Source organism: Actinomyces stomatis, assembly GCF_031292835.1.
In the GTDB taxonomy this organism is placed as follows: Bacteria; Actinomycetota; Actinomycetes; order Actinomycetales; family Actinomycetaceae; genus Actinomyces; species Actinomyces stomatis.
In genome coordinates this window covers 1-56,614 of sequence record NZ_JASPEP010000014.1, presented here as the reverse complement: position 1 = coordinate 56,614, position 56,614 = coordinate 1, and the positions used below count along the sequence as shown (strand labels likewise).

Below are 56,614 nucleotides of genomic sequence, written 5' to 3'. Positions count from 1 at the left end.
CTCCACCATGCGCCCGAACGTGAAGTCGATGGGCTCGACGATGACGGCTCCCCCGAGCTCACGCACACGCCGGGCTGCGGCGTCCGCGTCCTCAACCCCGAAGTAGATGCGCCAGCGCGAGGGGGCCTCCTCACCGAAGTAGCCGGCCCGACCGACGCCGCTCACGGATCTGCCCCCGACGACGCTCGTGTAGAAGTCCTGCTCCTGGTCGGCGATGGTCAGCCGGCGGGTGGACCACCCGGCGACCTCCCGGTAGAAGCGCTCGGCCGGCTCCAGGTCACTGGCCAGGACGTCGAACCACACCGGCATCCCGGCCTGGTAGGGGTAGGGCCCCTCGCAGTCCTCGTCCTCCAGGAGTCCGACGACGTTGCCGTCAGGGTCGGAGGCGAGGGCGTAGGCCATGGTCTCCGTGACGTCAGTGGGTTCCACAACGACACCCCCACCGGCCCTCTCAGCGGCTCCGGCTGCGGCGCGGACGTCGTCGACCATGAAGCTCACCCGCCAGCCGGAGTCCCCGGGCGCGTCCTCGGCGGGCTCGAAGGAGCCGATGAGCCGGCCGTCGTGATGCACCTCGGTAGTCAGTGGCTCACCCGGTTCGGCACGGGTGATCTCCCAGCCGAGAAGGTCCCGGTAGAACGCGGCCGAGGCATCGATGTCTGGTGTGTACAGCTCGATCCAGCAGGGGAAGCCGGCAAGGCGTTCGGCGGGCTGGGCGTTGGCGGTGGTGTCGGTCATCGGTGGCTCCTTACGTGTCCGGCTGCATGTCGAGGGACGTCCTGACGCTCCACGACGGTAGCCCGGCCAGCGCGCCGCGAACGACTCCGATCCTGCTGTCCTGCCACACAGGGCCTCGGGCGGTCATCAGACCACCATCGCCGCCAGGGCCACGAGAACCGCTGGATCCCAGGGGAGGGCGGCGCGCACCGGCAGTGTGACGGGGCCGGCAACGGGACTCTCAGGGACACGCAGGCGCGCGACAAGAGGGGTTGTGGGGGCCAGCTGCTCGTGGACGCTGGCGCCGTCGGGAAAGATGGTGACAAGGATCCAGGGCGAGCCTGGGACCACTGGCAGCTCGACCTCGTCAATGTGTCGGCGCAGCGTGCCACTGGTCGGCAGCCCGCTGGGGATGGGGCGGGGAAAGGTACCTACCCACTGATAGGGGGCCGGCCCAAGCGCGCGGCGCATCTCCTCAGAGATGTCGAGGCGGATGCGGATCCTGGCCGCTGCCGGCACCAGGAGGCTCACGGCCGGCAGGGTTCGCTCGGCGACCCGGTCGGCGATGCGGCGCAGAGCGCCGGGCGCGGTCCCGACGTCGCGCAGGAAGCGGCGGCTGAAAGTGCCCACCGAGGTGTAGCCGACCTCGTGGCAGGTCTCCGCCACACCCAGCCGGTGGGTGATGAGGAGGTGCTTGGCCTCGTGCAGTCTCCATGCGGCCAGGTAGTCCATGGGCGAGGTACCGACGACGGATGTGAAGACCCGAGTGAGGTGGGAGGGGCTGTAGGCGAGATGCGCAGAGAGATCCCCCATGGTGACACGATCACGGAAACGGGTGCGCAGGTAGTGAGTGGCTCGCAGCGCCAGGTCGGCGGCGTTCTCGTCGAGCAGCCGACCCGTCTGCGCACCGTCGACGACTGGGACCGGGCGGGCCGATCCCGGCGACATGAGTCCGTCAGGCGGGTACTGGCACATGGCAACACGTTACACAGCGGTGACCTCCGAAACGCCGACTCGCCTCCTGGGAAGCGGACCGTGTGCACGGCCCGCCCATGGCGAAGAAGGTGGAGTCTCCTTTGCTGAAGGAACCGCCAGCTGATGCCCTGTGACAGGCCGCTTCGCAGACGACCTGTCTTGCTACGCTACAACGGCAGTTGAAGCACACCCAGAAAACGAACCGATGTCGACTCCTCAGAACCAACCCCCGTTCCAGCCGCCGTACCAGCCCCCGTATCAGGCCGTACCTCCTTACGGACAGCAGCGCCCCCGCCCGACTCACGTCGGAAAGCTGGTCGTGGCGATCATCCTGTTCATCCTCGGCCCACTGATGGGACTGTTCATCGGGGGCATCGGTTCCGCCATCGTCGCCGCCAGCATCGCCACCAGTGGAGACGTCGTCACCAACGGAGAGCAGGTCACCCTGAGCAGCAATGACGAACGCGCCCTGTACGTGCCGAAGGACGCCATCGTCAACAGCTGCGCCGTCACTGCACCTGACGGCAAGGAGGTCCCCACCTCTTACAGCGGCGGGATGAACATCTCCAACAACGACGGCGATTTCAGCTCGGTTCTCACATTCACGGCTGACAAGGCGGGAGATTACCGGGTCTCGTGCGAGGGCCTGGATGACACCGACGCGATCCTCGTGGGCCCCACCCTCACGTTCAGCAAGTTCACGGTGCCCGTCGTCGCCGGCCTGGCCACCGGGGCGATCTGCTGGATCATTGCGGCCATCCTTCTCATCCGGCGCCACCGGGCCCTGGCCGCGCAGAATCAAGCGGCATGACCTCGATGAGGAGCCACTAAGCCGATCCCGCGTTCGAGGATCTCGCGCTCCTCCTGCATGCCCGCATCCCCAAGGGGAACATAACGACCGGTCTCCCGGGTCGCACCATGGGCGATCCCCCAGAGCCATATCGCCTCGCACCTGGCGACCAGCTGCTCCTGCCTGCGTTGAAAGCTCCCCCATGTGACACCGGCACCATCCAGGGCCAGGTGCCTCCCGTTGGCGTAGACGACGAAGATCCGGTCCCCGGCGACGAACAGTCCGGAGCGGGACTCCGGCCAGACGCACGAGCGTCTCCCGACGCGAATCCCCTGTTCGTCCACGACGACTCGCTGGAAGCACTCGTAGATCTTGTAGAGCGGATACGCCACGGTGACCGGTCCGAGCAGAAGGAAGAGCACCGCGAAGGCGACATCAGACCCGCTGAGCGGCTTTGTCTCGAAGAACAGCTGCTGACCGCCCATCACCATGAACAGCACCCCCATGCCGATGAGAAAGAGCCCGCCGTTGCACAGGTGTTCCTTGATTCTGCGCCAGACCGGGGTGCAGAACATAAGACGACTCTTTCGCGTCATCTTGTCGGCCCCATGGTTCTGACGAGCCTCCACCAGCCGAGGATCCTCGTGAACCGACTCAGCGTCAGAGACGATCCAACCGTGTCGGCGGACATAATTCAACATGGCCTGGAGAGCAGCAGAGCCCCTGTTGCTGGAATCATCCAGCGTCATGCCAAGAACACAACCTGGAAGCCTGATGAGATCATCACGATCACCATTCACGAGTACGATCCGAGTTCGATCAATTCCTCCTTCGTATCCAGGCGCAGTCATATCAAGCGTCGAAAGTGTGAACCTTGAGAGCACTGACGTCCAAGGACGTCGCTCAGTGAACAGAAGACGCCGCATCTCAACACCGGACTCACTCAGAACAGTTCTACGTCGCGTAACATTCACCCCCCAGAACGTCGGAATACCGAGCATCACAAGAATAATCATGTCATCGGAGCGATCGAAGCCGTTCACCAGCGATCCCAGCACCTGCGCCCCCGTTAACGCCATCCAGGAGACTCCCACAACAGCCGCCGCCATCGCGGCGTACCGAACGGGCACCGACCGCCTCAGGATCAGGCGTCCATCCGAGGTCTCAGTCGTCCATCCTCGCAGTGAATTGCTCCTAACTAGACGCCTGCTCCTGGAACCTCCAGAGGCGTTCCCGGAGCCACCAGAACGGCTCGTAAAAGACATCATCACACGTCACCCTTCCCCAGGAAATGCAATCAATCATCGAATGTGGCCGATGACCTCAATCCTGCACGCACCTCAAACACTTCTCGGTCTCGTTGCATATCTTCGTCCCGAAGACGGATATATCGGTCATGCTCTTCCGCGACACCATGAGTCACCCCCCCAGAGCCATATGGATTCACACTGAGCTATCGCCCTCTCCTGCCGTTTTTTAAAGCCACCGGCCCTCAGACCCGTCGCAGGCAGGGGGACGGGGGAAGCATCGCGCCCCGCTAAGAAGACTCGATCGCCTGCGACATACAAGTCAGAGCGGGACTCCGGCCATGGAATAACCCGTCCCTTAACTTGAATCCCGGCTCGGCAGACCAACGTCCTCCGAAAGCAGGACACTATTCCCACCAATAGAATCACCGCGGGAATGGCGCCAAGAATGAGTAGAGCCACTCCGAGCATTACACACCAAATATCGCGAGCGTCATCCCTGAGTACGTCCTGCGCTCCCGCGAGGGGGAGTGCAGCCATGAAGAACATGATCACACTCCAGTTGCACATCATTTCCTTCAGCTTCCGCACAGCGGGAGCACGATAGGTCAACTCCTTTCGATTCGCGATCGCCTCCCTATCTACCTCTCCGCGAGCCCGGACCATTTCAGGATCTGCCTGAAGATTATCGAGACCGGAGACCACCCAACCTTTCTCCTCGGCGAATGACCAAATCCGCTCAATCATGTATTCGCCTTCCATGCAGGATACGCTTCCCGGCAGCCTGATAAGGTCGTTCAGGGCCCCATTGACCAACATCAATCGATTTCGGTAGATGAACGGGCCATACGGAGAGTGCGTACCAATTTCGATAGTGGAGAAGGTTATTTTCGATCGAGTTACGGGCCAGGGGCGCAACTCCGCGAAGAACAGTCCCTGCATCTCAATACCCGATTCACTGAAAACAGTTCGGCGCCGCAATGTGTTAACCGCCCACGCGAGCGCTCCTACAGTGAGACAGAGAAGGAAGTGAGCATCTCCCGGCGAAAGAGAATCGATCAGGCGCACATTAAGAAGGATCAACCACGCAATTGAGATGAATGTCACTGCCACTGCAGCCAGTCTCACGAATTTCGACCTACGCAGAATCAATCTGCAGTCGTCCTCATGAATACACTTGAGAGTAGCCCACCCCCTAAAGGGATTCTTGAGGCGCACAAAGGAACCGTCTGGGGTATAGCGACCAACACCATCTTCGCCTAGAATGCCGCGGACATTACTTACGTAGAAGTTTTCTCGACGTTCCACTCTCAACACCTCCGCATGGCGCACCGCGGTTCGATGCAGCACCATAGATGGCCCACCTGCCCGCCGTATTATTTCCACTATATTCCCTTACGTCACACAAATCTGCCCGTCACGATGGGCACCACTCACCACCTCGGTGCGACAGAGAGACGGGGGCTCCCACCAGCGAACCGGTGGGAGCCCCCGTCAGAGTCCTTCTCAGGGAAGGCTCTTAGTCGCGATCAGGCATTCTTGGCCTTGGCGATGCGCTCACGGAACTTGGCGAGCTGCTCCTTGATGGCCTCGGGCAGCTTGTCACCGAACTGCTTGTAGTACTCCTCGGTGTCGTCCATCTCAGCGGCCCAGGCCTCGGGGTCGATGTCATACATCTTGGCCCACTCCTCCTCGCCCAGGTCGAGACCCTCGAGGTTGAAGTCCTCGAACTTGGGGTAGCGGCCGGTAACACCGTCGACGGCCTCGACCTCGCCGGAGGCGCGGCGCACGATCCAGTCGAGCACACGGGAGTTGTCGCCGTAGCCGGGCCAGATGAACTTGCCGTTCTCGTCCTTGCGGAACCAGTTGACCTGGTAGACCTTGGGGAAGTTGTCGCCCAGCTTCTCCTGCATCTCCAGCCAGTGCGACCAGTAGTCGGCCATGTGGTAGCCGCAGAAGGGCAGCATGGCCATGGGGTCGTGACGCAGGGAGCCAACCTTGGCGTCCAGGGCGGCGGCGGTGACCTCGGAGGCCACGGCGGAGCCGATGAACACGCCGTGGGCGTTCTCGTACTGCTCGGCGACCAGCGGCACGTTGGTGGCGCGGCGACCGCCGAAGAGGATGGCGTCGATGGCCACGCCCTCAGGGGCCTCCCAGTCGGGGCAGATGATCGGGCACTGCGAGGCCGGGGTGGTGAAGCGGCTGTTGGGGTGGGCGGCCTTCTTGCCCTCGGCGGCGTCAGCCGGGGTGAAGTCGTTGCCCTGCCAGTCGATGAGGTGCTCCGGCATCGGGGCGTCGATGCCCTCCCACCACACGTCACCGTCGTCGGTCAGGGCGACGTTGGTGAAGATGGTGTTGGCCTTCATGGTGTCCATGGCCATGGGGTTGGTGTCGTAGGAGGTGCCGGGGGCGACGCCGAAGAAGCCGGCCTCGGGGTTGATGGCGCGCAGGCGGCCGTCCGGGCCGGGACGCATCCAGGCGATGTCGTCACCGACGGTCTCAACCTTGTAGCCCGGGATGGTGGGCTGAAGCATGGCGAGGTTGGTCTTGCCGCAGGCGCTCGGGAAGGCGGCGGTGACGTGGTACTGCTTGCCGCTCTTCTCATCGGTCAGACGCAGGATGAGCATGTGCTCGGCCATCCAGCCGTCGCGGCGGGCCATGGTCGAGGCGATGCGCAGCGCGTAGCACTTCTTACCCAGCAGGGCGTTGCCGCCGTAGCCGGAGCCGAAGGACCAGATTTCGTTGGTCTCCGGGAAGTGGGTGATGTACTTCTCGTCGTTGCAGGGCCAGGCGGTGTCCTTCTCGTGCTCGGCCAGGGGGGCGCCGACGGAGTGGACGGCCGGGACCCAGGGGCGGCCCTCAGCGATGAGGTCCATGGCGGCCTGACCCATGCGGGTCATGATCCGCATGTTGACCACCACGTAGGGGGAGTCGGTCAGCTCGATGCCGAGCTGAGAGATGGGACCGCCCAGGGGCCCCATGGAGAAGGGGATCACGTAGAGGGTCCGGCCGCGCATGGCGCCGTCGAACTTCTCGTTGAGGATCTTCTTCATCTCGGCCGGGTCGTACCAGTTGTTGGTCGGACCGGCGTCCTCCTCCTTCTCGGAGCAGATGTAGGTCCTGGACTCCACGCGGGCGACGTCGCTGGGCAGGGAGCGCGCGAGGAAGGAGTTGGGGCGCTTGTCGGGGTTGAGGCGGGTGAACATGCCCGACTCCACCATCTCGGTGGTCAGGCGGTCCCACTCCTCCTGAGAACCGTCCGCGAAGTAGACGTTCTCGGGCTTGGCCAGCTCGGCGATACGCGTGACGAATTCGATGACATCCTCTGGGGCGTTAGCCGGCGCGGCAGCTCGGACGTCCTTCTCAGACACAGTCATGCGAGTCCCTTCCTTGGGTATGTTGATCCGGTGAGCGCGCCGTTGCCGGTTTGCTCGGTCGAGGGCAATACTCCCCCACCTGGCGCCCCAGGTCACATCGCCGAAGGTCCCAACTCGGGCTCTCTCCTCGGCCATACCGGCATGTGATCGGCCACATTTGGGAGGATGGCGGCTTTTGCCGCCTTTGAAACAGCGTTGTTCTGCCCTCAGTGAAGGTCCAGTGCGAGCGTGTAGCGTGCCCGCATGTCCGTCGCGCCGTCCTCCGCGTCCAGTTCCACGCACTCCTCGCCGCGCACTCGGCCCCGTCCGCCGGCACACCGGGCTGTCCGACCGGCCGTGGTGGCGACCGCCTCCTGTCTGGCGCTGTCCGCCTGCACCGCCCACATGGACATGACCATCAACTCGCGGGGCAGCTACGACGTCGCCCTGGAGATGCGCGATACGACCGGAACCGTCTTCCCCCAGGGCAAGGCCCCCGACTGCTCGGCCTACTCCGACCCCACCGCTCTGGGCGTGCCTGAGGGCACCACGGTCAAGGCAACCCCGCTCACCGGCGACGACGGACTCGGCTGCCAGGTCACCATCAGCGGGGTCAAGGTCCCCCAGGCATCGCAGGCCGAGCCGAACACGATCGTCGTGCGCGACGGCGACATCTACAAGGTGACGATCCAGCCCTTCCCGTCCGATCCTTCTCAGGACGCCAACGGGACCGGAGGCGCAGCAGGAGGCGCACCGGAGGCCTCAGCCGCGCCGTCGGGCGGCCCGGGCGGGCCCCAGCCGAGCAGCACCTCCTTCAGGGGCGTCGTCGACACCAAGGTCTCAGTCACTTTTCCTGGCGCAGTGACACAGTCCGGTGGGGGCAAGGTCTCGGGCACCACAGTCACCTGGGACGATCCGGACACGGTGGCCAAAGGCGTGAGCGCCTCGGGCTACGCCCAGGACTCCCGAGGCGTGTCGTGGTGGAGCCGCTCCCGTGTTTGGCTGATCGCGGGGCTGATCCTGCTCGGCGGCGGTCTGACTGTGGCCGTCCTGCGGCGACACGGCACCCGTCACGCACCACGGAAGCAGCGCAAGGGCGACGCCGAGTAGCCACCGAGCCGTCACAGCACCGTTCTAGACTCGACGCATGACTCATTCCTCCCGCACTGTCAGGCGACCCGTGGTCGTGGCGATACTGTCCGGCCTCGCACTGCTCCTGGCCGGCTGCGGGGCTCGCTACGACTTCGTCATCCGAGACAACGAGACAGCCGACCTGACCTACACCATGTGGGACTCGTCGGAGCTGTCGCTCATCAGCAGGGAGAGCTGTACCGAGAAGAATCTCGAGAAGTCCACTCCTCTGCCCAAGGGCGTCAAGGCGGTCTACACCTACACGTCCCACAACGGGCATCCGGCGTGTCAGGTCACGGCCAAGTCGGTTGCGCTCAACAAGCTGCAGACCGACGTCTGGACGATCAAGCACAAAGGAGGGCAGTACGTCTTCGACCTGTCCCCCGACGCATTGAGCAAGCTCGGTGACGACAGTTCCCTCCCCTCTTCCCGGAGCGTCACAGGGGGGACGAAGGTCTCGATTACCGTGACCTTTCCCGAAGAGGTGACCAAGTCCAACGGAAGGAATGACGGTAACAAGGTCACCTGGGACAACGTGTTGGAGAACCCTGAGGCTCTCCACGCCGAGGGCGGGGACGGGAAGTTCCACCTGCAATGGTGGATGATTGCGGCGGCCAGCACCGTCGTTCTCCTCATCGTTGTCGGTGTCGTGGTGTACCTCCTGAGGGCCCGCCGAGCCCAGCGACTGACTCCGACGCCCTCATACAACGAGGCCCTTCAGGGGGCCGTGGCCACCGACGCCATGCCTCCGGAGGTCTATATCGGTGGGCCGTATCAGTCTCCCCCCGGCCCACTGCAGCCGATGCAGGGGTCAACCCATCCCTATCCCGTCACCAACCTTCGCGACGGCTATGCCCCCTATGCTGATCCGGGTCTGGGTGCCGGCGCCTTCCCGCCGCCCCAGGTACCCGGAGGCGCGGGCGTCTTCAGCACCTACGGGGCCCAGGAAGAGGGCGGACATCACTCGCCCGGACCGGGGTACACGCAGATGCCCTATCAGGAAGGGCACAGTCCCGCGGACTTCCGGCCCCCGCCTCAGCAGCCCCGGTGACGTTCCACCCGGGTCGGGGAACGGTCCCCATGAGGATCCGGTTACAACCTGGCATCTGAACCGCTACTGTGTGGGCATGACATCTGCCATCACTCGCCGCATCCCTAGACCCTTCTCCGTGTTGACGGCTCTTGCCGCCCTGGCCCTGTCCACGCCCCTCGCACTGGTCGGTGCCCCGGGGCACGCTGCTCCTGCTGCCGACGAGAGCTCCGTCAGCTTCAAAGGCTCCATGGACATCGTGGTCCGCTCCGATGACACGTACAGCCTCAAGGTCGAGATGACCACCAGCTCAGAGATTCCGCTGGAGGACTCGTGCACTGAAGAGGCCTTCAAGACCCCGGGCGCCAAGAGCGTTAAGGATCTGAAGGTCAACTTCAAGGAAGAGGGAGACACCGCCACCTGCACCGCGGAGGGATCCGCGAAGGTCTCCGAAAGCAAGGGAGAGGTGACCCACAAGAACGGCGAGTACATCGTCGAGACCCCCGACTTCGGCATTGGCTCCAGTGACAACGAGAACATCTCCTTCTCTCAGTCGGTGACCTTCCCCGGCAAGGTCACCGAGGCCGACGGCGGTGAGGTCAAAGGCAACAAGGTCACCTTCACCGACGGCTCAGCTCACACGGTGAAGGGCAAGGACGGCGCCATCCCCATGTGGGTCTGGATCCTCGTCGGGGTCGGTGCCCTCGCGCTGGTCGGCGGACTGGCCGCCTTCTTCATCCTCCGCGGCAAGAAGAACAAGGCCCAGGCACCCTACGGGGCTCCCGGCCAGGGATACGACCCGAACCAGGCGCTCCCGGCCCAGCCCGGCCAGGGATATGACCCGAACCAGGCGTTCCCGGCCCAGCCCGGCCAGCAGGCCGGCTACGGCGCCCCGCAGGCCCAGCCCGGCCAACAGACGGGCTACGGCGCCCCGCAGGCCCAGCCCGACCAGCAGACCGGCTACGGCGCCCCGCAGGCCCAGCCCGACCAGCAGACCGGCTACGGCGCCCCGCAGGCCCAGCCCGGCCAGCCTCCGTACGGCAACGGTCAGCCCGGCCAAGGCACCTACTGATTCATTCCCTCCTCCCGGTGTTGTGGCCCCATGATCTGATGATCCGGGGCCACAACACCGTTCTTCGCATCGTCTTCCCCCATGCGGGGCCCCATCAGCGCCGACCATCGAGGGTGAGGACTATGACGGTGACTGCCCCCGGCACCGCATCTCTGACGCACTGGTGGATACGAACACCTTGGACCGCGCTGCATGATGCCTCCGGGGCCGTACCACCCCCTCCCGGCCACCAGTCAGGTCCCACTTCTCCATCTGACGCTGAAGCCCTACGACAACCAGGAACTTCACACCCAGCGGCAGCGGCCCCTACGCCGCGCCCCCTCGCCCCATCCTCGCAACGTGAAGGCCATCCATGCGCTACCCCCTCCTGAGGCACACTCCAGCCACGAGTCTCGTCGGCATGCTCTGTCTCACCGCCTCGCTCCTCCTGGCGGTGGTGACAGTCCCTGCGAGTGCCGCAACCCCTGCAGAGGACTCGGGCAAGAGCACGGCCGGCGTTGAGATCGTCATCAAGTCCGATGACGAGGTGAGGACCACCTTCGTGACCACTGCACCGGCCTCCGGGGAGGAGATCCTGAAAAAGTCCTGCGTCGAGGAGAACTTCTCACAAGCTTCTTCCAAACCCGAGATGACCTTCTCCAACGAGAACGGAACACCGACCTGTAGGGCCATGTTCAACACACCTATATCCAAAAACGACTACGTGAGTCATAACGGGAATGAGTACGTCGTCGACACCCACCTGGACTCCGTATCCGAGGCGGACAAGGAGAAGACGGTGGCCCTCACAGTCATCTTCCCAGGAAAGGTGACGGATGCCGATGGAGGAAAGGTCGAGGGAGACGGACAGAACAAGGTCTCATTCGACAACTTCTACGATCACAAGACCCGAGGTCAGGACAACGCCAAGGCCTCCTCTCAGGCAACATCCACATCCAGCTCAAAAGCTGGACTGACGATCATCATCGTGATGCTCGCGTTCATCGCGGTCGTCGGTGGAGTCATCGCTTTCGTCGGCAACGAGAACAAGAAGAAACGAGAGCAGAAGTACCTGGCTGCGCTGGAGCAGCAGCCTCTCCAAGCAGGTGCGCTCGGCTCCGTCTCCCAACCACTCACGTATCCCGCGCCGACGCAGGGAGGCCCGGCTCCAGCGCAGCCCTTCCAGGCGCAGCCCAGTTATTCGCCCACTCCCCAGCCGTACCAGCAGAGCCCCAATCCCGTACCGTCGGGAACCGGCGGGCTGTACCCGCCGCCGAACCAGAATGGTTACAGCAGCTACTGAGCTCAGCGACACATACTCAGGCCACGCCGATGACAAGGCCCCTCGGGCCTGTCGCAGAGATCCGGGATGCAGGACACGGCCTCACCGGCCACGGGCTGCGCACGGCCGGTCACGCGGCCGGCCGTGCGGTCACCTCGAAGCCATCAGCCGATGAGCGGGTGACGTGAGATCGTGGCTTCACGCCCCGGCCCGACACCGATCGCGGAGATGCGGCAGCGGGCCAGCTCCTCGATGCGCAGCACGTAGTCCTGGGCCGCCTGAGGCAGGTCGGCGAAGTTGCGGATCTCACTGATGTCCTCGCTCCATCCGGGCAGCTCCTCGTAGACGGGGACTGCGTGGTGGAAGTCGGACTGGGTCAGCGGCATCTCCTGGGTGATGGCGCCGTCGATGTCATAGGCGATGCACACCGGAATGGTCTCGTGCCCGGTGAGGACGTCGAGCTTGGTCATCACCAGGTCGGTGAGCCCGTTGACACGTGCCGCGTACCGGGTGACGACGGCGTCGTGCCAGCCGCAGCGGCGCGGCCTGCCGGTGGTGACCCCGAACTCGCCGCCCTCGGTGCGAAGGCGCTCACCCATGTCATCAAGCAGCTCGGTGGGGAAGGGCCCCTCCCCCACACGAGTCGTGTAGGCCTTGACGACGCCGACGACCGAGTCGATCCGGGTGGGGCCCACGCCGGTACCGGTGCAGGCGCCGCCGGCAGTGGGATTCGAGGAGGTGACGAAGGGGTAGGTGCCGTGGTCGATGTCGAGCATCGTGGCCTGGCCGGCCTCGAACAGGACGGTCTTGCCCTCATCGAGGGCGTTGTTGAGCAGCAGCGAACAGTCGACGACCATGGGGCGGACCCGATCGGCGTAGGAGAGCAGCTCGTCGGCGACTGCGTCGGCATCGATGGCGGCCCGGTTGAAGACCTTGAGGAAGAGGCTGTTCTTCTGGTCCAGGGCGGAGTGGACCTTCTGACGCAGGATCGACTCGTCGAAGAGGTCTTGGACGCGGATGCCCACGCGGTTCATCTTGTCCGCGTAGGTGGGGCCGATCCCTCGGCCCGTGGTGCCCAGCTGCCGCGAGCCGAGGAAGCGCTCGGTGGTGCGGTCCAGAACCCGGTTGTAGGAGGGGATGATGTGGGCGTTGGCGCTGATGAGGAGGCTGGAGGCGTCCTTGCCACGGGAGGTGATCTCAGCGATCTCGTTGAAGAGGACCTCCAGGTCGACGACAACGCCATTACCGATGATGGGGGTGACCCCGGGAGTGAGCACGCCGGCCGGCAGGAGGTGGAAGGCGAACTTCTCGCCGTCGATGACGACGGTGTGTCCGGCGTTGTTGCCGCCGTTGAACTTAACGACGTAGTCGACGTCCTGACCGAGCTGGTCAGTCGCCTTGCCCTTTCCCTCGTCCCCCCACTGGGTCCCGACGACGACAACGGCTGGCATGGCTGCTCCCTGGCTTCAGTGACGGCGTGCCGGTGGACACGCCGTCCTCTAGCGTACCGGAGCCGGGTGGAGAGGTCCCCGCCATCGTTCCCCTACCAACCGGACGAAGAGACGATACGGTGGGGTACATGCCTGATGTCGCCGTCCGCCGTTTCTCCGCACTGCGCTCTGCGCTAGTGGCCTTCTTCGTCCTGACCGTATCCGCCGCCCTGGGCGGCGCGCCTGCGTACGGCCTTCCGACAGGCACGGACTCGTCAGCCCTGTTTGAGGTCGCTGCCAAGATCATCGTCGAAGAGGACGACACCTACACGGTGAAGGTGGTCGTGACCGACAACACCAGCGTCGGATTCCTGACCGAGAGCGACTGCGACGGGGACTCATTCAACGGCAACAAGCTCGGCAGCAAAGCGACAGCCACATTCAGGAACAACGGAGACTCCCGAACCTGCACCATCGAGGGCAGCGACAATATCAAGAACAGCAATGGCCAGATCACGCACACGGGTGATGAGTACATCGTCAAGGTCGGCGACTCGACCGAGCCATCCTCCTCACCACAGTCCGATCAGGTGAAGCTTTCCCAGTCCGTCACTTTCCCTGGCAAGGTCACCGAGGCCGACGGCGGTGAGGTTAACGGCAACAAGGTCACTTTCGACAACATGGATCCCCATGAGGTCAAGGGGAAGGCCTCCAGCGCATCGGCCGGCAGCACGCAGGACTCCGAAGGGGAGAGCGGCTCCATTCCCATGTGGGTCTGGGTACTTGTCGGCGTGCTCGCCGTGGTCATCGTGGGCGGTATCGTGGCCGCGGTTGTCATGAATCAGAGGAAGAAGAACCAGGGCCAGTTCGTTCCTTACGCAGCTCCCGCTCAGGGCTACGACCCCAACCAGGCCCTTTTCGGTCAACCGGGTCAACCGATGCAGCAGCCCTACCAGCCGGGCTACTCAGAACCCGCCACCCAGCCCTACCAGCAGCCCTACAACAACCAACCGGGCCAGCCCGGCCAACCGACGCACCAGCCCTACCAGCCGGCCTACACAGAACCCGCCACCCAGCCCTACCAGCAGCCGTACAACAACCAACCGGGCCAGCCCGGCCAACCGACGCACCAGCCCTACCAGCCGGCCTACACAGAACCTGCCACCCAGCCCTACCAGCAGCCGTACAACAACCAACCGGGCCAGCCCGGCCAACCGACGCACCAGCCCTACCAGCCGGCCTACACAGAACCTGCCACCCAGCCCTACAACAACCAACCGGGCCAGCCCGGCCAGGGGCACTAAGAACCCTCAGAGATGTCATGGCCCCGGAATCAGGTGATTCCGGGGCCATGACGCTGCGCGGCCACGCCGCACTCACCGCTGCCACACTCTCGGCACTCAGGGCTCCGACGTCGGTCCACTGCTGAGCGTCGCCATGGTCGAGCGCTGAAGGAGGGCAATGAGGAAGGTCTGGAAGGCAGGCCCGATCAGAACCATGAACCACGCAACCGCGATCCGCACGGCCGGCAGCACCCAGAAGATGATGATCGGCGCAGCCATGACCGCCAGAGCGAGCGCTGTGACTCCAAGACGCCCCACCGCGAGACGAAGCGCGTTGGACAAGTGTCGGGAGACCGAGGCTTCGAAGAAGGCGGCCAGCGGCAGCAGCCAGATGATGATCGCGGCCAGAAGCACTCCCCCGGCCAGCACCAGCCCGGATAACGCACCGCTCATGCCACCGTTCCGCTCCCCCAGGGAGGAGTCGGACAGAAGCAGGTACTCCCAGCCACTCAGGACCACCAGGACAAGCACTGGAAACCACCAGGCCAGGGACTGGCGCAGGTTGAGGCGGAAGGAGCGCCACCAGGCGCTTACGACCGCCGGGTCGTCATCGGCCGCCATCTCACCGGCCACGCGGGCGCAGGCGGTCAAGGAGGCTCCCGCTGTCACCACCGGCAAGCAGCCGGCCAGGGTGAGGACATTGAGGATGACGATGTCCGCCGCTGCGGACCAGGCCCGATAGGCCGGACTGTCGGGGCCGGGGAACAGCGCCACGGGAGCTCCTTCATGCGGACTCGAGCAGTAACAGGTGGACATGATACGGGCGGTTCTCAAGGCCGTCAGTGGGGCCTCAAGAACCGCCCGTATCAGGACTCGTGTGCGGGCATCAGCCCTTGACCGCTCCCGCGGCAACGCCCTCGATGATGTGCTTCTGACCGAAGAGGTAGAAGGCCACGATCGGGACGATGGCGAAGACGAGCATGGCCATCTGGGCGCCCATGTCTCGGTTGCCGTTGGAGCCGACGAGGGACTGGATGACGATCGGAACCGTCTTGTAACGCTCATCCTGTCCGATGACGAGGTTGGGCAGGAGGAAGTCGTTCCACACCCACATGGCGTTGAGGATCGCCACCGTGACCGCCGTCGGCTTGAGCAGCGGCATGACCACCTTGAAGTAGGTCTGCAGCGGCGAGCAGCCGTCCATGTAGGCGGCCTCCTCGATCTCCAAGGGGATCGACTTGATGAAGCCGGCGAACAGGAACACCGACAGTCCCCCTCCGAATCCGAGGTAGAGGACGATCATGCCCCAGGGCGTGGCCAGGCCGAGCATGTCGGCCACCTTGACGGTGGGGAACATGACCATCTGGAAGGGAGCGATCATGGAGAAGGCGAAGGCGTAGTAGATCATGGAGGTCCACCACGTCTTGATGCGGGTGATGTAGTAGGCGGTCATCGCCGTGAGGAACACGATGACGACGACGGAGCCCACGGTGATGAACAGTGACCAGCCTATGGCGCTGGCGAAGCCCGAGAGGGCCAGGCCGGTGGCGTAGTTGTCCAGGCCGGCGAAGGTCTTCGCAGTCGGCAGGGCGAAGGGGCTGTCAGAGATGTAGAACTTGCCCTTGAAGGAGTTGATGAGGATGAAGGCCAGCGGAATGACCCATACGAAGGCCAGGACGGCCAGCAGCCCCACGAGCGTCTTCTGTCCCGACGTCTGCGGAGCGACCTTCTTACCGGCTTGACGGGCAGGGGCGGCGGAACCGGGGGCTTGAGTCTGGACGGCGGTGCTCACGCGTCGACCTCCTTGGAACGAGTGGCGCTCAGCTGGATGAGCGCGATGGCGGCGACGATGAGGAAGAAGATGACGGCCTCGGCCTGGGCGACGCCCTCCTGGCCGATCTTCTTGTACATCGTGTTGACGATGCTGAGCGCGGCCATCTGAGTCTGCTTAGCGGGCGCACCGTTGGTGAGGGCGAGGTTCTGGTCGTACATCTTGAAGGTGTTGGCCAGAGTGAGGAACAGGCAGATGGTGATCGAGGGCATGATCATCGGCAGCGTCACGTTGCGCAGTGTCTGCCACTTGCCGGCGCCATCGATCTGCGAGGCCTCAATGAGCTCGGGCGGAACGTTCTGCAGACCGGCGATGTAGATGACCATCATGTAACCCATGAGCTGCCAGTTGACGAGCATGACCAGGCCGGCCAGCCCCAGTCGCCAGTCGTTGACGATCGTCTGGCCCCAGCGCTGGAGAATCGCGTTGAGCATCACCTGCCAGGTGTAGCCCAGAACGATGCCGCCAATGAGGTTGGGCATGAAGAAGACGGCACGGAAGAAATTGGTGCCGCGCAGCTTGCGGGTCAAGAAGTAGGCCAGGGCGAAGGCACCCAGATTCACCGTGATGATCGAGATGATCGAGACGACGGCAGTGAAAAGGAGCGCCTGCGGGAAGTCGCTGCGATCCCCCAGCGCCCTGGCGTAGTTGTCAGTGCCCACGAACCGAGCATTGGTGAGGGTGCTGAACTTGGTGAAGGAGAGATAGAGCCCCATGAAGAAGGGGACGATGAACGCGATCATGAAGGCCAACAGGGTTGGCCCTGCAAAAACTGGGAAGAACTTTTTCAGTGCCTTGGTCATATCTGCCTCGAGGTGCAACCGGTACCCGCCGGGCAGGCCGGGTACCAGAGGGCTCCCGCCGGGGCGGCAGCACGCGAGCTGAACGGCTCGAACGCGCCGCCCCGGCAGGAGAGGGGATGGGGAGATGAGTCGCCGTCACGATGCCCGCTGGAGCAGCACCCTCGGCGGGAGGCGCGGGCGACTCGCTGGTGTCAGCCCTCCTTGGACGCCTTCTTCTCAGAGGCCCAGGTGGTGACGAAGAAGTCCTTGACCTTCGCCCAGTCCCCGCTGCCGGAGGCGTACTGCGCCAGGTGCTGGCCGAGCTGGTCCTTGAAGTCCTGGCTCGGGAAGGTCGGGAAGACCCACTTGACGGGCGTGAGGTCCTTGTTGGTGATGGCCGCAGCGACCTCCTTACCCAGCGGGTCGGAGGGGGCCAGCTCGGTGTAGGCCTTGTAGGGCGCGATGATGCTGAGCTTCTCGGCGGCGAGCTTGGCGCCCTCGGCGTCGGTGAACAGCCAGGTGAGGAAGTCCTTGGTGGCCTTCTGGTCGCCCTCGGCGGCCTGGGAGTTGATCGTCAGGTAGTTCTCGGTGCCGATGGCGATGTTGGTCTTGTCCTCGCCGGAGACGCCGACGTAGATCGGCATGAAGTGGACGTCCTCGGCCTTGACCGTGTTACCGGAGACCTTGGAGATCTGCGACCAGCCCCAGTTGCCGTTCTGGACCATGGCGGCCTTGCCCAGGGCGAAGTCGGCCATGGAGTCGGTGACCGTCTTGGCGCTGGCCTCGGTGGGCTTGATCGTGGAGTTGTTGAGGTAGAGGTCGAAGATCTTCTTGTAGTTGTCCGAGTAGGTCAGCTTGACCTCGTCGAGGTCGTCGACCTTGGCGTCGCGGTACTCGTAGTAGACGGGGTAGTTGGCCAGGTGGGTCTGCCAGCGCCAGTCCTCACCGGGGGACAGCGAGGTCGCGGCGAAGACACCCTCGATACCGAGGTCGGCCTTCTTGGCCTGCATGTCCTCGACGACCTCCTTGAGCTTGTCGAAGCCCTTGATCTGGTCGACGGCGGTGGCCTTGGCGCCCTCCATGGCGAAGTACTTCTTGAGGATGGCGGCGTTGTAGATGATGCCGTAGCCCTCGATGGCCAGCGGCACGCCCACGACCTTGCTCTCCTCGCCCTTGAGGGCCAGGGACTCATCCGTCAGCTGCTTGGTGAAGTCGGCGTCGGACAGGTCGGAGGCGTACTCCTTCCAGTTGCCGTAGCCCACGGGACCGTTGAGGTTGAACAGCGTGGGCGGGTTGGACTTCGCAACCTCGGACTTCAGGGTCTGCTCGTAGGTGCCGGAGGCAGCGGTGACGACCTTGACGTTCACGCCGGTCTTCTTGGTGTAGGCGGCCGCGATGTCCTTGAACGCCTGCTCCGACTCGGGCTTGAAGTTGAGGAAGTAGACGCCACCGGCGCCATCGGATCCGGACGAGCCCTTCGAGCAGGCCGCCAGGGTCGCGGCGACCGCGATCGCAGCAGTTCCACCGAGCATGGAGCGGCGGGAGATGAGTCGCATTGGGGTCCTCCTTTGGACGCATGGGACAGGCACGGACAGAGGCGTCCGCAAGGTGCGACTGCCGTGTCGCCGGCGGCGGACCCGTCGGCTCAACGGCGACGACCCATCATGGCACACTTTCGCCCACATTGCTGCAAGGTTTGCAATCAGTGGCCCGGGTCTCAGGCTGGTACTCTTCGCGCAGCACGCCGTTTACCCCGGCAGGTAGCGCCGTTCCGCTTCCACCTCGATGAGCACCGCCGTCGCCGCCCCCTTTGCAAGAATGTAACCGATCGGTCAGCCCGTCGTCGGGAGTCTTCCCACCGTCCTCGACGCACACGCGACGTGGCCCCGGCACCACATGGGCGCCAGGGCCACGCACAGCGATCAGTAGCCGTTCATCCCTGTTACGGGGCGATGACTCACTTGCGGGCGGAGCCGACGGAGCCGAGGCGCTCGCAGGCCTCGACGACACGGGCGGCCATGCCCTCCTCGGCGGCCTTGCCCCAGGCGCGCGGGTCGTACTGCTTCTTGTTGCCGACCTCGCCGTCGACCTTGAGGACACCCTCGTAGTTGGTGTACATCCAGCCGGCGACCGGGCGGGTGTAGGCGTACTGGGTGTCGGTGTCGACGTTCATCTTGATGACGCCGTTGCGCACCGCGGTGGCGATCTCCTCGTCGGTGGAGCCGGAGCCGCCGTGCATGACCAGGTCGAAGGGCGAGCTCTTGTCGCCGACCTTGGAGGACAGGCGGTCGCCGAGGCGCTTGGCCACGTCCTCCTGGATCTCACCGAGGATCTCCGGGCGGAGCTTGACGTGGCCGGGCTTGTAGGAACCGTGCACGTTACCGAAGGTCAGGGCGGTGATGTAGCGGCCGTTCTCACCCAGGCCGAGGGCCTCGACGGCCTTCCAGGCGTCGTCGGCGGTGGTGTAGAGGTTGGCGTTCTCCTCACCCTTGATGCCGTCTTCCTCGCCACCCACGGCACCGATCTCGATCTCGAGGACGACGTTGGCGGCCTTGGCGCGCTTGAGCATGTCGACGGCGATCTCGATGTTGTCGTCGAGGGCCTCGGCGGAGCCGTCCCACATGTGGGAGTTGAACATCGGCAGCTCACCGTTCTTGACCTGCTCGGCCTCGATCTCCATGAGCGGGTGGATCCAGTCGGCCAGGAGCTTCTTGGGGCAGTGGTCGGTGTGCAGACCAATGGTGACGGGGTAGAGGTCACCCACGGCGCGGGCGTAGGCGGTGAAGGCGATCGATCCCTTGACGCGGTCGAGGCGCGAGGAACCGGACCAGTAGGCGGCACCACCGTTGGAGATCTGGACGATACCGTCGGACTCGGCGTCGGCGAAGCCCTTGAGGGCGGCGGACAGAGTCTGGGACGAGGTGACGTTGATCGCGGGGATGGCGTACTTGCCGGCCTTCGCGCGGTCAAGCATGTCGGCGTAGGACTCCGGGGTTGCAATGGCCACTGGGTGCCTCCTGATTTTCTGTATGAGTCAGTGGTGCGGGGCCGATTGTTCCACGAATTCGAACCCGCGTGAACCGGATCATGGTCCCAGGTCGGACTCCATGACCTGTTCAGGGCCGGTTTGGCCCTGCCGCCCACGAGGCGGAGCGGAACAGCGGACCGACGGCTCCCGGACTCAGTCGGGCGCCACTCCTGCGTGCTGGAGGATCCAGGTGTGCATGGCCACGGCCGCTGCGGCCGCCACGTTGATGGAGCGGGTGGAGCCGTACTGGCCGATGCGCAGCAGACGGGAGCAGCCGGCGCTCAGCTCGGCGCTGATGCCCTCGCCCTCGGAGCCGAAGACCATGAGGCAGCGCTCGGGCAGATCGGCGGTCTCCAGGGGCTGGGCTCCGGGGCCGTTGTCGATGCCGATGACCTCGTATCCCTCGGCCTGCGCCCAGGTGAGCAGCTCACCGGGCTCGGGGTGGTGGCGCACGTCCAGGTAGCGGTTGGTGACCATGGCGCCGCGCTTGTTCCAGCGACGTCGGCCGATGATGTGGACGCCGGCCACGTTGAATGCGTTGGCGCTGCGCACGATGGAGCCGATGTTGAGGTCCTGGCTGACGTTCTCGATGGCGATGTGCAGCCGATGGGCACGGGAGGCCAGGTCGGCGCGGATCGCCGCGATGGTCCAGTAGCGGTAGCGGTCGACGACGTTGCGCCGGTCGCCCCCTGCGAGCAGCTCGCGGTCGTAGCGGGGGTCGGTGGGCCAGGCCTCGGGGCCGCCGGGCCAGGGGCCGACGCCGACCTGACGGACGTCGGCCGGCCGGTCCTCCTCCGGGCTCAGCGCCGACGCCGCGGGCAGGTGCTCCCCCTCAGGCAGGTCGGCGGGGCTCTCGGGCTCCGCCCCGCCCGCCTGCGGACGTCGTCGGACGCTCACTCCAGGCCGAGGTCGGCCAGACCGAGCGCCGCGTAGTAGGGCAGTCCGGCGGCCTCGATGCGCTCACGCGCGCCGGTGGCCCGGTCGACGATGACGGCGACGGCCCGCACGTCGGCACCCGCCTCGCGCAGCGCCTCGACGGCCTCCAGGGGCGAGCCGCCGGTGGTGGAGGTGTCCTCCAGGACCACCACGGAGCGCCCGGTGACGTCAGGTCCCTCGATGCGGCGGCGCATGCCGTGGTCCTTGGCGGCCTTGCGCACGACGAAGGCGTCCAGGTCCAGGCCACGCGAGGCCGCGGCGTGCAGCATCGCGGCGGCCACGGGGTCGGCCCCCATGGTCAGGCCGCCGACGGCGTCGATCTCGTCGGTGCCCAGCCCCGCCTCCTCGAGCATGTCGAGCATGACATGGCCGATGAGAGGGGCGGCCTCGTGGTGGAGGGTGGCTCGGCGCATGTCCACATAGAAGTCGGACTCGAGGCCGGAGGCGAGGGTGACTTTGCCACGGACAACGGACAGCTCGTTGACGAGCTCGGCCAGGCGGGCGATCTGGGAGTCGTTGGTGCTCACGGTTCCGATGGTAGTGGGATTCGGGGGTTGCGCACCGGCTAGACACCCGATGCGACAAGAGCCCGCCCTCATCCGCGTGGTGCGGAGGGGGCGGGCTCCTGGCTCTCGTGACGGAAGGAGGAGTCAGGACAGGGCGGCCACGGCGGCGTCGTAGTCGGGCTCCTGGCCGACCTCGGGGACCAGCTGGGTGTAGATGACCGTGCCGGACTCGTCGAGAACCACGACGGCGCGCGACAGCAGGCCGGCCAGCGGACCGTCGGCCAGGGTGACGCCGTAGTCGGCGCCGAAGGTGGAGCGGAAGGTTGAGCCAGTGACCACGTTGTTCAGGCCCTCGGCACCGCAGAAGCGGGAACCGGCGAAGGGCAGGTCGGCGGAGACGCAGACCACGGTCGTGTTGTCCAGCTCGGAGGCCAGCTTGTTGAACTGGCGCACGGAGGCGGCGCACACCCCGGTGTCCACCGAGGGGAAGATGTTGAGGACCACGCGGCGGCCGGCCAGGGACTGGCTGGTGAGCGGGGCGAGGTCGGCGCCCACGAGGTCGAAGGCGGGCGCGGTCGAGCCCACAGCGGGCAGCTCGCCGACAGTGCTGACAGGGTCTCCGTGGAAGGTAATGGAAGCCATGGTGTGATCGTTGCAGGTCGCGGCTCCCCTGGCCAGTGGGGGCACTCAGCCCTGGGCGGAGCGCTCTGGCCCGACCACCCGGCGCACGAACCAGCGGGGGGCCAGACGCAGTACGGCGTTGGCGCTGCGGTAGCGCAGGCTCGGGGTGCAGATGACCTGGCCGCGCCGCACCGCCGCCAGGCCGTCGATGGCCACTCGCTCGGCGTCCAGCCACAGCGGCTCCTTCCACTGGGTCTCATCGATGCCGGCCGCCGCGTGGAAGCCGGTGTGAACCAGCCCCGGGCACAGCGCCGTGGCGGTCACCCCGGTGCCGGCGAGCTCGGCGGCCAGTCCCTCGGTGAACCGCAGTACCCAGGCCTTGTGCGCCGCGTAGGTGCCCATGGCGGTGTACGCGGTCATGGAGGAGACGTTGAGAATAGCGCCGCGACCGCGTTCCACCATGGCTCCGGCCGCTGCATGGGAGGCCACCATGACCGCCCGGACCATGACGTCGAGGGCATCCTCCTCGCGGGCCAGATCTCCCCCGATGAATCGCTGCCCCAGACCGAAGCCGGCATTGTTGACCAGGAGCCCCACGGGCTTGCTCTTCTCACGCAGACGCTCAGCGACGAGCTCGAGCTCATCGCGCTCGGACAGATCGGCCTGCAGGGTCTCCACCTGGACGCCTGCGAACTGCCGCATCTCCTCGGCCACCTCCCGCAGTCGCTCGGGGGTGCGCGCCACGAGGACGAGGTCGTGACGTGCCTGGGCGAGCTGCCAGGCGATCTCCAGGCCGAGGCCGCTCGTGGCTCCAGTGACAAGTGCTGTTCCCATGGCGGCAGACTACGAGAGCTCGTTGAGTGCTTGATGGGAATCGGGCACCGGCTAGTCTGCTGCCATGCGCCTGGCCACTTGGAACGTCAACTCCATCCGCACCCGCGTCGACCGCGTCCTGGCCTTCCTGGAGCGCGAGGATGTCGATGCCCTGGCGATGCAGGAGATCAAGTGCCGCCCCGACCAGTTCCCGGTCGAGCCCTTCGAGGCCGCGGGCTACGAGCTGGCCATCCATGGCCTCAACCAGTGGAACGGGGTGGCGATCGCCTCGCGAGTGGGACTCGACGACGTCGCCACCTCCTTCCCGGGCCAGCCCGCTTGGGCGGCCAAGCCCGAGGCCGAGCCCACCGTGGAGGCCCGGGCGCTGGGGGCGACGGTGGGTGCGGCGTCTGATGCGACGCCGGTGCGCCTGTGGAGCCTGTACGTGCCCAACGGCCGCGAGCTCACTCACCCGCACTACACGTACAAGCTCGACTGGTTGCGAGTGCTGCGCGACGACGTCGCCGCCTGGCTCGGGGACGAGCCCGATCTGCCGCTGGCGCTGGTGGGTGACTGGAACGTGGCACCGCGGGATGAGGACGTGTGGGACATGAGCGTCTTCGAGGGCGCCACCCACGTCTCCGCCCCGGAGCGTGAGGCCTTCGCCGCCTTCACCGAGGCGGGCATGCACGAGGTCACGCGCGAGCGGGTCACCAACTACACGTACTGGGACTACCAGAAGCTCCGCTTCCCGAGGAACGAGGGCATGCGCATCGACTTCGTCTACGCCTCTCCGGCCCTGGCGGGCCGCGTCACCGGCGCCGCCATCGACCGTGACGAGCGCAAGGGCAAGGGCGCTTCCGACCACGTCCCCGTCATCGTCGAGGTCGACTGAGGCCGAGGATTGACGCTCTTCAGCCCCGGATCCGACAGCACCTCACATGAACCGCACTTCTTCACGAAGCAGGAGTCCGGGACAGCCACTGTCGAGCCACTAGGACGGCGACACCCCACCCAGACAAATAAGACCAAAGCCCTAGGGGACTACTACCCATCCCAGCCAGGACCACGAAAACACACCTCAGCAGCAGGCTGTCGAAATCACCTTCGATATTCGGATTCACCTACGACAACAACGCTTCGCACGCCCCACAAAACATATTATCTTGTTCGGTCGAAACTGAATATTCCTCTCTCCCTGTCGCCTCAGGAGCCAGATTCACAGCCGAATTCACTGACCAACGGCGCTATTCTCGCGCCATGAGCTCCTCAAAACTCTCCCCAGCGCGTCGAATCGCCATCACCCTTCTTCCCATTACCGCCCTGTCCCTGGCCGCCTGCGGCAACCTGCCCTTCGGCTCCAAGGAAGCCTCCCCCACCGCGGAGACGAGCACCACCACCCCTTCGCCCACGCCCACCCCTACTCCGTCCGCGTCGGCCTCCGCCACAGACAGTGCCACTGAGATGGCCTCGGCCACCGCTTCGGAGACTCCCTCGGAGGACCCCTCGGCCTCGGCGGAGGCCACCACGAACGGCCTGACCCCTGAGAACAGCAAGGGGCGCGAGCTCAGACTCTCCGACTTCCAGAAGCCGCCAGTGACGAGCGGTTGGGAGGAGAAGCGCTACGACGTCGCCTCGATCACCAACACCATGGGAATCGGCACCAATCTGGATTGGCAGAACAGCGACGAGATTGAGCTGCGCCTGGCCAACAAGTTTCAAAAAGTCACGTTCACCGCGGGTCAGGCCAACGACTCCAAGAGCTCCAACCTCATCATGAGGGTCGCGATCTTCGCTGACGGCAAGGAGGTCGAAACAGTTGACGTCCCCTTCAATGACGCCCACGCTTTCGAGGTCAAGGCCGCGAACGTCAACGCCTTGAAGATCACTCTCACACCTCTCGACCAGAAGCAGGAGACACCGCCTTACACCGAAAGCACCACTGGCGTCATCCTCAACGTCAAGGCCGAGTGATGACCGGCAGGCCACCGTCGCCGGTGCGCCTGCTCTACAAGGCACACAAAACCTACAAGGCCAGGATCTGGTCGCCGAGCTCGGACCATGTCCGCCGGTGAACCGTCCCGAAGGGCCGGCCCCCCAGGAAGACGGCCTGGCGCTCGGCGACCGGATCCACCCAGATGAAGGAGCCCGACTGGCCGAAGTGCCCGAAGGTCTGCTCGCTGTTGCCGGCCCCGGTCCAGTGCGGGGACTTGGCTCCACGCACCTCGACCCCCAGACCGAAGGGGTTGGGGGTCTGTCGCCCGTAGCCGGGTAGGACGCCGTCGAGGCCGGGCAGGACCGGTGTGCGGGCGCGCTGCGCGAGCGCGGGCGAGACGAGCCTGGGCGCGGCCAGCTCACGGGCGAACAGGGACAGGTCGCGGGCGCTGCCCTCCCCGGAGTGGGCGGGCGAGCCGGGGATGAGGACGCTGGCCATCCCCAGGGGCTCGAGCACGGTGGTCTCCACCCAGGTCTCCAGGGGCGTGCCGGTGGCCTCCTCAAGGCGCTCCCCCAGGATCTCGATGCCGCGGTTGGAGTAGATGCGGCGCGTGCCCGGGGCCGCCAGGCGCTCATCGGAGTCGGCCGCGATCCCCGAGGAGTGGGACAGCAGGTTCTCGATGGTCGCACCGTCGGGAGCGGGCGCGCCTGCGGGGGCCTCCAGGTCCAGCAGTCCCCGATCGACGGCGATCAGGGCCGCCCAGGCGACGATCGGCTTGGTGACCGAGGCGAAGGGGAAGATCTCATCGACGTCCCCGGCCTCGAGGAGCACGCCGTCGCCCGCGGCCGGCTTGCCGGTCACGACGAGGGCCGTCGGGAAGGGGAAGGCGGCCAGTGCCGGCAGGGCAGAGGTCTGTGCCTGAGAGGTGTCCGGGGTGGTCATCGCTCCTCCTCACCTGGATCGGCTCTCGACGTGGCGGGCCGAGCGCCCTCGTGACCGTACCCTACGCCTCGAGGGTCGGCTCCCCACCACCGTCCATGAGCCGTATGGCACGGCAGCGAGCACAGGACACCGGGAGCTGGTCCGGGCCGTCCCGGAGGAGCCCCGGCGCGCCGTGAGTCTGCGAAACCTCCCGGCTCGCGAGAGGATCGGGCTGATGCCCTTCTACCACCGCCCGCCCGCCGACCGCGGCCCGTTGCGCCCCCGCTCCCCCATGGCTCCCGGTCAGGCGGCCCCCGCCCCCACGGCCGCTGAGCTGTCCGAGGCCGCCGGTGTCGGCTACGCCGTCGTCGACCTGGAGACCACCGGCCTGTCCCCCACGACCGACTCGATCCTGGAGGTCGCGCTCGTACTCACCGACGCCGCCGGGCGCGTCGAGCGCAGCTGGTCCACGCTCATCGACCCCGGCGCGGGCGTGGACGTGGGCCCCACTCATATCCATGGTCTTATCGCCGAGGAGCTCATCGGGGCGCCTGGTTTCGATGAGGTCGCCGACCTGCTGGTGGCCGACCTGGCCGGGCGGGCAGTGGTGGCCCACAACGCCCGCTTCGACGTCGGCTTCCTCACCCAGGCGCTGGGGATGCGGGGGCTGCTCGACCGCGGCGCGCGGGTGCCGCGGGTGTGCACGATGGAGTGGGCACGCCACTTCATGACGACGCCGTCGCGCCGGCTGACCACCTGCTGCGAGGTGGCCGGGGTGGAGATCGGCCGCCACCACAACGCGCTCGACGACGCCCTGGCCGCCGCCGGCCTGCTGCGCCACTACCTGGCGGTGGGGGCACAGCGGGGCGAGGAGCCGGTGGCTTGGGCCCGCTCGCTCGTGGAGGCTCGCCGCTTCACCGGCTGGCACTGGGATGCGGCCAGGGCTCGGGCCGGCGTCGAGCGTCTCACGGAGCGCACCACGCCCGGTGCTGAGCGTGCCCGCCCCGAGCCCGAGTCGGCGGGGCCAGGTCAGTAGACCTCAGGGCTGCGAGTGAAGGCTGGGGCACCGGTCCTGTGCGCGCCCGGCTCTTGCCTGCTCCGTCAGCCGGATGCGGCTCGGACGTCAGCAGCGGCAAGGATGTCCAAATCTGCAGCAAAGGCCGGTTCTCAGCTTCGAAGGCGGAAACAGAACCGCAGGATTCTGCGAATCGTGTGGTGGCTCTTCACGGGTGCCGGACCCTTTGCTGCAGATATGGACACCACCGACCGGTTCCGCCCCCTCCAGCGGCCCGGGGCGAGCCATCGAGCCAGGCCGGTCCGCTCGGGATCAGGACCACCGGGCCGGATGTCGCCGCGCCGCCCCTGATCGGGGACTTACTTCTCCCACGAGGACTGCGTTCTCCTCCAGACGACTGGGGTACGGCCTCAGTCATCTGGAGGAGAAGTACGTTCTGGACGGGAAACGCAGTCCTCGGTTCAGCCGACCGCGCCCCGGCCGGCTACTCCACATCCCACAGGACGTGCCGCCCAAGGGCTGTCTGCACGGGCCACAGCCCCACGGCTCGGGGCGCCCCGGCCTCATCGACCAGCACCCGTTCATCGCGCTGTAGGTCACGACGACGGCGCCCTCAAGGGACCGCGCGGCGCCACGCCTCCCGGCGAGGCCCCTCAGGCCTCCTCGGCGTCCTCGCCCAGGGAGACGAGGAATCCGTCGTCGTCCACGGCCACCCCGGAGACGGCGGTGACCAGGACGGTGGCGAGATCCTCGACCAGGTCCCGGGCCGTCTGACGCTCACGGCGCCGGGAGCGGGAGACCACTTCGGCGTAGGCGTCGGCCTGGTCCCGGGGGATCCAGCGCAGGTCGTAGGACAGGACCGCCCCGCGCGCCCAGGGCTCGCCGCGCACGGCCAACGGCAGTCCGTCGGTGGCGCCGGCACGCACCTCGATGCGCCCCCAGCCCTCGTGCTCTGGGTCGACCGGGGTGACGACCGCGTAGCCGTCACGCACCTCCTCAATGACGTTGCCGGTGGCGGCGGCGACGATCTCCTGACGCATCGTGTCCTGGCGGACCTTCTCCGAGCCGCGCCAGGCCTTCTCGAAGACGTCCGGGCCGATGCGCTCGACAAGGCTCTCCAGCTGCTCGGGGTCGATGGCATCCAGTCCGACGGCGCCCCGGGGCTGCACGGCCTCCAGCGCGGTGCTCACCTCGGGGGCCACGGACTGCAGGACGGTCACCAGGTCCTCCGGGCCGAGCCACACCGGGGCGTAGACCGTCAGGGAGGCCGAGACCTCCGGGCTGGGCTCGACCAGGACCGGATCCTCCTTGTCCCCACCGGGAATGAGGCGCAGAGCGCCGGCAAGGCGCCGGGCGATGGCGCGCAGGCGGGTGAGGGCCACCAGCTCGGCCCCCGTGGGCTGGGCGTGGGGGAAGGCGTCGGAGAGCGGGTCCAGGCCGGCGAGCTCGGCCGGCAGGGCTCCGGCACGGATGCGGGGGCAGTCCAGGATCATCAGCTGCGTGGTCCACTCCGGAGCACCCAGGAGGCCGCGCATCTCGGCGTCGACCTTCCAGGGCCCCAGCAGGGAGACCCCGGGGAAGAGCTGGAGGCTGGAGACCCCCACCCAGCCGGACTGGATGTCCTGGGACAGGGCCAGGGCCTCGACCTCGTCGGGGGCGACGTCGTCGGCCAGGAGCAGGACGTGGTTGGTGTCCAGCAGCCCGACCGGCAGCATGGAGGCAGCGGTGAAGGTGCCGGTGTCGGTGGGCAGCGAGACGGCGAAGTCGGTTGAGTCGCTCATGCGTGCTTCTCCTGGGAGGTGGGAGCGGCGCCGTCGATGGGGGCCGCCGGGGTGTCGGGGATGCGGGTGCGGTGGAAGGACTGGTGGGAGCGGGAGGCCGTCGGTCCGCGCTGCCCCTGGTAGCGCGAGCCGGTGGCGCCCGAGCCGTAGGGGGCCTGGGCGGGGCTGGACAGGCGGAAGAAGCACAGCTGCCCCACCTTCATCCCCGGCCAGAGCTTGATGGGCATGGTGGCCGTGTTGGACAGCTCCAGGGTGACGTGCCCGGTGAATCCCGGGTCGATGAATCCGGCGGTGGAGTGGGTCAGCAGCCCCAGGCGCCCCAGGCTCGACTTGCCCTCCAGGCGGGCGGCGACGTCGTCGGGCAGTGTGATGCGCTCGTAGGTGGCCCCCAGGACGAACTCCCCGGGGTGCAGGACGAAGGGCTCGTCGGCACCGACGTCGACCAGGTGGGTCAGCCCCTCCTGGTCGGCGGCCGGGTCGATGACCGGGTAGCGGTGGTTGTCGAAGAGACGGAACCATCGGTCCAGGCGCACATCGATGGAGGCCGGCTGAATCATCTCGGGGTCGTAGGGGTCGAGGACGACCCGCCCGGCGTCGAGCTCGGTGCGGATATCGCGGTCTGAGAGCAGCACGGGCCCGATTGTGCCAGGTCCTCCGGGAGGCGTCACACGAACTCCGGCCCCGAGGGCTCCGGCAGCGCCGGGCCGTCACTCAGCCGCTCAGCGGCATGCCGGAGGCGTCAACGCCCCACGGCGACTCGCCGGGGCGGGCCACCAGGATGAGGATGCCCTCGATGAAGGCCCAGATGGCGATCGGAACGGCCAGGAACCCGCAGGAGAAGAGCGTGCCCAGGAGCTGGAAAAGAGCCTTGCCCGTGTAACCCAGGTAGAAGTTGTGGATACCGAAGCAGCCGAGGAACAGCGCCAGGATGCCGGCGGCCACCTTGGACTTGCTCGAGTAGACGGGGGGACCGTAACCGGGGACGGGACCGTAGCCGGCAGGCGCACCGTAGCCGGGAGGGGCGCTGTAACCGGGCTGGGGCCCGTAGGCCCCTTGAGGGTCGTACCCCGGCTGGGCACCGGGATCATACTGGCCGCCGTAGGGCGGGTACCCGTCTGACGGGTAGTCCGTGGGGACCGAGCCCGCGGGCAGCGCCGGCACGTCCGGGTGAGGGCCCACAGTGGGCTCGTGAGGGTTGAAGGGATCAGTCATGCGCTCACCACATGTGTCAAGACGTCAGGGAATCCGTCAGTGAGTGTAGCCGGTGAGAGCATCGCCGGCACGGTCCACGGGGAACCTCCGAAGGCCGATTTGCGCAGACGGCCGGAGTCTGGGTTAGACTTCCGCACGCACCTGGGACTCACGTCCGCCGGTGCCATGCGGGTGTAGTTCAATGGTAGAACTTCAGCTTCCCAAGCTGACAGCGCGGGTTCGATTCCCGTCACCCGCTCCAGGCCGAGGGCCCGGACCATCACGGTCCGGGCCCTCGTTGTCGCTGTGCTGCGCAGACGGGGACATTCGACGCCGTCGGGTGCAGGGCTGTACGGCCGGGGACGTTCGACGCCGTCGGGGACAGGATTCCTGTCCCCGCACGCGTGACATGCCCCCGTGGGCAAGAAAATGTCCCCGGCAGCGTGGAGTGACCCCACCGCAGGACGCCGGACCTATTGACACGCCCTGCCACCCGCCGACTTCGCCGACCCGTGGACGGCAAACCGGCTCATCTCTAGACTTTCTGCATGCCAGATCATAAATATTCTGTGCGCGTGGAGTGGACAGGCAACCTGGGCACGGGCACGTCCGGATACCGCACTTACTCACGCGACCATGATGTCCGGGGCGCCACCGCCGACCTGCCGGTGATCCACGGATCGGCGGATCCTGCGTTCCGAGGGGACGCTCACAGGTGGAACCCGGAACAGCTCCTGCTCGCCTCGCTCGCGCAGTGCCACATGCTGTGGTACCTCCACCTCGCAGCAGACGCGGGCGTCACCGTCACCGCCTACTCAGACACCCCTACCGGCATCATGCTCGAGCACCCAGGCGGAGTTGGGGAGTTCACTTCAGCAACCCTTCGCCCCGCAGTGACCATTGCCCCCGACAGCGATCCTGAGCGTGCAGCCGCACTGCACGACCGAGCCTCCGAGCACTGCTTCATTGCCCGATCAGTGAACTTCCCAGTCCACCACGAGGCCGTCATCACGACTGAGCAATAGGAGGCGAGGCCCCCTTCACCCCTCCGCTCTCGGCCCACCCCCTTCGGGGCGGCACCGGCGTCGTCGGCCGGCGCCGCCCGTCTGGGTCAGGACAGGACGGCCTGCAGGTTCACCTGGGCGCTGTTCAGGATGCCGGCCGGGTCGCCTCCGGCCAGCCCGGGCAGCTCGTTGTCGAAGTTGGCGATGATGTCCGAGGTGCCGGAGGCGGAGGGCACGGGCTGGGAGTACTCGACGCCGGCCTGGAAGGCCGCCTGGTCGGCGTGCTTGCCCTTCCAGGTCTCGCCGGCGGCCTTGCCCGCGGGGACCGTGCCCGCCGCACCGGCCAGGGCCACCTGCTGCTCGGCGGCGGTGAGGTACTCCACGAGCTTGATGGCGTCGGCCTTGTGCTTGGATGCCTCGACGACGCCGTAGAAGGTGGGGAACTGCAGGGTCCCCTTGCCGCCGCTGCCGGCCGGCAGCTCGACCACCTTGTAGGAGACGCCCGAGTAGGTGTCCGCCAGGGTCCTCACCAGGGCCTCCGTCTCGATCACCATAGCGGCCTGTCCTTGCCCGAAGGCGTCGGCGGCGGAACCGGCGGGGAGGTCGGCACCCCAGCCGGCCGACCCGGAGGACAGGAGCTTCTTGACCTGGCTGAGCCCCGCCACCGAGCCCTCGGAGGAGGCCGTGGCCTTCGTGCCGTCGGCGCTGGTCAGTCCCCCACCGCCCTGGATCAGGAAGGCCCCCACGCGCGCGTAGGAGGCGTCGAGGGTCAGGCCGACGAAGCCACCGGAGGTGAGCTTGGCGGCCACCTGGTCGAGCTGCTCCCAGGTGGTCGGGTAGTCCGACTCGCTCAGGCCCGCGGCCGACCACAGTGAGGTGTTGAGGTACAGGGCGAGCGTGGAGACGTCCCTGGGCGCCGCACTGATCCTCTCCTGCCGGGTGGCGCTGGTCAGCAGCGCGGGGTGCGCGTCCTTGACGGCGGCCGATCCCTTGTCCCAGGAGTGCAGGGAGCCCGCGTAGCTGGACAGCTGAGCCGGATTGAGGACGACGACGTCGATGGTCGGCTCGGCCGTGATCCCGCGGGCCAGCTCCTGGGAGACGTCGGAGACGGGCTTGACGTCCACCTCCACCTTGGTCTCCTTGGTGAATGCCTCCACCGCCTTGGACAGCGCCTCCGCGGCGGCATCACCCGAATCGGAGACGATGAGCGCCATCTTTCCCTCCTCGGTGGCCTCGTCCTTCGACTTCGACGAGCAGGCGGCAAGGGTGGCCGAGACGGCCAGTCCCAGGGAGGTCAGGCCGAACGTCCTGCGGGTCAGCATCATGTGTTCTCCTTGAGGGAATCCCGGAGTGCCCGGGAGCGGGGTGAGCCCGGGGCCGCAACGGCGCCTGTGGGCTCTCGGTGAGCGACGTCGGGCGGGGACGGCGGAAGGGCGCTGCGGGCCCCACGTCGCCAGGAGGAAGCGTAGGCCATGTGGGCCGCGGGCTCGGACTCGGCCCCCGCCCTCATCTCACAGGAGGTCGCGCAGGGCCAGCACGACGACGCCGGTGGCCAGGGCGTCCACGAGGAACCAGCTGGCCAGCCACAGTCCGGCGGGAACCCGGGTCAGGTGGGCCAGGGTTCGGTGGTCCTGCTGCGGGTCGCGTGAGGCGGCGACATCACGCAGAGAGTCCCAGGCCCCCACGAGAAGAGCCAGCCCGATTCCGGCGACGACGCCGTCGCGCCACTGTCCGCCCCACCACCACAGGGCCCCGGTCAAGACTGCCACGAGCAGGACGAGCAGAACTGTGCGCACTGAACGGGACATGACCAGCAGGACCGCCAGGAGGACCAGCCCGAGCAGCAGGACCGCGCTCGCCCAGCCGTTCAGTGCCAGAAGCACGACGACGGCGCCCAGGACCGCGGGTGCCGGGTAGCCGGCCCAGGAGGTGGCCACCCGGCCGGGTCCGGTGGACTTGCCGGCGGTCACGGCGTGCCCGGACAGGTCCCGGCTGACGACGAAGCCGAGGAAGCGTCGCCCCACCATGAGGCCGACGGCGGCGTGCCCGGCCTCGTGGACGATCGTCACCAGGGTGCGCCCCCAGCGGCGGGCCGGGGCCCAGGCCAGGACGATGAGAAGGATCGCCAGCGCCGGCCACAGCACGCCGGGATCCAGGCCGACGAGGCTCGAGGCGCGGGCCAGCAGGTCGTTCCAGGTGTCAGTCCAGCTCAGGTTCACGGGCGGAAGTCTGCCAGGCCCACCTGCGTGCGCGGCAGCCCGTGGCTCACGCTGTCAGCCAACCGCACTGTGATGAAGCGAACCGGGGGCCTCGGTGCCCTCCAGTGGCTCGGTGGCGTGGGGCTGGGGGATGGTCGGGACGGCGTGGGCGGGCTGACGCGCCCCCACCGCCCGCAGCACGAAGGCGTCCAGGCTCTCCAGGTAGGCCCGGCGCTGCTCCGGGTCCGTGGGGGTCGGGCGCCCACCCATGACGGTGGCGTGGATGAGGGGGATAACCTGCTCGGGCTCCTGGGCGGGGATGAGTCCCCGGTCCATGGCGTCGGTGAGGATCGAGGAGAGCATCTGGGCCAGGAGCGCGCCGTGGGCCTTGAGACGGCCGGCCGTCCCGCGCGAGACGGCCCCCGACAGAGGCCCGGACGTCGGGAAGTGGAAGTGCCGGGCGATGAGGGCCTGCTGGCGCACATAGATGCGCAGGCGGTCGATCGGATCCTGGGTGCCGGCCAGCGCCCGGGAGAGCTCCTCGGCGTAGCGGCCGGCCTCGTGCTCCATGAAGGCCAGGAGGAGGTCCTCCTTGTCCGCGAAGTGGTTGTAGACGGCTGTGCGCCCCACACCCGCGTGGTTGGCGACGTCGGACAGGGTGATCTTGTCGAAGCTGCGCCGGCTCATGAGCTCGGAGAGGGCTTGGAACAGGGCCGTGCGCGTACGCTCTCGATGCTCGGCCAGTGAGGAACCCAGGATCTTCGGCATGAGGCAACCCTAACTTACGAGATGACGCGAGTGATAGAAGTGTCAGGAAACTGTGCAGGGGTGACAGGGCGGCCCTGCTGACGCCCCTCGAGCGCGCGGCCCTTGGGACGGTCGGCCCGAGGGCTCGGCCCCGTCGCCATCGTCTCGGCCCCCATCAGCGCCCCAGGGCGGTCACGAGCGCGTCGATGATGGGCAGGTCCGCCTCGAGCCACGGCAGCCGGCGCAGCCGATCCGGTGGGTCCAGGCGCACCCACTCCAGCCGCTGGTGGTCGGTCCCGGCTCTGCCCCGGTCCCCGGGGCGGGCGGGCTCGGCCAGCCACACTCGCATCCTGAAGCCGTGCATGGCCGGCCACGCCGGGGCGTCGTCGCCGGGACCGCCGTCCGGCGGTGCCGGAACCTCCAGCTCCCGGGGAGCGATGAGCTCGGGCCCCAGGCGGGCACTCAGGCGGATCTCCTCGTCCAGCTCGCGGGCCAGGGCCTGCTCGGGCCGCTCGGCGGGCTCGACCTTGCCGCCGGGAAGCTCGAACTGACCGGCGTGCTCGGGCGGGTAGGAGCGGGCCGCGCACAGCAGCGCCGTCGGATGCTTCAGGTCGTCCAGGACCGCGGCCGCCACGACGAGACGGGAGGCCTTCACCGTGTCGGAGCCGCTCACCAGGGCTTCCCGCCTCCGCCGCTGCCGCCGGGCTCCTCGGTGGTCCCCGCGCTGCCGTTATTGCGGTCCTTCAGGCGCTTGGCCCGGTCATCGACCGGGGTCGGGGACGGCTGGGTGCTCGGGGAGCTGGAGGATGTCTCACCCGGTGAGCTCGACGCCGACGACGACGGGTCCGAGCTCGGATCGCCGCTGGGCTGCGACGACGGGTTCGAGCTCGAGCCACTGCTGGGCTGCGACGACGGGCTCGAGCTGGGGTCACTGCTGGGCTGCGACGACGGGTTCGAGCTCGGGTTGCTGCTGGGCGTGGCCGAGGGTGTCGGACTCGGGGAGGGATTCTGCTGGGGCGGGGGCGGCACCTCGCAGGCGTCGGCCGCCTTCTTGGCCGCCTCGATGTGCTCGGTCACCGCCGAGGAGCTTCCACTCTCCTGAGCCTGGGCCGCCAGTGTGACGTGGGCGACGTACAGGTTGGTGCGCACCATGCATTCCGGGGAGCCGGCCTCCTTCGTCTTGGTCTTCGAGTCGACCTCGGCCTTGGGGGCCTCACTGAGAGCCTGGTTGAGGGTGGTGACCGCGGAGGTCGGGTCCTTCGCGGCGAGCTGACCGGTTCCCAGGTTGAAGTGGACGCGCCACTGCTCCAGCCAGGGGTTGATCGTGGCGACCGTCCGGTAGCGCGACAGTGCCGTGTCGTAGTGGCCGGCTGCAGCGGCACGGTTTCCGGCCAGGGAGATGAGGAAGATCGACCCGAGCCACAGGGAGACGATGGTGGCCAGCGCGGCGGGCACCCCACCGATCGCCAGGAGCCGACGGCGCCGTTTGAGGCGCGCCTCTCGCCGCAGGGGATCCTCCGGAGCCGAGGGGTCCGGTGAGGAGGCCCCGTCATTCGAGTCCGACTCCCGCAGGTAGTCGACCTCCTGCTCCGAGGGGACGCCGTCGACTCCTGGCGCACCCTGCGCACCGTCGGCGGCGCCGGGCTGCATCCCGCTCCGCCCCTGCCCGGGGACCTCACCGGGGCTGTTTCCTATCGTCATCATCTTCCCCTTCCCATGAGAAGACGCAGGCGACGGTCGGCTCGCATGAGATCGATGATCTCCCACAGCAGCAGACCGAAGGCGATGAGTCCCAGGGGCCAGGTCAGGTACACCCGGCTGTTGGTCTTGGTCCGCCCGTCGGAGGAGACGGCCTCGATGTCGAGGTTGGTGAACTTGCTCGTCGGGTCATCACCCGACCCGCCGGTGCGGTGGAAGTAGGGCAGTCCCATGTCCTTGGCCACGCTCTGGAGCTCGTCGGCGTCGATCTTCGACACCCCGGGCTGCCCGCCCTGGCCGTCGGTGATGTAGTCGGACTGGGTGTGCTCGCCGGTGGACGGCGAGCCGTCGTAGCTGCGCATCTTCCCGCCCTCGGTGGAGCCGTAGCCCAGCACCGCGCCGCCGTCGACGACGCCGGCCAGTGACTGCCAGGAGATGCCGGCGCTGTCGGCCGCCAGAGCGCCGCGCCCCTCATCAGTGGCCTCGCCGTCGGAGAAGATGTAGACGAGGCGGATGTCCTTGGGGTCGGACTGGCGCGACTGCGCCAGCGACTCCCCCAGCAGCGGAAGCGCCACCTCCAGCGAGGAGCCGGTGGCGTGGCCCGTGACCTCCTGCTTGAAGGAGCCGATCCAGGCGTCGACGGCGTTGGTGTCGTGGGTCAGCGGCAGCTCCCTGGCCGCGGTGTTGTCTAGGGCGATGATGGAGAACCTGGAGTCCGGGAAGGCCTCGCGGATGGCGCGCATGTCCGCCCGCACGCCGTCGAGCCTGGTGGAGGCCGACTGGTCGATGCCTTCGGGTCCTTTGCCCTGGTAGTCCTCCGCGGCCATGGACCCGGTGCGGTCCACCACCATGTAGATCTCCACGTTGGAGACGCTGATGGCCTCGCTGCCGCGGATCGCCGGCCCCGCCAGCGCCAGCACGATGACGACGACGATGGCCAGGCGCCTCCACCAGGCCCGGCGGGCGGACGGCTCGGCGTCGTCACGGACCAGGCGTCGTCGGGAGATGGCGAGCAGCCCCGCCAGGGCGGCCGCCACGAGCAGGACGAGGATCCACCAGGTGACCGGGATGAACGCGAAGTCCCCGATGATCGGAACCGGCTTCATGCTCGCCTCCAGGTGGTCAGTCCCAGGTAGCCCAGAAGCACCAGTGAGAGCGTGATGACGAGCCGCTGCGGGGTGTCGGTGCGACGGGTCTGCTTCCGGCCTCCGAGCGCGGAGACCTCGGTCTTCTCCAGCTCCTTGACGATCTCTCCCCCGGTGCCGGAGTCCTCGACGTCGTAGAAGCGTCCCTTGCCCTGCCCCTCAGTGACGGTCTTGAGCTCCTCACGGGACTCCTCGGGAGTCTTGTCGAGCAGGTTCTGGTAGTCCTGCTCATCGTCGGCGCCGTAGATGGAGAACAGGCGGATCTTGCGCTCGTTCAGGAGCTTGACGGCATCGGGCAGGGGGTAGATCTGCTCCTTGTCGGGGTCGATGACCTGGTTGTCGGTGGCCAGGATGATGGAGCGGGAGCGATCCAGCCCCTGGTTGTCGAAGGCCTGGGCGCAGGAGGCGAGCCCGTCACCGGCCAGGGAGGAGCCGTTGACGCCGGTGGTCAACGTGCCGCCGAAGGCCCTCTCGTAGTCGCGCTGCTGCTTCAGGGTGACATTCTTCGGGTTGATGTCCAGCACGTCGCCCAGCTCCTGCAGCTGCTCACGCAGCAGCTCGTAGTCGTCCGTGAGCGGGACGATGGTCTGCGCGGCCGAGTTCCAGGCCACGAGCCCCACCCGCTCGCCGTCGAAGTCCTCCAGGATCTCGGAGAAGGTCGTCAGGACCGAGGAGTCGATCCTGACCATCGACGTCGACACGTCCAGGCACAGGACGATGTCACGGTTGGCCAGGGCGTCGGAGCGCTGGGAGACCCGCACGGGCCGACCGGCGATGGCGGCGGCGCTCAGCAGGGCCGAGACCAGCATCACCGCCAGGAGCGCGTGCAGCCAGCGCTGAGCCCGGATGCGTTGGCGCACCGCCGGCAGCTGGAACAGGCTCGCCGAGTTGGCCAGGCGACGCGGAGGCTCGCCAACCTGTTCCGCCCCCCGGCGTCTCCAGGGCGGCTGGAACCGCTTGGGGCCCGTGCCGGAGCGGCGGTCGATGACGAGGACCGCGATGACCGCCGCCACGGCGATGACGACGAGAACGATGAACAACCAGAGCATCACCACTGGGTGACCACCTCCCTGGCGTGGGTGAGGGCCTCCTGAGCGGCGGCCTGCGGCTCACGGTCGAAAGAGGGCTGCTCCCACACGGCGAGCAGCTCGCCGACGTGCCCCAGCGGGTTGGCGTCCAGGGGACGTCCTGCCGCGCGCACGCTGCGCCGACGCTCCTCCACCGAACGCGGCCCGGCGGTTGCGGCCATGTCGAGGATCTCCGAGACCGTGGCGGTGGTGATCTCCTCACCACTGCGGGCCTCGGCGAAGCCGCGCAGCAGCGCCGCCAGCTCCAGGTGCAGCTCACGCAGGTCCAGCTCACCGGCATCCCAGCGCTGGGAGATCTCGCCGAGACGCTCACCCCACTGGCGGCGCTCACGCGGCGCCATGGGGATGTCTCCGACCTGCTGGGAGGTGTCGCGACGAGTCACCAGGAAGGTCCGCAGCAGCCAGGCGGTCACCAGGAGGAGGAGGACGACCACGACGATGACCATCCATATCGGCATGAGAACCGGGGGCATGATCTGCATGGGTCACCGCCTCCCTCTGGCCACGGCGGCGCGCTCACGCTGGAGGAGCTCGGCGATGGAGTCGATGAGCGTCTCCTCGGAGGAGACGACGCCGTACTCCAGGTGCCGGGCGTCGAGCACCTGCTCGACGGTGGCGCGCCACTGCTCGCGCACCACGGCCGCCTGGGCGGCCAGGTACTTGTCGGAGCGCAGGAAGGCGGGGATCTCGAAGGGCAGGTCGACATCCCGCCCGCGGCCGCCGCCCGGGCGCAGCGGGTCGTCGTCCTCGATCTGGACGACGATCATCTCGTGCTGGATCGACAGGCGCCGCAACCAGGTCGCGGCATCGGGGCCGGGGTGGGCGGTGTCGGTGATGAGAATGACCAGGCTGCGTCGACGGTGCCAGGTGCTCACCCGCTCCATGAGGCGCGGAAGGCTGGAAGGAGGCGCCCCGGGGGCCAGCTCGAAGACACCGGGAGGAGCCCCCTCGACGGGGACGTCGAGGTCCTCGTAGGTGCGGGCCAGCAACGCCAGCAGGGTCTCGACGTGCTTGGCCCCGGAACGGGCCGGGCGCGAGATTGTCCGGCCGGCGTCACCGGCCACGAGCGCCACCGAGTCCCCCCGCATCCGAGCCAGGTAGGCGAAGACCTCCGCGACCCCCAGGGCCAGGTCGCGCTTGTCCTCCCCTGAGGGGGTCATCGCCGCCATGGTCCGGCCGGTGTCCACAGCCAGCACCATGGGCATCATGGACTCACGCTGGTAGCGCTTGATGACCGGCTGCCCCAGGCGGGCCGAGGACTTCCAGTCGATGTCGGAGATGTCGTCGCCGGGCCGGTAGAAGGACATGTCGTCGAAGTCCTGCCCGCGCCCGACGAACACCGACTTGTGGCGCCCGTCGAGCAGCCCCGTGGCGCGACGCAGGGTCGGCAAGCTCAGCGCCGCGCGCAGACGCTCGATCCGTGAACCGCGCCGGCCGTCGCCGGAATCGGACTCGGGCGCCCCGGGAGCGCCATGTACCTCCGTGCTCATCGTGCAGCTGGTCCCCACCGGGCTCAGGGCGTGGGGACGGCCGCGAAGATGGCGTCGATGATCGCCTCGGGCGCGACCCCGTCGGCCAGGGCGTCATAGGTGAGCACCAGGCGGTGGCGCAGCACCCCGTGGCGAAGCAGGCGGACGTCGTCGGGAATGACGTAGGTGCGCCCCTCCTGGAGGGCGACGGCCTGGGCCACCTTCATGAGCGCGATGCCTCCACGGGGGGAGGCCCCCACACGCACCTGCCGGTCCAGGCCGGGCACGGGCCGCGGGCCTCCGCCGCGGGAGGTGTTGATGAGGGCGACGATGTACTGCTTGATGACGGGGTCGACGTAGACCCGCTCGGCGGTGCGCTGAAGCCACTCGACGTCGTCGGTGGAGATGGGCCGTCCGGTGACGGGCTGGTCGAAGGTGCCGTTGGAGATGCGGTCCAGGACGTCGGCCTCCTCCGAGGGCCTCGGGTAGGTGAGCACCTCCTTCATGAGGAAACGGTCCATCTGCGCCTCGGGCAGGACGTAGGTGCCCTCCTCCTCGATGGGGTTCTGGGTGGCCAGGACCATGAAGGGGTGGGGCAGCGGGTAGACGACACCACCGATGGAGGTCTGACGCTCCTGCATGGCCTCGAGCATGGCCGACTGGGTCTTGGCGCTGGAGCGGTTGATCTCGTCGAGCAGGACGATGTTGGCGTGGACCGGCCCCAGCTGGGTGGTCATCTCGCCGGTGGAGGAGTTGAGGATCTGGGTGCCCACGATGTCGTTGGGCATGAGGTCGGGGGTGCACTGGATGCGCCGGAAGGAGCCGGAGACGGCGGAGGCCAGCGTCTGGGCGGCGGTGGTCTTGGCCAGGCCGGGCACCGACTCCAGCAGGATGTGGCCGCTGGACATGAGGGCTGTCACCAGGGCCGTGCGCAGCTGCTCCTGACCGACGACACGCTGGGAGAAGATGTTGGCCACGGACGTCAGCAGCTCAGCGGCGCGTTCCACGTCGGCGTCCCCGGCGCCGCGGCGGCTGGAGGCGGCCTGGGCCTCGCGGCGCAGCGTCTCACGGGAGGGCAGAGGGCCGGTGTCGACCTTCTCCTCCGCCGGCGCCGCCGGTCCCGAGGGATAGCCGGGAACCGTCACCCTGGATGACGCGGGCGGCACGGTGGGGGCCCCCGAGCTCTTCGGGTCGATCTGGGGCGGGAACGAGGGCGGCTGCTGGACCGAGGCCGGGACCCCCTGCCCCACGGAGGACCCGACGGGCTGACCGGCCTGTCGGGCCGCCGGTTGCCCGGCCGGCTGGCCACTGCCCCAGCCGCCCGGCTGACTGCCGGGTTGGGCACGGTGCTCGGGCTGCATGCTCATGGTTCTCCTCGCTCAGTTCTGGCTTGATTCCTCGCGCCACGTGCTCGCGCCTGGATAGGCGACGCATCGGCAGGCTATACGAGCCGGGGCCACCTGGGGTACGAGCAGAGAGGAAGTCCTCCCCACAGCCCCGGCAGGAGCCCACTTTTCACCGAACTCGCACCGCTTTGAAGGAAATGTGAGACGAATCGTCATGGGGCCGGACCCCGGGATCAGAGCTGGCCGAGGTTCACCCGGTTCCCGGCCATGCTCAGGCGGAGCCCGTCATTGGTGACGATGGCGCTGGTCGGACGCAGCCCCGGCGGCAGGGAGCTCGCGGGGATCGTGATCTGCCGGGAGTCCAGCCCGATGTAGCTGAGCATGCTGCTGTCATCCGTGGCGACGTCAACGCCGGCCTTCTCCCCACCCATCCGGGTGGAGGTGACGGTCAGGACCAGGCTGCCGTCGGCGCCCAACGACGGAACGATCTCAGCCTCACCGCCCAGACCGAGCAGGGACATCGAGGCCTGGATGACCCCCGGATCCTGAGTACTCGTCCCGGTGCGCTTGGCCTGAAGGGTGACGCCCTGCAGCTTCGGGTGCGACACGGCGGCGAGCGCGGCCACCTGCTCCCAGCTGATGGTGCCCGACGCCGTCACCGTGTCAGTCGGGTAGGGCTTGTGCAGGCTGATGCGGCTGAGATCGACGTCGACGTCACTGAGCGTGACCGAGGTGCCGCCCTGGCCCTTGGAGGTGATCTTCAGGCTCGGGGAGTCAACGCTCAGACTGTCCAGCGAGCCGCCGACGATCTGACGCAGAACGATTCCCCTGGTGGTGATCCGGGCGTCCGGGCTGAGCCCCGGCAGGGCGGAGCGCACCGCGGCGTCGACCTGCCCGCGCACGAGGTACTCCGTCCCGACGGCCCCGGCGCTCACGATGACGACGAGCACCACCAGGACCGCCAGCCATCGTCGCACGCGACGTCGTCGGGCAGGACGGGGGCGGTCATCCCCGGAGGAGTCCCCCTCCGGGAAGTCGTCCTCCTCGGGGCCGCCCACGAGAACCTCGTCGAGGAACGTCCTGCCAGGGGAGGTCTCCTCGGCGATGTACTCAGCAGCCTCCTCCGGCTCCTCGGGCGAGTCGGTGTTACTCCGGTCGTTCATCTCTCCTCGCGTCACGTCATCGCCTCGGCGCCGACGACGAGCTCTGGGCCACCGGGGCGGTGCTCACCGAGCGCTCGGCCGTCTGGTCGGCGGGGGCCTGGTTGGCGGCCAGCTCCTCATCGAGCATGTAGAGGTCCTCGGCGGTGACCATGAGGGTGGACACGGCGTGCTCCACCAGGGCGGTACGCCGGTTGGAGGCGGCTCCGGCCACGCGGCCGCCGCGCAGCCCGCGCACCCCCACCCGATCGAGCTTCTCGCAGACGTTGTCGAGCTTGCGGTTGAACTTGGTCAGCGGCCAGCCCAGGCGCGCCGCGGCCGCTGCGGAGGAGGGGATCTCGGCGGCCCCGGTCCCGGCCCGTTTGAGCACCGGCTCGGACAGCGCCAGGACGAGCAGCAGCTGGGAGCGGGTCATCGGGGTCACCCCGATGGTGGTCTGTCCCGAGGACTGACGCACGCCGTCGATCCCGGAGAAACGGTCCTCCCCGGAGGTGATGAGGTTGATCTCGTAGGTGGTCGGGCCGGCGGAGAAGGTGAGGATGACCCTCGGGAAGACCAGCGGCATGCGGGCTCCCGGAGCCAGCCGCGACTGGACCAGCCCCTCGCCGTCGGTCAGGGTGGCTGACAACCGCGACCCCTCGTTGGCGATCCACCAGAGGTTCTCGGCGTGGGCGAAGACCAGGAAGCGGCGGTGGAGGTAGGGGTTGTCGTCGATGTCGAGGTCTCCGCCTCGACCGATGACGAAGGTGTCGGCCGGGGCGACCCGGTAGATCTCACCGGAGAAGTCCAGGACGAGCTCATCGGGCTGCTCCGGATTGACCTCTGGCATCTCCGTCCACGTCAGGTCGCTCATGAATTCTCCTTCCACAGTCCCGGTTCATGATCGGCACCCGGGTCCAGTCTTGCTGAGAACCCGGATCCGCACCGGCGAAGCAGTGCCACACGGACCGTGACCTCAGCCACTACGGAACCTCAGCCATGACGGCGGATCAATACGGAGCGTCACCCCGTCGCCGACATCCATCAGGTCCCCCATGAAGACCGGCGTCGGCATTCCCGACCCCAGCAGGACCGGCGTCGCACCGGGGCGCGCCAGGACCGTGCCGTTGGATGAGTTGAGATCCTGGGCCAGGATGCTCCACCCCGAGATCGTCAGCAGGAGGTGGGAGCGCGACACCATGTGCTGCGGGCTGGGCACCGCGACCAGGGCCACGATGTGCGGGTCGCCCCCGGTCTGCACCTGGGGGGCGCGTCCGACAACGACGTCTCCGGCCACCTCGACGGCGGCACCGGTCGACAGGGTCAGTGTGGCCAGAGCCGGCCGGCGCACATAGGAGAACACTCCCGTCAGGGGCTGGCGGCAGATCAGGCACTCCAGGATCTCGGGCGGGTTGGCATGCCCCTGGGGGCAGATCGAGGCCCGCACGGGCGGCGCTGCGATGAGAGCGGCCTCGGAGGCGGAGACGACCTCCGTGTTGGGCAGGGCCTCCAGCGGCTGGGGCGCCCGTACGGGCTGGGGCTGCTTGCTCTTGGAGTTGTCCGGCGCGGTGGGGGTGTTGGCCGTCGGGCTGCCGCCCGAGCTCGCCGAGGGGGCCGTGGGGGCGCGGTGGGAGCCCCGGCGCCGACGCCCCGATCCGGGCTCCGGCTCGGGATAGTCCGGGAACGTGCTCATGCCACCGGTGTCGGAGCCCTCCGCAGTGGCGTCCGAGCCCTGCTGGTCCGGAGACTCGAAGGAGTCGTCGGGGTCCTCCCAGACGCCGGTCTCCAGCAGCTCGGGAGCCGAGTCCGCGGGGCTGTCGGCCTTCGCGGGAGACGGTGTCTCCAGGGGTTCCTGGGCCTCCTCCTGCGGCGACTGGGCGACCGGGGTGATCGGCGTGAGCAGCGTGGTCTCGTCGCTGGGCTCCGCCGGGACGATACCGGTGGAGCCCGACACCGTGGACCTCGGATCCGAGCTCCGTGGCGCCGCGACCTGCGAGGCCCCCGCAGTCTGCGGGGACTGCGCGGTCGGGGCCTCCGACGCCGTCGGCCCCACCGTCGGCAGGTAGGTGCCTCCCAGGGCCTGAAGAACCCGGAGCCCCGTCTCAACGGAGACGGCACAGGAATCAGAGCCGGTGGCCGGGTTGATGACGGCGACCCCGTCAACACCGTCGACCCGCAGAGCTCCGTCCGACAGGCGCGTCAGCCCCTCGGGCAGCGGAACGCGCTCACCCGGCAGGGACGGGGAGGGGATCGGGGAGGCCGTCACTGAGCCCCCTGTGCGCTCGCACCGCCGGGGGCGGCTGCGGGAGCCTCCGGCAGACAGGTCGGAACCTGGAGGGAGTCGACGACGACGGCGGTGGTGTTGTCGTGCCCTCCGCCTTCCAGGGAGGCGGCCACGAGGAGCTCGGCCGTGCGCTGCGCCGTGTAACCGGCCGCCAGCACGGTGGCGATGGCCTCGTCGTCGAGCTCGTCACTGAGGCCGTCGGAGCAGATCAGGAGCCGGTCTCCGGCAGATACCGGAACGCTGTAGAGATCCGGGACGGCGGAGTCGGCGATGCCCCCGCCCAGAGCCCGGGTGACGACGTTGCGGCGGGGGTCGCGGCGCGCCTGCTCGGGCGTGAGCTCACCGGTCTCGATGAGGATCTGGACCCGGGAGTGGTCACGGGTGACCTGGGAGAGCATGTCGTCGCGCAGCAGGTAGACCCGGGCGTCCCCGATGTTGAAGATGACCCAGGTCGGACGCCTCACCCCCTGCTCGTCCTCCATCCAGGCCAGGATGACGCCGGCGATCGTCGCACCGGGCAGGTAGGCGGCGTGGGACGGGATGGCGACGATCGCCTCCTGGGCGGCCTTCACCGCGCGGACCACCGTGTCGACGTCGGTGACCGTCGCCCCGGCCAGTGAGTAGAGGGAGTCGAGGGCCACCTGCGTGGCCATACGGCCGGCGGCATGCCCACCCATGCCGTCGACGACGACGAAGGCCGGAGCGATGGCGAGGTAACCGTCCTCGTTGATCGTCCGCAGGCGCCCCACGTCAGTGGCCGCACCGACAACGACCTCCGAGGCCCTGACACCGTCTTCACTGCGGATCACGATGGCATCGGCGTCAGCACGAACGTGCTCGCTCATCGTCTCCCTTTCCCTTGCGTCGCTTGCACTCCCCTAGTAAACCCCAGCACCCGGTCCGGAACCACCGCGCCACCGCCCGCATTTCACCATGCGGGAGCCCACACCGAGCCGAAGGCGAACAGCGCCGGTTCCCGGTCCGCCCACCAACCGGGCCCCCACCACAGCCGTCATCGGCGACGGTCCGCGGTCGACCGACACTGACAAGCTGCGGCCGTGACCCGTCAGGCAGTCGGAACGACGGTGTCCTCAGGTAGTCTTCCAGCGTGGCCGGCTGACCGACCCATAAGCCGCTGACGTGGTACCGCGTTCCCAGACTCGGTACCACGGGCGGCCCGAGACCCGACCCACGACGACCCCAGGTGCCGGTCACAACCTGGAACGACGTCGTTTCCCGACCCTCGAAGGACCCAGCATGTCTCAGGCCAAGGACGAGCTTGTCGCGCGAGCGCAGGATCCCAACGCAGAGTTGGAGACCCTCCACCAGCTGGCGCAGAACTATCCCGGCCTGCGCCCCTACATCGCCGCCAACCCACGCACCTATCCCGCCCTCCTGGAGTGGCTGGGAACCCTGGGCGACCCCGCGGTCGACGCGGCCCTGGCCTCTCGTAACAACCAGCCCCAGTCAGCGCAGTCGTCACAGACGTCGCCACAGCTGGCGGTGGTCTCGCCCCCCGGCACCCAGCCGAGCGCGCCGTCGGCCAGGTCCTCCGAGGCCCCCACTCAGGTGACCCTGCCCCGTTCACTCCAGTCCGGCAGCGCGGCCTCCGGGGCCTCTGCGATCTCCGCCACCAGCTCGAGGAGCGCCGCGAGCGCACCGAGCACCTTCAACACGGCCGGCGCGAACACGCAGGTCGACGGCTTCCTGGCCAACAGTGACCCGACCGTCTCCGACCCCACCTTCCGCCCCGCCCAGACGATCGTCCCCCAGTCGCCGGCCCGCCCGGCCCAGCCCGCCCTGCAGCAGACCTTCCAGCAGTCCGCGAACGTCTCCCAGTCGCAGAGCACGATCATTCCGGCTCCCGTGCAGCAGTCCCCCGCGGCGACCAGCGACGACGGCGTCTTCGGCGTCGGCACTGAGGACGACGACTCTCAGCCCCCCTCCTCCTTTCTGACCTCCAACCGCATTCTGCTGATCCTGGCGCTCCTGGTGGCCACCGTCCTGGTCTTCCTGGCGACCTGGTACCTCTCCGGCGGCAGCGGTAAGGGCTCGGCCACCGACTCGAGCACCGAGGCCCCTGCCGACAGCGGCCAGGCCGCGGCCCAGGACGGCGCCTCCTCGGCCTCCCAGTCCGCCACCTCCCAGGCCTCGGCCACACCGAGCGCCTCGGCGACGCCCACGCTCAAGGCGCCCGCACCCCCCAATGCTCAGGAGCTGCCCGCCTTCGACGCCCCCAGCGGCAACATCAGCTGCACCCTGGGGGATAAGGACGTCACCTGCGTCATCAACGAGCACGCCTCGACCGCTTCCTGCCCGTCCTCGAAGCCGCTGACGGTCACGATCGGCACGGATGGGAAGTCCAACCAGAGCTGCGGGTCGACCTTCACCCCCAAGGGCGTCAGCCTCAGCTACGACTCCTCCGCCAAGAACTCCACCTTCGCCTGCAAGTCGACCAGCTCCGGCATGCAGTGCTGGAACCAGGTCAACGGCCAGGGCTTCATTCTCAGCCGCGAGAAGGTCGTCTCCACCACCAACGGCAACAACTGATCGGTTTCACTCGAGGTCGGAGCCCCGCCCGCCGGGGCTCCGACCTGTCCTCTCCCTTCCACCTTCCAGCAGCGCACAGCTTCCGACATGGCCACCTCCTACCGAACGATTCTCATTCACCCCGGTGCCCGCTCCTTCACCAGTGCCGGGCTCATCGCGCGTTTCCCCATGTCCATGGTGGGGATCGCCACGATCCTGGCGGTCGAGGAGCTCTACGGCTCTTACACGGCCGCGGGCCTGGTCAGCGCTGCGAACTTCGTGGCCATGGCTATCGGGGCGCCGATCCTTGCCCGGTGCGTCGACCGCTACGGCCAGTCGCGGGTCATGCTGCCTGCGATCCTCGTGTCATCCCTGAGCCTGGTGGGGCTGGTCGCCGCCGCCTCCATGCACACGAACCTGGGGCTCCTGGCCGCTCTGTCGGCCCTGGCGGGAGGGTTGGCCGGTTCCATGGGCTCACTGGTGCGGGCGCGCTGGACGGCGATGCTCACCCGCCCCGAGGAGGTTCACGCGGCCTTCTCCCTGGAGGCGGCCCTGGACGAGGTGGCCTTCATTCTCGGCCCGGTACTGGCCACGGCCCTGTGCACGACGCCGCTCCTGCCGGTGACCTCGGGCTGGGTGAGCTGCGTGGCGATGCAGCTGTTCGGCGGGCTGTGGTTCCTCAGCCAGCGCGCCACCGAGCCAGCACCGCACCCGCCACGGCCACGGCGCACCGCTGAGGCCGCTGAGCAGTCCCAGGAGGGCACGGCGCATCCTCCGGTGATGCGCTACGGCGCCATGGTGGCCACCGCCATCGTCTTCCTCATCCTGGGGGCCATGTTCGGGGCCAATGACGTCGCCGCGGTGGCCTTCGCCACCGAGGCCGGGCACAAGTCCGCCTCGGGTCTCGTCCTGGCCGTCTGGGGCGTGGGCTCCTTCGCGGCGGCTCTCCTCTACGGCTCGCGCACGTGGGGGTGGCCGCTGTGGAAGCAGCTCATGGCCGGGCTGGTGGGGCTCGCGGTAGGCGCCTCGACCTTCGGCTTCGCGCCGAGCCTGGTGGTGCTGTCCGTTCTGGCCCTCTTGACGGGGCTGGCCATCGCCCCCACCCTGACCAGCGGCAACAACATCGTGCAGGTGACGGTGGCCCCCTCCCAGCTGACCGAGGGCCTGGCCTGGGTGAGCACAGCGCTCAACATCGGGGTCTCGGTCGGGTCCCTGCTGGCGGGGCAGGCCACGGATGCCGGCGGCTCGCGCGCCGGGTACCTGGCGGTGGCCGGCTTCGCCTGGGGCGCCGTCATGGTCGGCGTTCTGGGGCTGCCCGCGCTCAGGCGGGCACGGACCAGCCGTTCTCTGGGGGGTCACTGAGCCGCCTCGGCGGGCGACTCGGTTCCCGGCACCCCTGGTGGCTCTTCTACACTCAGCACGATGCCCATCGCAGGAAATCCACAAAACGCCCCGCTTCCCTCCCAGTCGGACACTGGCCCCGCGGACCATCCGGACCGTCGGGGCGGGACATCCGCCACCAGGACCCCACGGCTGATCGCAGCCGCGGGCGCCGTCACGCCAGCGCCCTTCGTCACTATTCTGGGGTGGCTGGCTCTCCTGATACCCGCCTACTGGTCCCTGGTGGATGACACTGGCCAGTGGCTCTTCAAGCTGGACTCCTTCGTCTATTACGAGGGCGTCCGTCAGTGGCTCGACGGCGGGGACCTCTACAGCTGGTACGCCAACCCGCCTCAGCACCTGTGGCCCTTCACCTACACGCCCCTGGCGGCCTGGGTGTTCACGCCCCTGACCTGGATGTCGTACCAGTCGGCCACCGTGGTGCTCATGGTGGCCACGCCGCTGTGCGCCGCCGTGACCACGAACGCGGTTCTCAGGCGGCTGGGAGTCGAGCCCTGGATGGCACACTCCCTGACACCGTGGCTGGCACTCATCGGGGTGATCGCGCTGGAGCCCTTCCCCAAGACCATGGAGTACGCACAGGTCAACGCCATTCTCATGGCGCTGGTGGCCGTTGACCTGTTCCTGGTCCCCGAGCACTCGCGCTGGCGTGGAGCCCTCAGCGGCCTGGCCGCGGCGATCAAGCTGACGCCGGCGGTCGCGATCCTGGTCCTCCTGGTGCGTCGGGAGTGGCGGGCGGCGGCCACCATGGCGGGCAGCGCCGTCGGGCTGACGCTTCTGGCCGGCCTGGCGGCCCCCGCTGAGTCATGGGAGTTCTTCACCTCAGCCATGTGGGATCCGGGACGCGCCGGTTTCGCCGACTACTCGGGTAATCAGAACCTCAAGGGCGCGATCGCCCGGGGACTGCCGGAGTCCGCCTGGAACCTCACCTGGGCGGCCTGCTCCCTGCTCGCCGTGGCGGCGGCCTGGTTCCTGTGCCGCCGGCTGGACCGGTTGCGGGGAGTCGACGCCCCGGCCGGCGGTGTCGGGCAGGACGACGGCCTGGTTCTGTCCCTTCAGGTCAGCGTGGTCATGGTGCTCGGTCTGCTCATCTCCCCCATCTCCTGGTCGCACCACTGGGTGTGGTGCCTGCCCGCGCTCATGTCGGTCGCGGCGGCGACCTGGCGCTGGGGCTCGACCGCACTCGGCGTCGCCGGTGCCGCCGGAGTCCTCGTCTTCGTCCTGGCGATGCAGTGGTGGTTCCCCGAGCAGAACCATGTGGAGCAGAACTGGCCCACCTGGGCCAAGGCCGTCGGCTCGAGCTACACCTGGTGGGCACTGGGCTGCGGAGCCGTCCTGTGGTGGGCGAGCGGCCGGCGCCTGAAGGCTTTGCGCCACTAAGAGGCGGTTGCGGTCGTACCTGGGGTCGCCCGTTCAAGGGGGCGGGGTACAACGCGCGAACCATCCGACGAACGCACGAGGCCGGCCCGGTCACGGGGCGGGCTCCGTCGCTCAGGATCGCCGCCCCCACCGACCCAGAAGGCCTTCACATCGGCCCCGTGAAATCGGCCCGTCGTCTAGGATCCAGGGGTGCCCCTCTCCGACATCGCCCGCGCCGTCGAGGACCAGTTCCATCGCGACACCGTCCCCGTCCTCAAGCGTCAGGGCTGGCGTCCCCGCGTCATTCCCTACGACGGCTACGGCACCAGCGCACCGGCTCAGCCGGACCCGACGGCGCCGCAGCGCCAGGTCAAGGAGGCCCAGCGCATCGGGACTGGAACCCACAGGAGCCCCGCCTCATCGTCCCGCGGCGCCACCTCCGACTCCCCTCAGCCCGCCCCCATGGCGCGGGTCCTGGCCCGCATGGTGATGCGTCCCCAGGACGCCCCGGCCGAGGGGCCGCTGTTCCGCTCCCTGCCCGCCGCTCTTCCCATCAGCGCCGCCCAGGCCCGCAACTTCGCCATGACCGGGCTGAGCGATGCTCAGCGCGGCTGGCACCTGTTCATTGAGGTGCCGGTGGCCTTCCTGCCCGTGACGGTCCACGTGGGCCGCGCCAGTGTGCGCACCCGGGCCGACCGCAGCGGCTACATCGACGTCGTCGTACGCGATCACGGCCTGGAGCCCGGCTGGCACGAGGCCAGGATCGAGGCGATGGGGGCGCATGCGGTCGCCGCCAAGGTCCTCATCATCCCCGAGGGGCCGCGCCTGGGCATCATCTCCGACATCGACGACACCGCCATGGTCACGCACGTCCCCCGCGTGCTCGTGGCCGCCTGGAACCAACTCGTCAAGTACTCCTCGGCGCGCGAACCGGTCCCCGGAATGGCCGAGCTCTACTCGCGCATCCAGGCGGCCCACCCGGGCACCCCGATGATGTACCTGTCCACCGGCGCATGGAACGTGGTGCCCACCCTGCGCTCCTTCTTCGCCCGCCACGGCTTCCCCTCGGGGCCCGCACTCATGACCGACTGGGGGCCGACCAACACCGGCTGGTTCCGCTCGGGCATCGAGCACAAGCGCACCGAGCTGCGCCGGCTCATGATCGACCTGCCTCAGATCACCTGGATCCTCTTCGGCGACGACGGCCAGCACGACCCGCACATCTACGGCGAGGCCGCCCGTCACCACGCCGACCGGATCGCCGCCGTCGCCATCCGCCGCCTGACCGCCACCCAGCAGGTGCTCGCCGGAGGGCTGACCGCGCACCCCATGGGCATCGGCCCCGAGGCCCGGACCCTGGCCGAGGCCGACGTGCCCGTCGTCGTGGGCACCGACGGCTACGAGCTGGCCCGGCTCCTGCCCCGCGAGCTGCTGGAGGCATCGCCACGCCGTTGACGGCCTCACGGCGACCACCACCGAGGGCGATGGCGATTCTCGGCCGACTCCCCTCCATGCGGCATGTCTCACGCAGGCCCCTCCACCTGCGTCGATCCCCGGCAGCATGCGGCTCAGCGGGTAACCCCCTCTCTTCACAGGGACACCACAGGCCGACCCTACGAGCCCAACAGGCCCCAGCAGTTACCTGGGTTCACCGGGGCGGACGTCCCCGTTCCCATCCCCATCGAACAGGAGGAAGCACATGTCCCCCTTCTCCATGAACTCCACGGACTCAACAGACTCCACGAGCCTCTCTGAGGGCTCCTTGACGGCCCGCAAGAGCTCGGCCCCCTCAGCCGCCGCGTCACTGCGCCGCCATGCGATCCTGGCCGACCTCAACGTGCTGCAGGTGGCAACCCTCATGGGCACCGGACTGCTGGTGGCGCTCGGCGTGATCCTGGGCGGACGCTCCTACATCACCACCGTCACACCGGACGGACTGGTCAGCTCCCAACCGAGTACCCACGGCACCAGCACCCAGGACCCCACAACGGGTTCGATTCCCCCCACCGGCGACTCCTCGGAGAAGACCGTGTGATCCCAGGGGAGAACCGTCGCGCGTCCGCAGCGCCTCCACATGTGACGCTGTGGGCGATCAAGCGGCCACCAGCGCCCCTTCACGCCAGTCACCCCGACCCACGACCGGTATGGTGATGGCGCACCAAGCAGTGCTTCCCTCAAGCTCAGGAGACGATATGGCCGGCAAGATCCCCTTCATCCTCGGACTCGGCGCGGGATACGTGCTCGGGACCCGCGCGGGGCGCGCCCAATACGAGCGCATCAAGACCGCCGCCTCGAGGGTCGCTGAGCGGCCCTTCGTGCGCACCCGGGTCGACGCCGCCTCCAGCCACGTCAAGCAGGCCGTGCGCGCCCAGGGCGAGGCCGTCACCGAGAAGGTCGCCGACGCCGTCAAGGAGAGGCTCTTCGGGGCGCCGTCGGCCAAGGGCAACGGCCAGTCCCAGCCCGTCGACGCCGGTCAGGCCAGCGTGCGGCCGGTCAGTGAGAACTCCTGAGGTCGACTGAGACCGCAGACGGCCCCTAGCCCTGCTCGGGCCGCTCCGAGGAGGCGCTCCCCTGCGTCGCCTGCTCACCGCGGCCGCGCCAGGAGGGGGCCTTGAGCGGCCCCATCATGAGCGCCCGGCGCCAGCCGACCAGCGCGCCGGTCACGTCGCGCCGCCCGGCCCGGCGCCGCTCCCTGTCGGAGATGACCGGCAGCTGCCAGGAGCGCCAGTAGGCGAGTACGCACAGGCCCGCGCCGACCACGGTGGACACGAGCATGGCGTGCGCGTCGACCACCCCCGCCTTGACGGCCACGACCTGGGTGCCGGCGGCGATGAGCGCCGGGATCGCGTAGAGCTTGTTGCCGCCGAAGACGGCCGGGGTCTCCCCCACTGCGACATCGCGGATCATGGAGCCGCCGATCGCCGTGAGGCAGCCCAGCAGGAGCGCCGGCATGACTCCGAGCCCGTGAGTGAGGGCCTTCGAGGCCCCGGTGGCGGCCCAGCAGCCCAGGATGACGGCGTCGGCCACCACGAGCAGACGCCGGGTGGGACGCGAGGTCAGCGGCACGAACCAGGCCACCGTCGCCCCCAGGCAGGCGGTGTAGAGGTAGTAGGGGTCGGTCAGGGCGAAGGGCGGACCGGCCTGGATCATGACGTCGCGCAGGATGCCGCCGGCAGTGGCCGTGAGCATGGCCAGGACGATGAAGCCCACGAGATCGAAGTTCTTGCGCCGGGCGATGAGCCCGCCCAGGATCCCGTTGAGCAGGACCCCGCACAGGTCCAGCAGCCGGAAGGTGTCGGTGAGGGACGCCGGCATGTGAAGCGTGAGGGAAGAGACGTCCAGCACCCCGCTTGCCCGCCTTTCGCTCATGTCATGGCTGCGTCCCGCCGTCAACCCCGGTGTCGGCCTGGCAGCCCGCTGTTATCAGGCACCTTAGCCCACTGCGGAGCGAGGGTACGGCACCCCACCGCCGCGGATCATGCGTTGCGGCGATACGAAACCTCAGGTGGTCAGGGCGTACCGGCCCACGCGATGATCGGGGCGTGTCCTCCCGCTACTCGCCCCCTAAGGACCTGAGCCGCTACGCGTGGCTGTCCATCGCTGCCGCTCTCGTCACGATCGCGGTCAAGGGCGGCGCGGCCTGGCTGACCGGCTCGGTGGGTCTGCTCTCCGACGCCGCGGAGTCCGTGGTCAATCTCGTCGCCGCCGTCGTCGCCCTCATCGTGCTGAGGATCGCGGCCAAGCCCGCCGACGCCGACCACCAGTTCGGGCACTCCAAGGCCGAGTACTTCTCGGCCGTCGTCGAGGGCATCATGATCTTCGTGGCCGCCGCCTTCATCATCATCTCCGCCGTCGGGCGCCTCATTGACCCGCAGATGCCCGAGCAGCTGGGGGTGGGGCTGGCGGTCTCGGTCATCGCCTCGCTCCTCAACGGCGCGGTGGCGTGGGTGCTCTACCGGGCCGGGCGCCGCGAGCGCTCCATGACCCTGGTGGCCGATGCCAAGCACCTGGCGACCGACGTCGTCACCTCCGCCGCGGTCCTGGTCGGGGTGGCGCTGGTGGCCGTCTTCGACTCGGCCGTGCTCGACGCCGTCGTCGCCCTGGGGGCCGGGCTCAACATCATGTGGACCGGATTCACGCTCATCCGCGACTCGGTGGGCGGCCTCATGGACATCGCCCCGTCCATCGAGGTGCTTCGCAATGTTGAGGAGGTTCTGGCGCGCCACCGTCAGACGGGCATGATCGACTTCCACGCGGTGCGGGTGCGCGAGGCCGGCAACCGGCGGTTCATGGAGCTGCACGTGCTGGTTCCGGCGGCCTGGAGCGTCAAGAAGGGGCACGACTTCACCGAACAGGTCATCGACGAACTGGTGGATGCTGACGCCAGCCTGCGCATCTCGGCGCACCTGGAGCCCATCGAGGATCCCAAGTCCTACGAGGACCTCGAGGATATCTGAGGACATCTGACGTCAACTCGGTTTTCATCAACGTCCCGACATGTCAGACTCAGCCTCATGAATGCAATGAGGCTCACCGGCTCAGCACCGTCGCTGCGCCAGCACGCAATCACCGCCCCCACCCCCAGTTGGCGCCGGCCGGACCACGTCGTCCTGGAGACCTGCGTCGAGGACGTTGAGGGTGTGAGGATCTCCGCCCGCGCCGGGGCCGACCGGGCCGAGCTGGGTGCGAACCTCACCGCCGCCGGCACCACTCCCTCGATCGGCACCATCGAGGCCGCGATCTTCGCCGCCGCCGAGCAGGTCGAGCAGCGCCGCGCCCAGGCCGGCGCCCACTGGGCGGACAAGCCCGAGGCCGCCGCCCCCTTCGGCCTGCGGATCCTCATCCGCCCCCGAGGCGGGTCCTTCGTCTACAACCCCGATGAGGGCCGGGCCATGATCGCCGACGTTCGGCGGATCGCCTCTCTCGCCCTGGAGATGGCCGAGTTCACCCGACCCCAGGCCACCGGCGGGGGGCGCGCAACGCTGCCGCCGGCCGTGGACCTGGGCTTCGTCGTCGGCGCCCTGACCGACGACGGCACCGTCGACCGCGGCCTCGTGCGACTGCTGGTCGACATGTCCAACGGCGCCCCGGTCACCTTCCACCGGGCCTTCGACCACTGTCGCGACACCGTCGAGGCCTACGGGGACCTCGAGGGACTCGGCGTGCGCTACGTCCTGACCAGCGGGGCGGCCCAGACCGCGGCCGCCGGCGCCTCGGTGATCGCCGGGCTGGTGGCCAGTGGTGGACCGACCGTGGTCGCGGCCGGGGCCGTGCGCCCCGACGGCCTGGTCGACCTGGTGGAGTCCACGGGTGTGCGCGAGGTCCACATGCGCTGCCCCCGCGAGGGGCTGAGCCCTGACGAGCCCCAGCGCACCGATGAGGCCCTGGTGCGCCGCGCCGTCGAGACGGTCCGCGCGGTGCCGCTTCCCGAGTAGCTCGCCGGCGGCTCCCCCTCCTGCCCTCACCCGCCCGACGGCGACGCTGAGGCCGGGTGCGTGCCCCATTCGATTCGGGGCGTCCACCCGGCCTCAGTCGCCCCCCACCCGCCCGCATGTCCCCCTCGTCGCATTGCTCCGGTCCGGGTTCCGCCCGTTGTCGGAGAATCCTCACGGTTCGTAGATATCCACAGACCTCACGGCGTCCGGCGGTCTCGACGCTTCCATCACGCTGGAAGCGCAATCGGGACAACTACCTACGCATCCCCCATGCTCACCCCTATTTTCTGTCTTAGGTTGACCCCATGAACGACGTCCGTATCGATACCCCCCGCGGGATCACCCTGGCCGGCACCCTCCAGCTGCCCGCCGGAGCCGCCCCCATCGATCTGGAGGTTTCCACGACGTCGGAGGACGCCGAACCCCCGCAGGCACGACCTGAGGGAGTGGTCCTGCTGGCGCATGACTTCCTCACCGACCGTCATGGTCAGGGCGGGCGCCTGGACTGGATCGGTGCCCGCTACCGCGAGGCGGGTCTGGCCACGCTCAACCTGGACTTCTCCGGCCTGGGCGAGTCCGACGACGACGTCATCACGCTGGCCGGGGAGGCGGAGGACCTGCGGGCGGCCTCCAGCTGGCTGGCCGGCCTGGGCTTCACCCGGCAGATGATCCACGCCAACGGTTTCGGGGCGACGGCGGCTCTCCTGGCCCGGCCCGAGCAGGTGCGCACGGCGGTGCTCGTAGGCGCCATCGTGGGGCCGCAGTCGATTCTGTGGGAGGAGATCTTCTCCCCCGAGCAGCTCGATGAGCTCGCCCAGCACGGGCTGACGCGCCTCGTGGATGACAATCCCAACTCACGTGACTGGAACGTCCTGTCCAAGGAGACGTTGGCCGACTTCTCCATGCAGGATCCGCAGCGCACCCTGGCGGACCTGCCCTGGCCGGTGCTCATGGTGCACGGGGTGCTGTCCAACGAACTGCCCGACACCGCTGAGGCAACCGCCAAGGGCTTCCCGCTGCTGCCCGACTCCAGCCAGATGGTCCACGTCCACGCCGAGACCCTGGACCAGGCTCAGGAGGAGGTCGCCCGCCTGAGCCTGGAGTGGGCCCAGCGCCGCCTGCGCTGAGAATCAGGGGCCGTGACCGCTGCGCCCCTCCGCTGTCAGCGACCTGAGAGAGGCGACGACGCGCGCATAGGGGACAATGGGTCACCTATGGAACAGGGCGAGGACCGCAACCAGGGTCACAGCGGCGATCAGGCCGACCGGCACAACAACCAGCAGGGCCGGCGCGCCTCGCATGACCGCAATCGTCGGAGCCGACGCCCGGGCCGGGCCGGAGGACGGCGTCGCAGCACCTGGAAGGGCTACTCCCCCGAGCAGCTCGCCGCCCGCGCCGCCGCCGTCCCGGTCATCGTCTACCCCGAGGAGCTGCCGGTCTCCGCCCGCCGCGAGGAGATCGCCACCGCCATCGCCGAGCACCAGGTCGTCATCGTCGCCGGCGAGACCGGCAGCGGCAAGACCACCCAGCTGCCCAAGATCTGCCTGGAGCTGGGGCGGGGCGTGACCGGGATGATCGGTCACACCCAGCCGCGGCGCATCGCCGCGCGCAGCGTGGCCGAGCGCATCGCCTCCGAACTGGGCACCCCGATCGGGTCGGGCGGCGTCGTCGGCTACCAGGTGCGCTTCACCGAGGAGGTCGGCGAGAACACCCTGGTCAAGCTCATGACCGACGGGATCCTGCTGGCGGAGATCCAGTCCGACCCCCAGCTGCGCCGCTACGACACGATCATCGTGGACGAGGCCCACGAGCGCAGCCTCAACATCGACTTCATCCTGGGCTACCTGGCGCGCCTGCTGCCCCAGCGCCCCGACCTCAAGGTCATCATCACCTCGGCCACCATCGACTCCGAGCGCTTCGCCAAACACTTCGGCCGCGAGCAGATCGGCGACCGGGGGCGGCCCTTCACCGTTCCCGCCCCGGTCATCGAGGTCTCCGGGCGCACCTACCCCGTCGAGGTCCGCTACCGTCCACTGGCTCCCGACGACGTCGAACCCGACTCCGACGACACCGGCGAGCCAGCCGGCGCCGCCGCCGGGTCCCGGCCCGGCCCGGCGGCTCC

General features: G+C 68.2%; 54 protein-coding genes and 1 tRNA gene (1 of these 55 cut by a window edge). 21 read left to right on the top strand and 34 right to left on the bottom strand.

Annotated elements, in window-relative coordinates:
* Together RIV12_RS08665 and RIV12_RS08660 are read right to left on the bottom strand one after the other, a co-directional pair.
* Positions 1-735, bottom strand: the 5' portion of a protein-coding gene (locus RIV12_RS08665) for a VOC family protein (RefSeq protein WP_309323214.1). The gene continues 45 nt to the left of window position 1, outside the view; 735 of the gene's 780 nt are visible here — the first part of the coding sequence; the start codon lies at positions 733-735; its stop codon lies off the left edge, out of view.
* Positions 736-861: 126 nt separating this feature from the next.
* Positions 862-1,689, bottom strand: coding sequence for a helix-turn-helix domain-containing protein (locus RIV12_RS08660; protein WP_075418305.1), 828 nt, complete (start codon positions 1,687-1,689; stop codon positions 862-864).
* A 319-nt stretch (positions 1,690-2,008) separates the two neighbouring features.
* Here RIV12_RS08660 and RIV12_RS08655 point away from each other — a divergent pair, with 319 nt between their 5' ends.
* Complete coding sequence (locus tag RIV12_RS08655) at positions 2,009-2,500, top strand: hypothetical protein (protein ID WP_256695546.1); 492 nt, start codon at positions 2,009-2,011, stop codon at positions 2,498-2,500.
* Here the strand turns inward: RIV12_RS08655 and RIV12_RS08650 are convergent.
* From RIV12_RS08650 to RIV12_RS08640, 3 genes are all read right to left on the bottom strand, one after another.
* Positions 2,488-3,609, bottom strand: a complete 1,122-nt coding sequence (locus RIV12_RS08650) for a hypothetical protein (protein ID WP_256695545.1) — start codon at positions 3,607-3,609, stop codon at positions 2,488-2,490. The genes RIV12_RS08655 and RIV12_RS08650 overlap by 13 nt on opposite strands.
* Before the next feature lie 264 nt (positions 3,610-3,873).
* Positions 3,874-4,839 (bottom strand): hypothetical protein, encoded by a 966-nt coding sequence (locus tag RIV12_RS08645; RefSeq protein ID WP_309323211.1) that lies wholly within the window; start codon positions 4,837-4,839, stop codon positions 3,874-3,876.
* 416 nt (positions 4,840-5,255) lie between these two features.
* Positions 5,256-7,103 carry a phosphoenolpyruvate carboxykinase (GTP) gene (locus RIV12_RS08640; protein WP_075418301.1) on the bottom strand — a complete coding sequence of 616 codons (1,848 nt, stop codon included), beginning with the start codon at positions 7,101-7,103 and terminating at the stop codon, positions 5,256-5,258.
* A gap of 243 nt (positions 7,104-7,346) precedes the next feature.
* On the opposite strand from RIV12_RS08640, the gene RIV12_RS08635 reads away from it, so the two are divergent.
* From RIV12_RS08635 to RIV12_RS08620, 4 genes are all read left to right on the top strand, one after another.
* A complete protein-coding gene (locus tag RIV12_RS08635; protein ID WP_309323209.1) occupies positions 7,347-8,192 on the top strand; it encodes an LppM family (lipo)protein in 846 nt (281 codons plus the stop codon).
* Positions 8,193-8,229: 37 nt separating this feature from the next.
* Positions 8,230-9,264: an LppM family (lipo)protein gene (locus RIV12_RS08630; protein ID WP_075418300.1), complete on the top strand. Its 1,035-nt coding sequence runs from the start codon at positions 8,230-8,232 to the stop codon at positions 9,262-9,264.
* 76 nt (positions 9,265-9,340) lie between these two features.
* The gene (locus tag RIV12_RS08625) at positions 9,341-10,315 is read left to right on the top strand and encodes a hypothetical protein (RefSeq protein ID WP_309323207.1); all 975 of its coding nucleotides are present in this window, start codon (positions 9,341-9,343) and stop codon (positions 10,313-10,315) included.
* Positions 10,316-10,715: 400 nt separating this feature from the next.
* Positions 10,716-11,597 carry a hypothetical protein gene (locus RIV12_RS08620; protein ID WP_081380097.1) on the top strand — a complete coding sequence of 294 codons (882 nt, stop codon included), beginning with the start codon at positions 10,716-10,718 and terminating at the stop codon, positions 11,595-11,597.
* 143 nt (positions 11,598-11,740) lie between these two features.
* Here RIV12_RS08620 and RIV12_RS08615 read toward each other — a convergent pair whose 3' ends face one another.
* On the bottom strand, positions 11,741-13,027 hold the full coding sequence (locus RIV12_RS08615) for an adenylosuccinate synthase (RefSeq protein ID WP_075418298.1): 1,287 nt from the start codon (positions 13,025-13,027) through the stop codon (positions 11,741-11,743).
* Positions 13,028-13,155: 128 nt separating this feature from the next.
* Between RIV12_RS08615 and RIV12_RS08610 the strand changes: the two genes are divergently transcribed.
* Positions 13,156-14,310, top strand: a complete 1,155-nt coding sequence (locus RIV12_RS08610) for an atrophin-1 family protein (RefSeq protein ID WP_309323205.1) — start codon at positions 13,156-13,158, stop codon at positions 14,308-14,310.
* Positions 14,311-14,406: 96 nt separating this feature from the next.
* On the opposite strand, the gene RIV12_RS08605 is transcribed toward RIV12_RS08610, so the two are convergent.
* The 9 genes from RIV12_RS08605 to RIV12_RS08565 form a co-directional block, all read right to left on the bottom strand.
* Positions 14,407-15,063 (bottom strand): MusI family membrane protein, encoded by a 657-nt coding sequence (locus RIV12_RS08605; RefSeq protein WP_075417996.1) that lies wholly within the window; start codon positions 15,061-15,063, stop codon positions 14,407-14,409.
* Positions 15,064-15,175: 112 nt separating this feature from the next.
* Positions 15,176-16,081: a carbohydrate ABC transporter permease gene (locus RIV12_RS08600; protein ID WP_075417995.1), complete on the bottom strand. Its 906-nt coding sequence runs from the start codon at positions 16,079-16,081 to the stop codon at positions 15,176-15,178.
* A complete protein-coding gene (locus RIV12_RS08595) occupies positions 16,078-16,923 on the bottom strand; it encodes a carbohydrate ABC transporter permease (RefSeq protein WP_075417994.1) in 846 nt (281 codons plus the stop codon). Before RIV12_RS08595 ends, RIV12_RS08600 begins: the two co-directional genes overlap by 4 nt.
* A gap of 191 nt (positions 16,924-17,114) precedes the next feature.
* Entirely contained in the window at positions 17,115-18,458 is a 1,344-nt protein-coding gene (locus RIV12_RS08590) for an ABC transporter substrate-binding protein (protein WP_075417993.1), read from the bottom strand.
* 401 nt (positions 18,459-18,859) lie between these two features.
* A complete protein-coding gene (gene fbaA / locus RIV12_RS08585; RefSeq protein WP_075417992.1) occupies positions 18,860-19,909 on the bottom strand; it encodes a class II fructose-bisphosphate aldolase in 1,050 nt (349 codons plus the stop codon).
* Between the two features lie 174 nt (positions 19,910-20,083).
* Positions 20,084-20,827, bottom strand: coding sequence for a TrmH family RNA methyltransferase (locus RIV12_RS08580; protein WP_428978926.1), 744 nt, complete (start codon positions 20,825-20,827; stop codon positions 20,084-20,086).
* Positions 20,824-21,393 (bottom strand): orotate phosphoribosyltransferase, encoded by a 570-nt coding sequence (gene pyrE / locus RIV12_RS08575; RefSeq protein ID WP_309323202.1) that lies wholly within the window; start codon positions 21,391-21,393, stop codon positions 20,824-20,826. Before pyrE ends, RIV12_RS08580 begins: the two co-directional genes overlap by 4 nt.
* Before the next feature lie 123 nt (positions 21,394-21,516).
* Positions 21,517-22,014 (bottom strand): thiol peroxidase, encoded by a 498-nt coding sequence (tpx, locus tag RIV12_RS08570; protein ID WP_075417989.1) that lies wholly within the window; start codon positions 22,012-22,014, stop codon positions 21,517-21,519.
* Between the two features lie 45 nt (positions 22,015-22,059).
* On the bottom strand, positions 22,060-22,827 hold the full coding sequence (locus RIV12_RS08565; protein WP_075417988.1) for an SDR family NAD(P)-dependent oxidoreductase: 768 nt from the start codon (positions 22,825-22,827) through the stop codon (positions 22,060-22,062).
* A gap of 64 nt (positions 22,828-22,891) precedes the next feature.
* Here RIV12_RS08565 and RIV12_RS08560 point away from each other — a divergent pair, with 64 nt between their 5' ends.
* Both RIV12_RS08560 and RIV12_RS08555 read left to right on the top strand, forming a co-directional pair.
* Entirely contained in the window at positions 22,892-23,701 is an 810-nt protein-coding gene (locus RIV12_RS08560) for an exodeoxyribonuclease III (protein ID WP_075417987.1), read from the top strand.
* 365 nt (positions 23,702-24,066) lie between these two features.
* Entirely contained in the window at positions 24,067-24,780 is a 714-nt protein-coding gene (locus RIV12_RS08555; protein ID WP_075417986.1) for a hypothetical protein, read from the top strand.
* Between the two features lie 52 nt (positions 24,781-24,832).
* On the opposite strand, the gene RIV12_RS08550 is transcribed toward RIV12_RS08555, so the two are convergent.
* Positions 24,833-25,684, bottom strand: coding sequence for a serine hydrolase domain-containing protein (locus tag RIV12_RS08550; RefSeq protein ID WP_075417985.1), 852 nt, complete (start codon positions 25,682-25,684; stop codon positions 24,833-24,835).
* A 214-nt stretch (positions 25,685-25,898) separates the two neighbouring features.
* On the opposite strand from RIV12_RS08550, the gene RIV12_RS08545 reads away from it, so the two are divergent.
* Entirely contained in the window at positions 25,899-26,699 is an 801-nt protein-coding gene (locus RIV12_RS08545) for a 3'-5' exonuclease (RefSeq protein ID WP_309323224.1), read from the top strand.
* Between the two features lie 632 nt (positions 26,700-27,331).
* On the opposite strand, the gene RIV12_RS08540 is transcribed toward RIV12_RS08545, so the two are convergent.
* The 3 genes from RIV12_RS08540 to RIV12_RS08530 all read right to left on the bottom strand — a co-directional run bounded on the left by RIV12_RS08540 (position 27,332) and on the right by RIV12_RS08530 (position 29,671).
* Complete coding sequence (locus tag RIV12_RS08540) at positions 27,332-28,459, bottom strand: hypothetical protein (protein WP_075417983.1); 1,128 nt, start codon at positions 28,457-28,459, stop codon at positions 27,332-27,334.
* Positions 28,456-29,091 carry a dCTP deaminase gene (gene dcd / locus RIV12_RS08535; protein ID WP_075417982.1) on the bottom strand — a complete coding sequence of 212 codons (636 nt, stop codon included), beginning with the start codon at positions 29,089-29,091 and terminating at the stop codon, positions 28,456-28,458. The genes RIV12_RS08540 and dcd overlap by 4 nt, the downstream gene beginning before the upstream one ends.
* A 79-nt stretch (positions 29,092-29,170) precedes the next feature.
* Positions 29,171-29,671: an NINE protein gene (locus tag RIV12_RS08530; protein ID WP_256695516.1), complete on the bottom strand. Its 501-nt coding sequence runs from the start codon at positions 29,669-29,671 to the stop codon at positions 29,171-29,173.
* A 167-nt stretch (positions 29,672-29,838) separates the two neighbouring features.
* Between RIV12_RS08530 and RIV12_RS08525 the strand changes: the two genes are divergently transcribed.
* Positions 29,839-29,912 (top strand) — tRNA-Gly (locus tag RIV12_RS08525).
* Positions 29,913-30,198: 286 nt separating this feature from the next.
* On the top strand, positions 30,199-30,675 hold the full coding sequence (locus tag RIV12_RS08520) for an OsmC family protein (RefSeq protein ID WP_075417981.1): 477 nt from the start codon (positions 30,199-30,201) through the stop codon (positions 30,673-30,675).
* A gap of 86 nt (positions 30,676-30,761) precedes the next feature.
* Here the strand turns inward: RIV12_RS08520 and RIV12_RS08515 are convergent, their stop codons facing one another.
* The 14 genes from RIV12_RS08515 to RIV12_RS08450 all read right to left on the bottom strand — a co-directional run bounded on the left by RIV12_RS08515 (position 30,762) and on the right by RIV12_RS08450 (position 44,613).
* Positions 30,762-31,979 carry a sugar ABC transporter substrate-binding protein gene (locus RIV12_RS08515; protein WP_075417980.1) on the bottom strand — a complete coding sequence of 406 codons (1,218 nt, stop codon included), beginning with the start codon at positions 31,977-31,979 and terminating at the stop codon, positions 30,762-30,764.
* A 186-nt stretch (positions 31,980-32,165) separates the two neighbouring features.
* The gene (locus RIV12_RS08510; protein ID WP_075417979.1) at positions 32,166-32,873 is read right to left on the bottom strand and encodes a M50 family metallopeptidase; all 708 of its coding nucleotides are present in this window, start codon (positions 32,871-32,873) and stop codon (positions 32,166-32,168) included.
* Between the two features lie 54 nt (positions 32,874-32,927).
* On the bottom strand, positions 32,928-33,620 hold the full coding sequence (locus RIV12_RS08505) for a TetR/AcrR family transcriptional regulator (protein WP_075417978.1): 693 nt from the start codon (positions 33,618-33,620) through the stop codon (positions 32,928-32,930).
* Positions 33,621-33,774: 154 nt separating this feature from the next.
* Positions 33,775-34,272, bottom strand: a complete 498-nt coding sequence (locus RIV12_RS08500) for an NUDIX domain-containing protein (RefSeq protein ID WP_075417977.1) — start codon at positions 34,270-34,272, stop codon at positions 33,775-33,777.
* On the bottom strand, positions 34,269-35,300 hold the full coding sequence (locus RIV12_RS08495) for a hypothetical protein (RefSeq protein WP_309323198.1): 1,032 nt from the start codon (positions 35,298-35,300) through the stop codon (positions 34,269-34,271). Before RIV12_RS08495 ends, RIV12_RS08500 begins: the two co-directional genes overlap by 4 nt.
* The gene (locus tag RIV12_RS08490; protein WP_075418177.1) at positions 35,300-36,403 is read right to left on the bottom strand and encodes a vWA domain-containing protein; all 1,104 of its coding nucleotides are present in this window, start codon (positions 36,401-36,403) and stop codon (positions 35,300-35,302) included. The genes RIV12_RS08495 and RIV12_RS08490 overlap by 1 nt, the downstream gene beginning before the upstream one ends.
* Positions 36,400-37,497: a vWA domain-containing protein gene (locus RIV12_RS08485; protein ID WP_075418178.1), complete on the bottom strand. Its 1,098-nt coding sequence runs from the start codon at positions 37,495-37,497 to the stop codon at positions 36,400-36,402. The genes RIV12_RS08490 and RIV12_RS08485 overlap by 4 nt, the downstream gene beginning before the upstream one ends.
* Complete coding sequence (locus tag RIV12_RS08480; RefSeq protein ID WP_075418179.1) at positions 37,491-38,012, bottom strand: alpha-amylase; 522 nt, start codon at positions 38,010-38,012, stop codon at positions 37,491-37,493. The genes RIV12_RS08485 and RIV12_RS08480 overlap by 7 nt, the downstream gene beginning before the upstream one ends.
* 3 nt (positions 38,013-38,015) lie before the next feature.
* On the bottom strand, positions 38,016-39,020 hold the full coding sequence (locus RIV12_RS08475; RefSeq protein WP_309323196.1) for a DUF58 domain-containing protein: 1,005 nt from the start codon (positions 39,018-39,020) through the stop codon (positions 38,016-38,018).
* Positions 39,021-39,043: 23 nt separating this feature from the next.
* Positions 39,044-40,366, bottom strand: coding sequence for an AAA family ATPase (locus tag RIV12_RS08470; protein WP_309323195.1), 1,323 nt, complete (start codon positions 40,364-40,366; stop codon positions 39,044-39,046).
* A 212-nt stretch (positions 40,367-40,578) separates the two neighbouring features.
* Positions 40,579-41,508, bottom strand: a complete 930-nt coding sequence (locus RIV12_RS08465) for an LmeA family phospholipid-binding protein (RefSeq protein WP_309323194.1) — start codon at positions 41,506-41,508, stop codon at positions 40,579-40,581.
* A 16-nt stretch (positions 41,509-41,524) separates the two neighbouring features.
* Entirely contained in the window at positions 41,525-42,358 is an 834-nt protein-coding gene (locus tag RIV12_RS08460; RefSeq protein ID WP_309323192.1) for an FHA domain-containing protein, read from the bottom strand.
* A 102-nt stretch (positions 42,359-42,460) separates the two neighbouring features.
* Positions 42,461-43,750: an FHA domain-containing protein gene (locus tag RIV12_RS08455; protein ID WP_309323191.1), complete on the bottom strand. Its 1,290-nt coding sequence runs from the start codon at positions 43,748-43,750 to the stop codon at positions 42,461-42,463.
* The gene (locus tag RIV12_RS08450) at positions 43,747-44,613 is read right to left on the bottom strand and encodes a PP2C family protein-serine/threonine phosphatase (protein ID WP_309323189.1); all 867 of its coding nucleotides are present in this window, start codon (positions 44,611-44,613) and stop codon (positions 43,747-43,749) included. Before RIV12_RS08450 ends, RIV12_RS08455 begins: the two co-directional genes overlap by 4 nt.
* Before the next feature lie 412 nt (positions 44,614-45,025).
* Between RIV12_RS08450 and RIV12_RS08445 the strand changes: the two genes are divergently transcribed.
* The 6 genes from RIV12_RS08445 to RIV12_RS08420 all read left to right on the top strand — a co-directional run bounded on the left by RIV12_RS08445 (position 45,026) and on the right by RIV12_RS08420 (position 51,567).
* On the top strand, positions 45,026-46,318 hold the full coding sequence (locus RIV12_RS08445; RefSeq protein ID WP_309323187.1) for a variant leucine-rich repeat-containing protein: 1,293 nt from the start codon (positions 45,026-45,028) through the stop codon (positions 46,316-46,318).
* An 87-nt stretch (positions 46,319-46,405) separates the two neighbouring features.
* Complete coding sequence (locus RIV12_RS08440; protein ID WP_075418187.1) at positions 46,406-47,659, top strand: MFS transporter; 1,254 nt, start codon at positions 46,406-46,408, stop codon at positions 47,657-47,659.
* A 60-nt stretch (positions 47,660-47,719) separates the two neighbouring features.
* Complete coding sequence (locus RIV12_RS08435; protein ID WP_081380081.1) at positions 47,720-49,078, top strand: glycosyltransferase 87 family protein; 1,359 nt, start codon at positions 47,720-47,722, stop codon at positions 49,076-49,078.
* A gap of 189 nt (positions 49,079-49,267) precedes the next feature.
* Positions 49,268-50,512, top strand: coding sequence for an App1 family protein phosphatidate phosphatase (locus RIV12_RS08430; RefSeq protein WP_075418188.1), 1,245 nt, complete (start codon positions 49,268-49,270; stop codon positions 50,510-50,512).
* Positions 50,513-50,756: 244 nt separating this feature from the next.
* Entirely contained in the window at positions 50,757-51,092 is a 336-nt protein-coding gene (locus RIV12_RS08425) for a hypothetical protein (RefSeq protein ID WP_309323184.1), read from the top strand.
* A 157-nt stretch (positions 51,093-51,249) separates the two neighbouring features.
* The gene (locus RIV12_RS08420) at positions 51,250-51,567 is read left to right on the top strand and encodes a protoporphyrinogen oxidase (protein WP_075418190.1); all 318 of its coding nucleotides are present in this window, start codon (positions 51,250-51,252) and stop codon (positions 51,565-51,567) included.
* A 25-nt stretch (positions 51,568-51,592) separates the two neighbouring features.
* Here the strand turns inward: RIV12_RS08420 and RIV12_RS08415 are convergent, their stop codons facing one another.
* Positions 51,593-52,372, bottom strand: coding sequence for a trimeric intracellular cation channel family protein (locus RIV12_RS08415; protein ID WP_309323222.1), 780 nt, complete (start codon positions 52,370-52,372; stop codon positions 51,593-51,595).
* Positions 52,373-52,599: 227 nt separating this feature from the next.
* Here RIV12_RS08415 and RIV12_RS08410 point away from each other — a divergent pair, with 227 nt between their 5' ends.
* The 4 genes from RIV12_RS08410 to RIV12_RS08395 all read left to right on the top strand — a co-directional run.
* Positions 52,600-53,514, top strand: coding sequence for a cation diffusion facilitator family transporter (locus RIV12_RS08410; RefSeq protein WP_309323182.1), 915 nt, complete (start codon positions 52,600-52,602; stop codon positions 53,512-53,514).
* Between the two features lie 66 nt (positions 53,515-53,580).
* A complete protein-coding gene (locus RIV12_RS08405; protein WP_178388847.1) occupies positions 53,581-54,492 on the top strand; it encodes a copper homeostasis protein CutC in 912 nt (303 codons plus the stop codon).
* Positions 54,493-54,797: 305 nt separating this feature from the next.
* The gene (locus RIV12_RS08400; RefSeq protein WP_075418192.1) at positions 54,798-55,619 is read left to right on the top strand and encodes an alpha/beta hydrolase family protein; all 822 of its coding nucleotides are present in this window, start codon (positions 54,798-54,800) and stop codon (positions 55,617-55,619) included.
* Between the two features lie 87 nt (positions 55,620-55,706).
* Positions 55,707-56,614 (top strand): DEAD/DEAH box helicase (locus RIV12_RS08395; protein ID WP_309323180.1); only part of this gene is annotated, 908 nt, incomplete at its 3' end.

What these genes read in the sequence shown, in the direction of transcription:
- RIV12_RS08660 (WP_075418305.1), bottom strand. Translation starts at nt 1,689, where the DNA reads ATGTGCCAGTACCCGCCTGACGGACTCATGTCGCCGGGATCGGCCCGC.
- RIV12_RS08640 (WP_075418301.1), bottom strand. Translation starts at nt 7,103, where the DNA reads ATGACTGTGTCTGAGAAGGACGTCCGAGCTGCCGCGCCGGCTAACGCC.
- RIV12_RS08635 (WP_309323209.1), top strand. Translation starts at nt 7,347, where the DNA reads ATGTCCGTCGCGCCGTCCTCCGCGTCCAGTTCCACGCACTCCTCGCCG.
- RIV12_RS08630 (WP_075418300.1), top strand. Translation starts at nt 8,230, where the DNA reads ATGACTCATTCCTCCCGCACTGTCAGGCGACCCGTGGTCGTGGCGATA.
- RIV12_RS08625 (WP_309323207.1), top strand. Translation starts at nt 9,341, where the DNA reads ATGACATCTGCCATCACTCGCCGCATCCCTAGACCCTTCTCCGTGTTG.
- RIV12_RS08620 (WP_081380097.1), top strand. Translation starts at nt 10,716, where the DNA reads ATGCTCTGTCTCACCGCCTCGCTCCTCCTGGCGGTGGTGACAGTCCCT.
- RIV12_RS08615 (WP_075418298.1), bottom strand. Translation starts at nt 13,027, where the DNA reads ATGCCAGCCGTTGTCGTCGTCGGGACCCAGTGGGGGGACGAGGGAAAG.
- RIV12_RS08610 (WP_309323205.1), top strand. Translation starts at nt 13,156, where the DNA reads ATGCCTGATGTCGCCGTCCGCCGTTTCTCCGCACTGCGCTCTGCGCTA.
- RIV12_RS08595 (WP_075417994.1), bottom strand. Translation starts at nt 16,923, where the DNA reads ATGACCAAGGCACTGAAAAAGTTCTTCCCAGTTTTTGCAGGGCCAACC.
- RIV12_RS08590 (WP_075417993.1), bottom strand. Translation starts at nt 18,458, where the DNA reads ATGCGACTCATCTCCCGCCGCTCCATGCTCGGTGGAACTGCTGCGATC.
- tpx (WP_075417989.1), bottom strand. Translation starts at nt 22,014, where the DNA reads ATGGCTTCCATTACCTTCCACGGAGACCCTGTCAGCACTGTCGGCGAG.
- RIV12_RS08565 (WP_075417988.1), bottom strand. Translation starts at nt 22,827, where the DNA reads ATGGGAACAGCACTTGTCACTGGAGCCACGAGCGGCCTCGGCCTGGAG.
- RIV12_RS08560 (WP_075417987.1), top strand. Translation starts at nt 22,892, where the DNA reads ATGCGCCTGGCCACTTGGAACGTCAACTCCATCCGCACCCGCGTCGAC.
- RIV12_RS08555 (WP_075417986.1), top strand. Translation starts at nt 24,067, where the DNA reads ATGAGCTCCTCAAAACTCTCCCCAGCGCGTCGAATCGCCATCACCCTT.
- RIV12_RS08550 (WP_075417985.1), bottom strand. Translation starts at nt 25,684, where the DNA reads ATGACCACCCCGGACACCTCTCAGGCACAGACCTCTGCCCTGCCGGCA.
- RIV12_RS08545 (WP_309323224.1), top strand. Translation starts at nt 25,899, where the DNA reads ATGCCCTTCTACCACCGCCCGCCCGCCGACCGCGGCCCGTTGCGCCCC.
- RIV12_RS08540 (WP_075417983.1), bottom strand. Translation starts at nt 28,459, where the DNA reads ATGAGCGACTCAACCGACTTCGCCGTCTCGCTGCCCACCGACACCGGC.
- RIV12_RS08530 (WP_256695516.1), bottom strand. Translation starts at nt 29,671, where the DNA reads ATGACTGATCCCTTCAACCCTCACGAGCCCACTGTGGGCCCTCACCCG.
- RIV12_RS08520 (WP_075417981.1), top strand. Translation starts at nt 30,199, where the DNA reads ATGCCAGATCATAAATATTCTGTGCGCGTGGAGTGGACAGGCAACCTG.
- RIV12_RS08515 (WP_075417980.1), bottom strand. Translation starts at nt 31,979, where the DNA reads ATGATGCTGACCCGCAGGACGTTCGGCCTGACCTCCCTGGGACTGGCC.
- RIV12_RS08505 (WP_075417978.1), bottom strand. Translation starts at nt 33,620, where the DNA reads ATGCCGAAGATCCTGGGTTCCTCACTGGCCGAGCATCGAGAGCGTACG.
- RIV12_RS08495 (WP_309323198.1), bottom strand. Translation starts at nt 35,300, where the DNA reads ATGACGATAGGAAACAGCCCCGGTGAGGTCCCCGGGCAGGGGCGGAGC.
- RIV12_RS08490 (WP_075418177.1), bottom strand. Translation starts at nt 36,403, where the DNA reads ATGAAGCCGGTTCCGATCATCGGGGACTTCGCGTTCATCCCGGTCACC.
- RIV12_RS08480 (WP_075418179.1), bottom strand. Translation starts at nt 38,012, where the DNA reads ATGCAGATCATGCCCCCGGTTCTCATGCCGATATGGATGGTCATCGTC.
- RIV12_RS08475 (WP_309323196.1), bottom strand. Translation starts at nt 39,020, where the DNA reads ATGAGCACGGAGGTACATGGCGCTCCCGGGGCGCCCGAGTCCGATTCC.
- RIV12_RS08470 (WP_309323195.1), bottom strand. Translation starts at nt 40,366, where the DNA reads ATGAGCATGCAGCCCGAGCACCGTGCCCAACCCGGCAGTCAGCCGGGC.
- RIV12_RS08465 (WP_309323194.1), bottom strand. Translation starts at nt 41,508, where the DNA reads ATGAACGACCGGAGTAACACCGACTCGCCCGAGGAGCCGGAGGAGGCT.
- RIV12_RS08460 (WP_309323192.1), bottom strand. Translation starts at nt 42,358, where the DNA reads ATGAGCGACCTGACGTGGACGGAGATGCCAGAGGTCAATCCGGAGCAG.
- RIV12_RS08450 (WP_309323189.1), bottom strand. Translation starts at nt 44,613, where the DNA reads ATGAGCGAGCACGTTCGTGCTGACGCCGATGCCATCGTGATCCGCAGT.
- RIV12_RS08445 (WP_309323187.1), top strand. Translation starts at nt 45,026, where the DNA reads ATGTCTCAGGCCAAGGACGAGCTTGTCGCGCGAGCGCAGGATCCCAAC.
- RIV12_RS08440 (WP_075418187.1), top strand. Translation starts at nt 46,406, where the DNA reads ATGGCCACCTCCTACCGAACGATTCTCATTCACCCCGGTGCCCGCTCC.
- RIV12_RS08435 (WP_081380081.1), top strand. Translation starts at nt 47,720, where the DNA reads ATGCCCATCGCAGGAAATCCACAAAACGCCCCGCTTCCCTCCCAGTCG.
- RIV12_RS08425 (WP_309323184.1), top strand. Translation starts at nt 50,757, where the DNA reads ATGTCCCCCTTCTCCATGAACTCCACGGACTCAACAGACTCCACGAGC.
- RIV12_RS08420 (WP_075418190.1), top strand. Translation starts at nt 51,250, where the DNA reads ATGGCCGGCAAGATCCCCTTCATCCTCGGACTCGGCGCGGGATACGTG.
- RIV12_RS08415 (WP_309323222.1), bottom strand. Translation starts at nt 52,372, where the DNA reads ATGCCGGCGTCCCTCACCGACACCTTCCGGCTGCTGGACCTGTGCGGG.
- RIV12_RS08405 (WP_178388847.1), top strand. Translation starts at nt 53,581, where the DNA reads ATGAGGCTCACCGGCTCAGCACCGTCGCTGCGCCAGCACGCAATCACC.
- RIV12_RS08400 (WP_075418192.1), top strand. Translation starts at nt 54,798, where the DNA reads ATGAACGACGTCCGTATCGATACCCCCCGCGGGATCACCCTGGCCGGC.